General features: G+C 41.1%; 56 protein-coding genes and 1 pseudogene (2 of these 57 running past the window's edge). 33 read left to right on the top strand and 24 right to left on the bottom strand.

Going from position 1 to position 57,671, the window contains the following annotated elements:
• The 8 genes and pseudogenes from N8A86_RS18730 to N8A86_RS18760 all read right to left on the bottom strand — a co-directional run.
• Window positions 1-507, bottom strand: the 5' end (the start) of a protein-coding gene (locus N8A86_RS18730) for an arylsulfatase (RefSeq protein WP_273566756.1). 1,206 nt of this gene lie to the left of the window's left edge; the window shows 507 of its 1,713 coding nt (coding positions 1-507); its start codon is at window positions 505-507; its stop codon lies beyond the left edge, outside the window.
• Window positions 508-511: 4 nt separating this feature from the next.
• Entirely contained in the window at window positions 512-673 is a 162-nt protein-coding gene (locus N8A86_RS18735; RefSeq protein ID WP_273566757.1) for a hypothetical protein, read from the bottom strand.
• Window positions 667-1,146 carry a glycoside hydrolase family 127 protein gene (locus N8A86_RS21780; RefSeq protein ID WP_337251817.1) on the bottom strand — a complete coding sequence of 160 codons (480 nt, stop codon included), beginning with the start codon at window positions 1,144-1,146 and terminating at the stop codon, window positions 667-669. Before N8A86_RS21780 ends, N8A86_RS18735 begins: the two co-directional genes overlap by 7 nt.
• A 66-nt stretch (window positions 1,147-1,212) precedes the next feature.
• Window positions 1,213-1,950, bottom strand: a pseudogene (locus tag N8A86_RS21785) (glycoside hydrolase family 127 protein); the annotation flags it as partial.
• The gene (locus N8A86_RS18745; protein ID WP_273566759.1) at window positions 1,920-2,480 is read right to left on the bottom strand and encodes a beta-L-arabinofuranosidase domain-containing protein; all 561 of its coding nucleotides are present in this window, start codon (window positions 2,478-2,480) and stop codon (window positions 1,920-1,922) included. The gene N8A86_RS18745 and the pseudogene N8A86_RS21785, both read right to left, overlap by 31 nt.
• A gap of 487 nt (window positions 2,481-2,967) precedes the next feature.
• Complete coding sequence (locus N8A86_RS18750; protein WP_273566760.1) at window positions 2,968-3,432, bottom strand: nuclear transport factor 2 family protein; 465 nt, start codon at window positions 3,430-3,432, stop codon at window positions 2,968-2,970.
• Window positions 3,433-3,562: 130 nt separating this feature from the next.
• On the bottom strand, window positions 3,563-4,762 hold the full coding sequence (locus N8A86_RS18755; RefSeq protein WP_273566761.1) for a DUF418 domain-containing protein: 1,200 nt from the start codon (window positions 4,760-4,762) through the stop codon (window positions 3,563-3,565).
• Window positions 4,763-4,897: 135 nt separating this feature from the next.
• The gene (locus N8A86_RS18760) at window positions 4,898-5,704 is read right to left on the bottom strand and encodes a DUF1853 family protein (RefSeq protein ID WP_273566762.1); all 807 of its coding nucleotides are present in this window, start codon (window positions 5,702-5,704) and stop codon (window positions 4,898-4,900) included.
• A 163-nt stretch (window positions 5,705-5,867) separates the two neighbouring features.
• On the opposite strand from N8A86_RS18760, the gene N8A86_RS18765 reads away from it, so the two are divergent.
• Window positions 5,868-7,034, top strand: coding sequence for a vWA domain-containing protein (locus N8A86_RS18765; protein WP_273566763.1), 1,167 nt, complete (start codon window positions 5,868-5,870; stop codon window positions 7,032-7,034).
• A 161-nt stretch (window positions 7,035-7,195) separates the two neighbouring features.
• Entirely contained in the window at window positions 7,196-8,668 is a 1,473-nt protein-coding gene (locus N8A86_RS18770) for a MoxR family ATPase (RefSeq protein ID WP_273566764.1), read from the top strand.
• Between the two features lie 90 nt (window positions 8,669-8,758).
• Here N8A86_RS18770 and N8A86_RS18775 read toward each other — a convergent pair whose 3' ends face one another.
• Complete coding sequence (locus N8A86_RS18775; protein ID WP_273566765.1) at window positions 8,759-10,252, bottom strand: sensor histidine kinase; 1,494 nt, start codon at window positions 10,250-10,252, stop codon at window positions 8,759-8,761.
• Window positions 10,249-10,947: a response regulator transcription factor gene (locus tag N8A86_RS18780; protein WP_273566766.1), complete on the bottom strand. Its 699-nt coding sequence runs from the start codon at window positions 10,945-10,947 to the stop codon at window positions 10,249-10,251. The genes N8A86_RS18775 and N8A86_RS18780 overlap by 4 nt, the downstream gene beginning before the upstream one ends.
• Window positions 10,948-11,190: 243 nt before the next feature.
• On the opposite strand from N8A86_RS18780, the gene N8A86_RS18785 reads away from it, so the two are divergent.
• The gene (locus tag N8A86_RS18785) at window positions 11,191-12,621 is read left to right on the top strand and encodes a spondin domain-containing protein (RefSeq protein WP_273566767.1); all 1,431 of its coding nucleotides are present in this window, start codon (window positions 11,191-11,193) and stop codon (window positions 12,619-12,621) included.
• An 80-nt stretch (window positions 12,622-12,701) separates the two neighbouring features.
• Here the strand turns inward: N8A86_RS18785 and N8A86_RS18790 are convergent, their stop codons facing one another.
• The gene (locus tag N8A86_RS18790) at window positions 12,702-13,184 is read right to left on the bottom strand and encodes a hypothetical protein (RefSeq protein WP_273566768.1); all 483 of its coding nucleotides are present in this window, start codon (window positions 13,182-13,184) and stop codon (window positions 12,702-12,704) included.
• Window positions 13,185-13,382: 198 nt separating this feature from the next.
• Window positions 13,383-13,820: a hypothetical protein gene (locus tag N8A86_RS18795; RefSeq protein WP_273566769.1), complete on the bottom strand. Its 438-nt coding sequence runs from the start codon at window positions 13,818-13,820 to the stop codon at window positions 13,383-13,385.
• Window positions 13,821-13,960: 140 nt separating this feature from the next.
• On the opposite strand from N8A86_RS18795, the gene truA reads away from it, so the two are divergent.
• Both truA and corA read left to right on the top strand, forming a co-directional pair.
• The gene (gene truA, locus N8A86_RS18800) at window positions 13,961-14,746 is read left to right on the top strand and encodes a tRNA pseudouridine(38-40) synthase TruA (protein WP_273566770.1); all 786 of its coding nucleotides are present in this window, start codon (window positions 13,961-13,963) and stop codon (window positions 14,744-14,746) included.
• 47 nt (window positions 14,747-14,793) lie between these two features.
• Window positions 14,794-15,885 carry a magnesium/cobalt transporter CorA gene (gene corA / locus N8A86_RS18805; RefSeq protein ID WP_273566771.1) on the top strand — a complete coding sequence of 364 codons (1,092 nt, stop codon included), beginning with the start codon at window positions 14,794-14,796 and terminating at the stop codon, window positions 15,883-15,885.
• 35 nt (window positions 15,886-15,920) lie between these two features.
• Here the strand turns inward: corA and cysM are convergent, their stop codons facing one another.
• Both cysM and epsC read right to left on the bottom strand, forming a co-directional pair.
• On the bottom strand, window positions 15,921-16,805 hold the full coding sequence (cysM, locus tag N8A86_RS18810; RefSeq protein ID WP_273566772.1) for a cysteine synthase CysM: 885 nt from the start codon (window positions 16,803-16,805) through the stop codon (window positions 15,921-15,923).
• Window positions 16,798-17,589 carry a serine O-acetyltransferase EpsC gene (epsC, locus tag N8A86_RS18815; RefSeq protein ID WP_273566773.1) on the bottom strand — a complete coding sequence of 264 codons (792 nt, stop codon included), beginning with the start codon at window positions 17,587-17,589 and terminating at the stop codon, window positions 16,798-16,800. Before epsC ends, cysM begins: the two co-directional genes overlap by 8 nt.
• Before the next feature lie 94 nt (window positions 17,590-17,683).
• On the opposite strand from epsC, the gene N8A86_RS18820 reads away from it, so the two are divergent.
• On the top strand, window positions 17,684-18,364 hold the full coding sequence (locus N8A86_RS18820; RefSeq protein ID WP_273566774.1) for a DUF2461 domain-containing protein: 681 nt from the start codon (window positions 17,684-17,686) through the stop codon (window positions 18,362-18,364).
• On the opposite strand, the gene N8A86_RS18825 is transcribed toward N8A86_RS18820, so the two are convergent.
• On the bottom strand, window positions 18,356-18,763 hold the full coding sequence (locus N8A86_RS18825) for a glyoxalase (RefSeq protein ID WP_273566775.1): 408 nt from the start codon (window positions 18,761-18,763) through the stop codon (window positions 18,356-18,358). The two genes, N8A86_RS18820 and N8A86_RS18825, sit on opposite strands and share 9 nt — an antisense overlap.
• 163 nt (window positions 18,764-18,926) lie before the next feature.
• Here N8A86_RS18825 and N8A86_RS18830 point away from each other — a divergent pair, with 163 nt between their 5' ends.
• From N8A86_RS18830 to N8A86_RS18840, 3 genes are read left to right on the top strand one after another with little or no spacing between them, the layout of a single operon-like run.
• Entirely contained in the window at window positions 18,927-20,282 is a 1,356-nt protein-coding gene (locus tag N8A86_RS18830; RefSeq protein ID WP_273566776.1) for an NAD-dependent succinate-semialdehyde dehydrogenase, read from the top strand.
• Window positions 20,279-21,175, top strand: a complete 897-nt coding sequence (locus tag N8A86_RS18835; RefSeq protein ID WP_273566777.1) for a DUF72 domain-containing protein — start codon at window positions 20,279-20,281, stop codon at window positions 21,173-21,175. The genes N8A86_RS18830 and N8A86_RS18835 overlap by 4 nt, the downstream gene beginning before the upstream one ends.
• 43 nt (window positions 21,176-21,218) lie before the next feature.
• Window positions 21,219-21,614 (top strand): acyl-CoA thioesterase, encoded by a 396-nt coding sequence (locus N8A86_RS18840; RefSeq protein WP_273566778.1) that lies wholly within the window; start codon window positions 21,219-21,221, stop codon window positions 21,612-21,614.
• 21 nt (window positions 21,615-21,635) lie between these two features.
• Here the strand turns inward: N8A86_RS18840 and N8A86_RS18845 are convergent, their stop codons facing one another.
• Window positions 21,636-22,925: a dipeptidase gene (locus N8A86_RS18845; RefSeq protein WP_273566779.1), complete on the bottom strand. Its 1,290-nt coding sequence runs from the start codon at window positions 22,923-22,925 to the stop codon at window positions 21,636-21,638.
• Window positions 22,926-23,123: 198 nt separating this feature from the next.
• On the opposite strand from N8A86_RS18845, the gene N8A86_RS18850 reads away from it, so the two are divergent.
• The 7 genes from N8A86_RS18850 (at window position 23,124) to N8A86_RS18880 (ending at window position 32,569) form a co-directional block, all read left to right on the top strand.
• Window positions 23,124-24,122, top strand: coding sequence for a response regulator (locus N8A86_RS18850; protein WP_273566780.1), 999 nt, complete (start codon window positions 23,124-23,126; stop codon window positions 24,120-24,122).
• An 8-nt stretch (window positions 24,123-24,130) separates the two neighbouring features.
• The gene (locus tag N8A86_RS18855) at window positions 24,131-24,502 is read left to right on the top strand and encodes a response regulator transcription factor (protein WP_273566781.1); all 372 of its coding nucleotides are present in this window, start codon (window positions 24,131-24,133) and stop codon (window positions 24,500-24,502) included.
• A gap of 1 nt (window position 24,503) precedes the next feature.
• The gene (locus tag N8A86_RS18860; RefSeq protein WP_273566782.1) at window positions 24,504-25,409 is read left to right on the top strand and encodes a hypothetical protein; all 906 of its coding nucleotides are present in this window, start codon (window positions 24,504-24,506) and stop codon (window positions 25,407-25,409) included.
• Complete coding sequence (locus tag N8A86_RS18865; RefSeq protein WP_273566783.1) at window positions 25,400-27,322, top strand: hypothetical protein; 1,923 nt, start codon at window positions 25,400-25,402, stop codon at window positions 27,320-27,322. The genes N8A86_RS18860 and N8A86_RS18865 overlap by 10 nt, the downstream gene beginning before the upstream one ends.
• Window positions 27,315-28,745, top strand: coding sequence for a glycosyltransferase family 2 protein (locus N8A86_RS18870; protein WP_273566784.1), 1,431 nt, complete (start codon window positions 27,315-27,317; stop codon window positions 28,743-28,745). Before N8A86_RS18865 ends, N8A86_RS18870 begins: the two co-directional genes overlap by 8 nt.
• A gap of 133 nt (window positions 28,746-28,878) precedes the next feature.
• Window positions 28,879-31,245, top strand: a complete 2,367-nt coding sequence (locus N8A86_RS18875) for a sulfatase-like hydrolase/transferase (RefSeq protein ID WP_273566785.1) — start codon at window positions 28,879-28,881, stop codon at window positions 31,243-31,245.
• Between the two features lie 49 nt (window positions 31,246-31,294).
• The gene (locus N8A86_RS18880; RefSeq protein ID WP_273566786.1) at window positions 31,295-32,569 is read left to right on the top strand and encodes a YaiO family outer membrane beta-barrel protein; all 1,275 of its coding nucleotides are present in this window, start codon (window positions 31,295-31,297) and stop codon (window positions 32,567-32,569) included.
• A 65-nt stretch (window positions 32,570-32,634) separates the two neighbouring features.
• Here N8A86_RS18880 and N8A86_RS18885 read toward each other — a convergent pair whose 3' ends face one another.
• Window positions 32,635-33,939 (bottom strand): interleukin-like EMT inducer domain-containing protein, encoded by a 1,305-nt coding sequence (locus tag N8A86_RS18885; RefSeq protein ID WP_273566787.1) that lies wholly within the window; start codon window positions 33,937-33,939, stop codon window positions 32,635-32,637.
• Between the two features lie 761 nt (window positions 33,940-34,700).
• Window positions 34,701-35,564, bottom strand: a complete 864-nt coding sequence (locus N8A86_RS18890; protein WP_273566788.1) for a sigma-70 family RNA polymerase sigma factor — start codon at window positions 35,562-35,564, stop codon at window positions 34,701-34,703.
• A 237-nt stretch (window positions 35,565-35,801) separates the two neighbouring features.
• Here N8A86_RS18890 and N8A86_RS18895 point away from each other — a divergent pair, with 237 nt between their 5' ends.
• From N8A86_RS18895 to N8A86_RS21795, 5 genes are all read left to right on the top strand, one after another.
• Window positions 35,802-36,245, top strand: coding sequence for a DUF6155 family protein (locus N8A86_RS18895; protein ID WP_430682170.1), 444 nt, complete (start codon window positions 35,802-35,804; stop codon window positions 36,243-36,245).
• Window position 36,246: 1 nt separating this feature from the next.
• A complete protein-coding gene (locus N8A86_RS18900; protein WP_273566789.1) occupies window positions 36,247-37,143 on the top strand; it encodes a 2-hydroxyacid dehydrogenase in 897 nt (298 codons plus the stop codon).
• Window positions 37,144-37,356: 213 nt separating this feature from the next.
• On the top strand, window positions 37,357-38,868 hold the full coding sequence (locus N8A86_RS18905) for a DEAD/DEAH box helicase (protein WP_273566790.1): 1,512 nt from the start codon (window positions 37,357-37,359) through the stop codon (window positions 38,866-38,868).
• A gap of 119 nt (window positions 38,869-38,987) precedes the next feature.
• Window positions 38,988-39,761, top strand: a complete 774-nt coding sequence (locus N8A86_RS21790) for a hypothetical protein (RefSeq protein WP_337251667.1) — start codon at window positions 38,988-38,990, stop codon at window positions 39,759-39,761.
• The gene (locus N8A86_RS21795; protein WP_337251668.1) at window positions 39,734-40,219 is read left to right on the top strand and encodes a glycosyltransferase family 4 protein; all 486 of its coding nucleotides are present in this window, start codon (window positions 39,734-39,736) and stop codon (window positions 40,217-40,219) included. The genes N8A86_RS21790 and N8A86_RS21795 overlap by 28 nt, the downstream gene beginning before the upstream one ends.
• Window positions 40,220-40,371: 152 nt before the next feature.
• On the opposite strand, the gene N8A86_RS18915 is transcribed toward N8A86_RS21795, so the two are convergent.
• On the bottom strand, window positions 40,372-41,145 hold the full coding sequence (locus tag N8A86_RS18915; RefSeq protein ID WP_273566791.1) for a hypothetical protein: 774 nt from the start codon (window positions 41,143-41,145) through the stop codon (window positions 40,372-40,374).
• A gap of 189 nt (window positions 41,146-41,334) precedes the next feature.
• Between N8A86_RS18915 and N8A86_RS18920 the strand changes: the two genes are divergently transcribed.
• The gene (locus N8A86_RS18920; RefSeq protein ID WP_273566792.1) at window positions 41,335-42,177 is read left to right on the top strand and encodes a 1,4-dihydroxy-2-naphthoyl-CoA synthase; all 843 of its coding nucleotides are present in this window, start codon (window positions 41,335-41,337) and stop codon (window positions 42,175-42,177) included.
• Window positions 42,178-42,466: 289 nt separating this feature from the next.
• Here the strand turns inward: N8A86_RS18920 and N8A86_RS18925 are convergent, their stop codons facing one another.
• Window positions 42,467-43,792, bottom strand: coding sequence for a serine hydrolase domain-containing protein (locus N8A86_RS18925; protein ID WP_273566793.1), 1,326 nt, complete (start codon window positions 43,790-43,792; stop codon window positions 42,467-42,469).
• A gap of 36 nt (window positions 43,793-43,828) precedes the next feature.
• Window positions 43,829-44,233, bottom strand: a complete 405-nt coding sequence (locus tag N8A86_RS18930; protein ID WP_273566794.1) for a DUF2452 domain-containing protein — start codon at window positions 44,231-44,233, stop codon at window positions 43,829-43,831.
• A 126-nt stretch (window positions 44,234-44,359) separates the two neighbouring features.
• Here N8A86_RS18930 and N8A86_RS18935 point away from each other — a divergent pair, with 126 nt between their 5' ends.
• From N8A86_RS18935 to N8A86_RS18950, 4 genes are read left to right on the top strand one after another with little or no spacing between them, the layout of a single operon-like run.
• Complete coding sequence (locus N8A86_RS18935; RefSeq protein WP_273566795.1) at window positions 44,360-45,865, top strand: FG-GAP repeat domain-containing protein; 1,506 nt, start codon at window positions 44,360-44,362, stop codon at window positions 45,863-45,865.
• A 7-nt stretch (window positions 45,866-45,872) separates the two neighbouring features.
• Complete coding sequence (locus N8A86_RS18940) at window positions 45,873-46,298, top strand: 3D domain-containing protein (protein WP_273566796.1); 426 nt, start codon at window positions 45,873-45,875, stop codon at window positions 46,296-46,298.
• Entirely contained in the window at window positions 46,295-46,969 is a 675-nt protein-coding gene (locus tag N8A86_RS18945; RefSeq protein WP_273566797.1) for an N-acetylmuramoyl-L-alanine amidase, read from the top strand. Before N8A86_RS18940 ends, N8A86_RS18945 begins: the two co-directional genes overlap by 4 nt.
• Window positions 46,959-48,428 (top strand): M14 family metallopeptidase, encoded by a 1,470-nt coding sequence (locus N8A86_RS18950; protein ID WP_273566798.1) that lies wholly within the window; start codon window positions 46,959-46,961, stop codon window positions 48,426-48,428. The genes N8A86_RS18945 and N8A86_RS18950 overlap by 11 nt, the downstream gene beginning before the upstream one ends.
• Before the next feature lie 5 nt (window positions 48,429-48,433).
• On the opposite strand, the gene N8A86_RS18955 is transcribed toward N8A86_RS18950, so the two are convergent.
• From N8A86_RS18955 to N8A86_RS18965, 3 genes are all read right to left on the bottom strand, one after another.
• Window positions 48,434-48,601 (bottom strand): hypothetical protein, encoded by a 168-nt coding sequence (locus tag N8A86_RS18955; protein ID WP_273566799.1) that lies wholly within the window; start codon window positions 48,599-48,601, stop codon window positions 48,434-48,436.
• A gap of 723 nt (window positions 48,602-49,324) precedes the next feature.
• Entirely contained in the window at window positions 49,325-50,152 is an 828-nt protein-coding gene (locus N8A86_RS18960; protein WP_273566800.1) for an OmpA/MotB family protein, read from the bottom strand.
• 199 nt (window positions 50,153-50,351) lie between these two features.
• Window positions 50,352-51,443: a vWA domain-containing protein gene (locus N8A86_RS18965; protein WP_273566801.1), complete on the bottom strand. Its 1,092-nt coding sequence runs from the start codon at window positions 51,441-51,443 to the stop codon at window positions 50,352-50,354.
• 139 nt (window positions 51,444-51,582) lie between these two features.
• Between N8A86_RS18965 and N8A86_RS18970 the strand changes: the two genes are divergently transcribed.
• The 7 genes from N8A86_RS18970 to N8A86_RS19000 form a co-directional block, all read left to right on the top strand.
• Window positions 51,583-52,311, top strand: coding sequence for a polysaccharide deacetylase family protein (locus N8A86_RS18970; RefSeq protein WP_273566802.1), 729 nt, complete (start codon window positions 51,583-51,585; stop codon window positions 52,309-52,311).
• Complete coding sequence (locus tag N8A86_RS18975; RefSeq protein WP_337251669.1) at window positions 52,239-52,523, top strand: ChbG/HpnK family deacetylase; 285 nt, start codon at window positions 52,239-52,241, stop codon at window positions 52,521-52,523. Before N8A86_RS18970 ends, N8A86_RS18975 begins: the two co-directional genes overlap by 73 nt.
• Window positions 52,524-52,551: 28 nt before the next feature.
• Window positions 52,552-54,729 (top strand): DUF5916 domain-containing protein, encoded by a 2,178-nt coding sequence (locus N8A86_RS18980; protein WP_273566804.1) that lies wholly within the window; start codon window positions 52,552-52,554, stop codon window positions 54,727-54,729.
• A 19-nt stretch (window positions 54,730-54,748) separates the two neighbouring features.
• A complete protein-coding gene (locus N8A86_RS18985; RefSeq protein ID WP_273566805.1) occupies window positions 54,749-55,459 on the top strand; it encodes a galactosamine-6-phosphate isomerase in 711 nt (236 codons plus the stop codon).
• 69 nt (window positions 55,460-55,528) lie between these two features.
• Window positions 55,529-56,119, top strand: a complete 591-nt coding sequence (locus N8A86_RS18990; RefSeq protein WP_273566806.1) for a nucleotidyltransferase family protein — start codon at window positions 55,529-55,531, stop codon at window positions 56,117-56,119.
• Between the two features lie 138 nt (window positions 56,120-56,257).
• Complete coding sequence (locus N8A86_RS18995) at window positions 56,258-57,352, top strand: amidohydrolase family protein (protein WP_273566807.1); 1,095 nt, start codon at window positions 56,258-56,260, stop codon at window positions 57,350-57,352.
• A gap of 87 nt (window positions 57,353-57,439) precedes the next feature.
• Window positions 57,440-57,671, top strand: partial view of a M4 family metallopeptidase gene (locus tag N8A86_RS19000; protein ID WP_273566808.1) — the 5' end (the start) only. The gene runs 785 nt beyond the window's last position; the window shows 232 of its 1,017 coding nt (coding positions 1-232); it begins with the start codon at window positions 57,440-57,442; its stop codon lies beyond the right edge, outside the window.

Genomic DNA, 57,671 nt, shown 5'->3' on the forward strand with positions numbered 1-57,671 from the left:
GCCTGCACCCGAAATCATTCCGAAGAATTGATCAAAACCTCTTTGTCTGGGCCAATTGTGCTTGTCAGGATTTTCAATGACATAAGGGGTTACATGCCACTTGCCTGACATGTAGGTTGAATAGCCAGCGCCTTTTAAAGCTTCGGCAATGGTGACCGCATTCTTGCTCAAATCACCACGAAAGGCAGGTGTTCCCCTGTCGTCGACCATATGACCGACCCCTGCCTGTTGCGGATACAAGCCCGTAAGCAAAGAGGCGCGTGTCGGGCAGCAACGTGCGGTATTGTAGAATTGTGTAAATCGCAGTCCGTTTGAAGCAAGTTCATCCAATCGCGGTGTGCGTATCTCGCCGCCATAACTGCCAATATCTGAATAACCCATATCGTCTCCCATAATGAGTACGATGTTCGGAGGGACTACTATTTCTTTTTCAGGTTCTTTGGATGTGCCACAATTCAGAAACACTATTAGAATAGGAATCAGTAAAAAAGGATAGAATCTTTTCATGCATTTAATTTAACCAAACCGCCATTTCGCCCATTTCCCTGTGTGCCCAAGCGTAGTAGGGGATGGCTTTAAGCGTTTTGCTTTCGATTTTACCCAAACCGCCCAAGAGATTTGAATCAAAGGAATATTGGAATTGTTCGTCTTTGGGCACTTTGATAGCTAACACACCTTTGGGGTTGTCGATTTCTTCAGCACAGTAGACCAAGGGCCTCTTTCCAAAGCCATTTTACCTATGTTGGCGGCAACCAGTTCATGGCTAATTACTTTTCGAATAGGCATCTCGAATGCAATAACAATCTTGTCGTTTTGTTTCCAACTTTGATTTTGCAAAGTGATGTAGCCATCTTCGACGGAAACGTTTTTACTTTCCCCGTTTACAGAAAGTTGAATAGCAGGATTTTCTTTGTCCATATAACGATACAGATCCCCATCCATAACTTCATTTCTGGCCCATCCTGGTACTCTTAATTTGATTGTCGCGTCGATAGGTTCATTATTTAATACGTCAATTTCCACCTTTCCATCCCAAGGGTAATCGGTCTTTTGGGAAAGTTGCAGCGTTTTATTTTTCAAAAGTATTTCGGTGGTATTGCTGATATACAGATTTACATAGACTTCGTTACCCTTGGTGGCATACATATAGCCCGGAAGCGAAGGTAAAATTCGTACAACGTTCACTGGGCAGCATGAACAATCGAACCAAGCAGAGCGACCACAAACCCCTTGATTGAATTTCCCGACCCCATCCGTTTCTAGTGGATTCGGATAAAAGAAAGTATTGCCTTCAAAAGAAACCCCGGAAAGAAAACCGTTGTACAAAGTGCGTTCGAAAACATCCATATATTTTACGTTGCCACTTTTTAAGAACATCCGGTGGTTCCATAGCATCAGGGCTATGGCGGCACAGGTTTCGGTATAGGCCGTAGCATTCGGAAGCTCGTAATCAGGGCCGAAACCTTCATGCTTTGGTTCGGCACCAATACCACCGGTAAGGTAGATTTTTTGATGTATGATATCTTCCCATATCTTGTCTAGCGCCTCATCATAAGCAGTTTCACCTGTTAATGCAGCCACATCGGTAGCACCAGAATAAAAATAACCTGCGCGTACCGAGTGCCCGACTGCTTCATCTTGTTGGGCCAGGGGCAAGTGGTCTTGTTGGTATTTTCCGGCGTATTCGCCATCGACCAAATTATGACCCTCTCCATTACCTCTTTGATCTACAAAGAATTTGGCAAGATCCAAATATTTTATTTCTCCAGTGGTGCGGTACAATTTCACCAGTCCTATTTCGATTTCTTGATGCCCTGGCACCCCCATATTTTTACCGGGACCGAATACTTGATCAATGAGGTCGGCATTTTTGAGCGCGACATCTAATAATGAACGTTCGCCTGTCGCTTGAAAATGTGCTACTGCAGCCTCATACAAATGCCCCACATTATATAATTCATGAAAGGTTTTGAGATTGGTCCATCTTTTTCCCCACCGCCATCGGCGGCTTTTGAAGGGTCGATCGTTCGGTTGGTATACAGATAGCCATCATCTTCTTGGGCAGCTGCAATTTTGGCGATCAAGTCATCTAAAAATAATTTGAGTTTGGGGTCTTCATGTACCTGTAGCGAATAACTAGCGCCTTCAATGACCTTAAAAACATCGGAATCGTTAAAATAGATACCCTCAAATTCACCTTCTTCCAAACCTCCGGCTATGGCAAAATTGGATAGCCTTCCGGTTTCCTCACATTTTTGAAAGTTATAGGGAATAGTCACTTTACGGTTGGTCTCTATTCGCGGAGACCAAAAATTATCCTGGATGGATACCGAGGTAAAGGGAACGGGTTGAATAGGGTAGTCGAGATTTGTTTTTGAAATCGCTGCCGTTTCAGGAGCGACTTCCTTTTCCTTTTCCTTGCACGAAATCATAATGACGAAGCATGCTATTAGTAGCGATTTTACAACTGAAGTGTTCATAGCTAAATCTATTTAATTAAAATCAATTTCCAATTTGAGAGGTGTAAAAAAAATTAGTGCACTTCACGACTATAAAAAATCTCAACTTTCTAAAAGTAAAGAACTTTGGTTCAAAACTCAAACTCAATCTCGCTAGCTGTCTGGACAAATTCTAACGGCGGTTGCAACGATCGACAATCATAGTTGTCGTTGAATGATAAACTTTTCACAAATAAAAGAGTCGGTTGGTGCAACCTTTTACTTTTGCCGCTGTCTCTACCTGTGGCAACAAATCGATCAAAAAATGCAAATTAAAAATACGAGGGCTATTCCAATTCGTTTTACAATAGGGCTTACGTGGGCCTTATTTTTATTTGTGCCTGGGGCATGGCTCAAAACAACTATACGGTAAGCGGCGCGAGGTTAGAAATATGAGGTAATAAGTACAAGGTTTAAAAGGAGATTTCGCGGTTCTTAGCTCGTACTTAGATGTTTTGAATTGTACATTTTATTTATTCTTGGGTGGACTTTGCCAAATGATATTCATGATTTTCCATTGATCATCTACTTTGGCCAGATGAAACAGGTCAATGCCCCATTCGGCGGTAAGTTTTCCTGTTGCGGTTTTATCGTTGACCTCGTACAGGGTTATTTCTTGTGGAGAATCGGCCGTGACCCGGTCCCCGTCTTTGTTCCATGAACCGGCGAGGTCGTACAATTGTTGGTAGGTCATCGAAAGGTTATCATTATATGCTTTTGAATCTGGGTCGTACCAATAGCCAATCTTTCGCAGGGTAGGGTCGACGCTTCGTTCGATTTTAGCGGGTTCGACCTTGTACAGCGCATCCACATAATCTTGAATGGCCCCATGAACTGATTTTTCATCCGAAGTCATCGATGCATCCTGACCCAAGGCAGGCGGTGACAAAAATAAAAAAGCGGCCACTGCGCATAGCTTTAGAAATACTTTCATTTTCCTTTGTATTGGTTCTTTCTAAAATTACGATATCGGTCCGAGTAATCAAAAAAAGTTAGGGTTACCCTTGTTGAACAACTTATTGGGTAGACTTCGTACCGCTAAGCTCGTGCTTCTGCCTTTTTCTTCATTGGAAAAACCTTGAAAAAGTAAGGCTGCGCCAGAGCCATTCCAACGGGCCGTAGTAAAAGTAGTGGAGCCAGAGTTTACTGGTCCAAACTTGCAGCAGGATCACGACGATGGCAATTAAAAAGGTGTATCGATTGGGTATTTCCCCGAGGTAGCCCAATCCCCAGCCAAAGAGCAAAGCCGTACCGACAATGCTCTGCATCACATAGTTCGTCAAGGCCATTCTGCCATAGGGGGCTAATTTGGCCAGCCATTTTTCAGGTTTTGTTTTTCGGTACAGCATGACAAAAAGGGCGATATAGATCAAGGTCATCGCTGTATTGACCAAGTCCATTCCCGTAAGTCCGACCATAGCTACCCAATTGTCCATTTTGACTTCTGGGCCTAAACTGATAAACGCCCCGGCGGTAATGCCTATAGAAACGACCAACAAGATACTGGACCACAGCAATATCTTTTGGGTCAGCTTTTTATCTTCCTTAAAACGTTTGAAAAAGCCGGAACGGCCAAGGTACAGGCCCACTAAAAAGAACGCGAAGGTAAAATAGCCACGTCCGAAAATGCCGTATTGATAATTCATTTTATCAAGATGGCCGTCCCACGCATTCGTGGCAAAAACCTCCCAAAGAGACCCATTTTTAAGGGTGTTGTAATATTCGAGCACACGGGGTGCCTCTTGGTCCGTGGGGTCGACATCCAAAAAGAGATGGTCGTCACCGGTCAAGTAAAATATAACATACCGCCCAAGGCCTAGGAACAACAAGGCCGAAAACCCCAAAACCCATTTGTTCTCCATTTTATAAAAGGGAATGAGAAAAATGCCCAACATGGCATAGATGGTCAGAATATCCCCTCGGTAAAAAAGGCTATGCACATACCCTATGAGCAAGAGTAACAACAAGCGCCAAAGGAACCGGCCACCAAAAGCGACCCCTTTTTGGGCACCCCGGTCCATTTGAATAAAAAAACTAAGTCCGAACAGAAAGGAGAACAGGGCGATGAATTTCCCCCTTAGAAAGATTCCGATAAAGGCATTCACCACTTGATCGGCAATGCCCGAACTAGTCGCTTCATAAAAGCTGGGAGGGGCCAAGGCACCGATATACTGCTCGACCATATGGCAAATTAAGATTCCGGCGAGGGCAAACCCACGAAGGGCATCGATGATTTCGATTCGTTCAGTTGCTGTTTTTGACATGTTCGTTGATTGAAGTTGATGGTTAATAGACGTTCGCTGATACACCGATGTTACAGTTAAAGGTACGAAGTACAGAATACGGGGTGCGAAGTTGTCAAAAAATAAAACGACGAACCTATAACCCTATGCCTCGTTCTACCAGAATACGACAAAGAATTTCTCAAATTCGGTTTCCGATTTTTTCATCCAGACCATGGGGGCATTTTCCATGTGCATGCTGAGATTGACTTCCAACAGGGTTTCATGATGCGAAGACCAATGGACTGCTGCGTGTGGTGCCATGACCCATTCCGATTTATAGGGAATATAAAATTGGTGGGATTTAAATTCATTGCTATTAAATTCATCAAATCGCAACCAGTGGCCACAGATACAATTTTTATTCAGTGGTCTGATATTCGCTAAAGTACTTCCATACGGAATGAACAACTGTGCTTTGTAGCAAGCTTCGTGTTCGATTTCGGAATGTTCTATTTCTTTGTCATAAAGGGCTTTAGCCCCTTCTTCCGAATGTAAGAGTTCAAACTGTTCGTTCTTTATTTTTTCTATCTTGGTAAAGAACATATCGCGTTTGTTCGGCCCCATTAAGCGATGGATGGGCTCAGAAATCTCTGGATCGATGATATAGAATTTATAGGTCAATTCTACATGGATGCGTTTCTCGGTCAGCACCTCCCGCAAGATAAAATCGATTTCCCCGATGGTTCTGTTGTCCTTTTTGATCGGAAGGTTATGTAACAAAACTTCATACTTCCCCGAATGTGCTATCAATTGCTTGAATACGTATTCCATTTGGTGTCCTAAGCGAATTTTCATTGGAATCGGTTCCGCTTTAAAACCCGTCAAATCCATTTCAGGAAAATCGAACTGTTGTATGCCGAATTGGGTATTGGTCCATAAGGGAGGAGTAGTTAGAAATGCGCTATGTTGTTTTAATGCCATTAAAAAGTTTCGAATGCGAAAAGGTACGAGGTACAAAGTACAAAGTCAAAGGCTTAAACGAAGTAAAAACCTCGTACTTCTAATCGCGTGCCTCGTATTTAGTGTACGTTAAGTTTTACCTAAAACCAAAGTCCCTTTTTGCCAAAAGGCGTATTTTTACGGTATGGCTATGATGACAAGAAAAGGGTTTCGGTTTACCCCGTACGAGGCGCCGGACCTAACTCCCTTTGACAAACTTTTCGATATTTTTCAAGAACTGATTACGCATACCTCCGGGGACTTCGATGAGGCCATCGATTGGTTGCGCGAATTGGACAGGGAATACGAACTTACAGACGAGAATTATACCATCGATGATTTTATCGAGGATTTAAAGGCCAAAGGCTATATTCAAGAGGAATTCGAGGATGGTGGCGGAGAAATGGGAGAAGAAGGTGAAGCGGGCGAGGAAAGCGACGGTAAGGGAGGGAAAATTTCCATTACCGCCAAGATGGAACGTCTAATCCGACAACGGGCGTTGGACCAGATTTTTGGAAAATTAAAGAAAAGCGGTAACGGAAACCACCGTAGCAAATCCGCCGGGCGTGGCGATGAGCATACCGGCGATTTTAGGGAATACCGTTTCGGGGATTCGTTGGAGCAGATTTCCATGACCGAGAGTTTGAAAAATGCGCAGGTCAATCATGGGCTCGGCACGTTTTCATTGAACGAAGACGACCTTGTCGTCGAAGAAACCCACCACAAGGCCCAAATGAGTACGGTGCTGATGATCGATATCAGCCATAGTATGATCTTGTATGGCGAAGATCGCATCACGCCCGCAAAAAAAGTAGCTATGGCCTTGGCGGAACTGATTACTACCCGCTACCCAAAGGACACGTTGGATATTCTGGTATTCGGTAACGATGCTTGGCCCATTCCCATAAAGGATTTGCCCTATTTAAAAGTCGGTCCGTACCACACCAATACCGTGGCCGGATTGCAACTGGCGATGGACATGCTTCGCAGAAAGCGAAATACCAACAAGCAGATTTTTATGATCACCGACGGAAAGCCAAGCTGCCTTAGGCTTCCCGATGGTACGTATTATAAGAACAGCGTAGGATTGGACGATTATATCGTCGAGAAGTGTTACAACATGGCCCGTCAGGCGCGAAAGTTGCACATTCCCATAACGACCTTTATGATCGCGCAAGATCCGTATTTGATGCAGTTCATCCGGCACTTTACCGAAGCCAACAAGGGCAAGGCGTTTTTTACAGGTCTAAAAGGATTGGGCGAAATGATTTTTGAAGATTATGAGAACAATCGAAGGAAAAGGTTGAAATAAGGCATAAGGTTGGAAGTACGAGGTACGAAGTAGAAAGTAAAAAGCTTAAAAGTTGAATTAAGGTATTCCACCTTTGAAGGGGGCTTGGGGATGTTTTTCTCGGATTTGAAAGACATTCATACCACTAACAATATTTGCTAAGTAAAAAGAGAGAAAATTATATGAAATTGAACCACAAAGAAATCTCCTATTTAGGGGAATTGAAAAAAGCGGGTTATCAGACCAAAAGCATCAAAGATGAATTGCGCAATAATTTGCGAGAGAAAATCAAGAATGGCGAAGAAACCTTTGCTGGGGTCCATGGGTATGAGAATTCGGTAATCCCTGAATTGGAGCGGGCCATACTCTCGCGTCACAATATCAATTTACTCGGACTACGCGGCCAAGCCAAGACTCGCTTGGCCCGATTGATGGTCAATCTGTTGGATGAGTGGATTCCCATTGTAGAAGGTTCCGAGATCAACGATGATCCGTTGAAACCGATGTCAAGATATGCCATAGAATTGATTAAAGAAAAAGGAGATCATACACCCATTTCTTGGTTGCACCGTAGCGATCGGTTTTATGAAAAATTGGCCACTCCCGATGTGACCGTAGCCGATTTGATTGGGGATGTTGATCCCATAAAAGCAGCAAACCTAAAATTATCATATGCTGATGACCGCGTCATCCACTTTGGAATGATTCCCAGAGCGAACCGTTGTATTTTCGTAATCAACGAACTTCCCGACCTTCAAGCAAGAATTCAAGTGTCCTTATTTAACATCTTAGAAGAAGGCGATATACAAATCCGTGGGTTCAAGTTGCGACTTCCTTTGGATTTGCAATTCGTGTTTACCGCCAACCCGGAAGATTACACGAATCGGGGAAGTATTGTTACTCCGCTGAAAGATAGGATAGGTTCACAGATTTTAACCCATTATCCCGATGATATCGAAACAGCGCGAAAAATCACCGAGCAAGAATCGAATCTTGATAAGCGGCAGAGCGATGCGGTTTATGTGCCCGACATTGCCAAAGATTTATTGGAACAAATTAGTTTCGAAGCTAGGAACAGTGAATATGTAGATGCCAAGAGTGGCGTAAGTGCCCGGACAAGCATCACGGGTTTTGAAAATTTATTAAGTACAGCGGAACGTAGAGCTTTACTTGCCGGAGCGGATTCAACGTCCGTTCGGTTGAGCGATTTCTTGGGCGTGATTCCTGCAATCACTGGAAAAATCGAACTGGTGTACGAGGGAGAACAGGAGGGAGCCGATGCCGTGGCAGAAATATTGATTGATGATGCGGTGAAATCTTTGTTTCCCGAATATTTTCCGAAAATAAATAAGTTGGAGAAAAAAGACGAGGAAACCCCTTATGATGATTTGTTGTCATGGTTCTTCCAACAAAGTGAAGGTTTTGAATTGTTGGATGATTTCACGGATGATGAGTACAAAAGAACGCTCGACAGCATTCCCGAATTGAATCGCATGGCAAAGGAATACCAGCCCGATTTCCCTAAAGAAGATGTTTATTTCTTGAAAGAATTATTGCTTTGGGGATTGGTGTCCCACAAAAAATTGAGTAAACATCGCTTCTCGGAAGGGTATCAGTTCAAAGATCTTTACGGAAGTTTTATTAGTGGGTTGTGAGTTAAGTTGATAAACCTTAATACATAAAAATTAAAAACAAGAAACCCCGACATCATGTCGGGGTTTCTCTTTCATAGCAATTATTCCCTCCTATACCTGATAAGCAGGTAAATTGAAAATAAAAGAACTTCCTTCTTTGGGTTTGCTCAATACGGTAATCGTCGTATCGTGCAATTCCATGATTTTTTTGACTATCGCAAGGCCCAATCCGTAGCCTTGTTTTTTAGTGCTTTTATTAACCTGTTTGTAGCGGTCGAAAATAAACGGTTGTTCGTTTACGGGTATGCCAGTACCTGTATCCGTAATATTGATTTCAACATTCTTATCCTTTCGTCGTATAGAAAGTGTAACCTTACCTTTTGGCTGGGTATATTTTATGGCGTTCTCGATTAGGTTCTGTAGCGCGCACTCCACTAGACTTACATCAGCGAACACCATACTGTTCTCTTTGGGGTTTTCCATTTGAAGCTCGATTTGCTTCTTGTCCGCCAAAACCTTGAATTTAGCAACGAGGTCATGAGAAAGTTCGGTTATTGAAAAAGGTTCTTTTACCGGTGTGACTTGTTCGGCTTCCAATTTTGAATATTCGAAAAGTTGATCGATCAACTTGGATAGTTTATCGATGTTATCGTGCGTAATCTGCAGGTATTCCTCTTTTTCACTTTCCGAAAGCGTGTCCTTTTTCATTTGTAATGTTTCCACATATCCTTTCAGAATGGCCAGCGGCGTCCGTAGGTCATGTGAAACATTGGCGATCAATTCACGTCTGAGGGAATCAACAGATTTCATTTTATCCATATTCCCCACAATGGTATCGGCCATTTCGTTAAACGATTGCGCAAAAACGCCGATATCCGATTTTTCCGGATTTTCGATACGTACATCAAGATCACCTTCCTGAAACTTACGTACCGTACCGGTAATCAATCTCAAGTTCTTGGTCAAGAACCAAATGGCCAACAATCCGATTAGGGCTGAAAAAAGTGTGGTAAGCAAGGTTGCCCCTAAACCGAGCTTAGCAAAATATTGACCCATCAGGGTTTTACTGACTTCCTGAAATTTCTTTCCGGCGAGAATAATATAGACAAAACCATTATGCCCATCAACCGAATATGGAGCAGCGGAGAAAATTTTCTGTTCTTCGGGATTCCGTGGGTCATCACCAAGAACAAAAGTTTCCCCTTTATTTTCGATGAAGGCGTTGATGGGTTCCAAGGATACGCTTTTGGTCGCATCCTTATCATTCGGGTCAAGCACGACAGAATATAAGATCGCTCCATTATTATCCAGTAAATAAACCTCGATACCCTGATTTACCGCCATCATGTCGTGCATCAAATCACCGAACAGTTCTTTGTTGACACTTCCATCTTCCAAGAATGGCGATGCATTTTGGAATTTTTCCGCTATAACGTGATTGGCCACATCGGCATCCAAACGTTGTGCGGTCTCCTGATGATGTTTGTTCGCGAAGTAACTGGTAATGAGCATATACGATGCTCCCATAAGAAAGACCAGTATGATAAAAGCCGCCCAGAGCTTCTTTACCAGTTTCGGAGTAAGTGTTTTTTCAGCTCGGCTCATATGGCAATGTCTTCATTAAACTTATATCCCACGCCCCAAGTGGTCAAAATGTAATTTGGGTTGGCCATATCGGATTCTATCTTTGCGCGTAATCTATTGATGTGGGAGTTGACCGTATGCTCATAACCCTCGAAATTATAGCCCCAGATCATATTCAGCAATTCGGTGCGCGTATAGTTTCTACCTGGATTGGAAGCCATCAAAACCAAAAGCTCGAATTCTTTTGGGGATAGTTCTACCTTTTTTTCTTCCAGTAGCACCTTGCGCTTGTCGACATCGATATGCAAGCCTTCTGCGTTAATGGTCGAAGAATCTTTCTGTTCCGACGTTTTAATGCCTGTTCTCCGCATTACGGCTTTGATCCTAGCAAGTAATTCGCGAATGCTGAACGGTTTGGTGATATAATCGTCGGCTCCTATTTCGAGCCCCAATACCCGATCTATTTCTTCGGATTTTGCCGTCAGCATTATGATGGGGGTATTTTTCTTGGCCCGCAGTTTTTTGCATACCTCCACACCATCCATTTCAGGTAGGGTAAGGTCTAAAAGAATAAGGTCATAGTCATTCTTCAATGCCATTTCAAGACCAAGTTCTCCGTTCATGGCCTTGGCGGTTGTATATATGAGGTCGGTGAGATGAATTTCCAGCAACTTGATGATTTCCGGGTCATCTTCGATGATGAGTATGTTCTTCATAATTAGTTGGTACGAAAGAAGTTAAAAAGTATCACACAGTTATCACAAGCTACTGAAATGCCGACAAAATGTTCGATTCATCCGCCAATGGCCCCGTAACGGTGTTTTCTAAATGCATAACGGCTATGGTATAGCCGAAAAGTTCACAAAATCCTTACAGAAAGTCCCAAAATGTTTAAGGTTTCGTGACCCGCTTGTTATGTAGTAGGGCTTAGTTTGTTAAATAATCTAAAAACAAGTAAGATGAAAAAAGTAAAAAACAAATTAGGATTTTTAACCCTAGCCCTATTGTTGGGCCTAACTTCCTGTGATGACGACCAACAAACTCTAGTTGCCGAATTGCCGCAAGAGGCGCAACAAGAGGAGTCGGTCGAACCAAATGAAGAAATGGAGAAAGTAAATACTACCTTCAACATTACCATCATGAATACGGTAAATTATCTAAACTCCATTGTATTCAATACGCACAGTGCGGCTACCGAACCAGGTCCGATTCCCGATGCTGGATGTTTCTACGAAATCAATTTTAAAGCGGTTCCCGGTACGAAGTTAAGCTTCGCTACAATGCAGGTAATATCCAATGACTGGTTCTATGCACCGGCAGATGGCGGACTTTCCCTGTTTGAAGAAGGTTCTCCCGCTACAGGAGATATTACGGACAAAATCTATCTATGGGATTCGGGTACCGAGGAGGAAGACCCCGCTACTATAACCTCGGTTGCCGGAGGGGCAACGGCAGGAGCACCGGATGATGACAACACGGTTCGTATTGTTGAAACCGATGTGACCGATGCCATCAAAGTATATTTGGGTTATGACGACACCACGCGATATTTTACCTTGAAGATAGAAAACCTGAGAGGGGTAAATGCAGAAACAAACCCTGTAATGCTTTCACCTGGGTTAGTGGTCTTGCATGCTCAAGACAACGCGCTATTTACCAAAGATGAAGCTGACCGGGGATTGGGCCTTGCTAAAATAGCGGTTCAGGGTAACCCGTCCGATCTTCATGGTTGGTTCACTGAAACCGGTTCTGATGGCGCACCGCTTCGTCTTTCCTCATCATTCACAGTTTTCGCCCCAGGTGTGGTATATGCTTTTGATTCTGAAAGTGATCCAGTGTTCATGCAAGGAGAACCTATGGTGACAGGCAGTGGTATCGAGGAAATTGCGGAGGATGGAAATAATGGCGCGATGTTCGATTACATCACCAATGATCTAATGCTTCCTGCCGCTAAGAGCAATGAAGTGATGCCCATTGGCCCGGGCGGAAGCCTTACGTTTACGCTTGAGGTTCCCGAGGGTTATAAATTGGGTTATAACACCATGTTCGTTTTTAGCAATGATTGGTTCTTGGCGCATAATAATAGCGGATTTGATCTGTTTGCCGATGACGGAACGCCCGTAAGTGGTTATGGCGCTACCGAAAAGACCTACCTGTATGATGCAGGAACCGAAATCGACCAACCTGTAGGTTTTGGTCCTGACCAGGCTCCTTTTCAGTCAGGTCCGAATACTGGCGCTGCCGATGACAACAATCTAATTCGTCGTGTTATGGAAATCAATGATCTACAATTCGGAAAGGGATCGATCAATTCGGCTACTGGGGTTGCTGGGTATGCCGACCCAAGAGGTGGCTATAACATTGTGAGAGTTTCTGTCGAGCCAAATTAAGAAGTTAGTTTGTTGTTGGATTCAAACAAAAAGACCTCGACAACGTGCCGAGGTCTTTTTCATGTATAACGAATACTTTTTTATTCCCAAGAATCGATATGTTGGTTCATATCGTCAAAATCGTAACCTCCTACGAGGTCTTTGCGATATTTAAAGGCCAACAAAGTGAGGCCGAGAAGTAACAGATGTAGTACTAAAATTAAAATACCTAAGGGCATAAATGTACTGGGTATTACATGATTCTCATATTCGGAGTACGTGGTCAACACATAAATAGAATCGAAAACCTGAAAAACGTAAACCAAAAAAATCACATAAAGCGCATATTCTAGATTTCGCATTTGTGGGTCTGCAATTTCTCCTTCCTTTATCTTGAACCATAACACGTATAGAAATGCAAAATGTACAACGGTGAGAAAAGGAAATATGTAATTGTCAAATTTGAAGAAATAGAATTTATTGGTATAAAGCCCGTAAAAGCTAAATATAATCAACAAAACCAATACGCCTATGGACACCAGTAGGTTGCGTTTCCAAGGGAGTAATTGTGTAACAAAGTTCATAGTAAGTAGGTTTCAGGGATTTGGGGAACCCTAGTTCAAAATTAGAACGCCCCGCTAATTGGTTTATTTTAAAAATATCGATGAAGCGCACCTAATGTTGGGTATCTGCTTGAAAATGTTGTGAAACAAAGCCTTATGCCCATTTTAACGAATTCGAAAATAGTATTTATCCAAAGAAAATACCGTTAAAAACTACCTCTAAGTAAGCCATTGCTTACTGGCGGCATGACGGGAAAAAAACACCAAAGCTATGGAAATGATAATTATGAATACTGCAAAAATCATTCCTCCAGAACCACTTACCTCCATCACGTTACTCATAAAGAAGGAGTAAACGTTTTGGGCCAAAACACCCAATAGCGAAAGGACAAGAAGTGATGTCGCCCATTTTTTTCTAATAAGCAGGCCAATGCATCCCAAAGCACCGAACCACACCGCTATGGCATATGCAGCGGTTACCCAAGAGGGTCGTGTTTCATACAATTCGCGCTGGGCCTCGGGCATTGCGGCCATCATTTCATCTGACATAAAGGCTTCGAATAAATAGGCGCCGACGCCCATGAGGTTCCAAAGAAGTGCCAGGGCGGCAACAATCCAAAACCAGGTCGGTGGTTTTAAGGCTGATCTATCGTTCATAACGTATTGATTTAGTTGGTTATGACCGTAAATTACAAAAAATATTGATTGACAAAACCGAACGTTTCATTTTAATGAATCGAGTCTTGTGAACACATCACGTTTGACGATTTGTGGTATTTTTGAACTAAAGTCGGAAAATGAAGCAAGAACGGCATCACTATGTATTTCAAATACAATTTTTAGGATTCAGATATAGTGGATGGCAGCAGCAACCCGGTCAGAAGACCATTGAGGGTATGCTCGTCAAAACCCTTACATTTATTCTTCCCGGCCGTAAGTTCAAAATTTTAGGTGCGGGCCGAACCGATGCCAAAGTTTCAGCATTACAAGCGGCCTTTGAACTGTTCTTGGAGGGTCAACCCATAGAAGACGATGTGAGTTTTACGGCAATTTTCAATGCAAATTTGCCTCCAGACATTAAAGTAATTAAAATGTATCAGGTCGATGAAAGCTTTAATATCATTCACGATAGTAAAAGCAAGCAATATGTATATCTCTTTTCCTTCGGACAAAAGAATCATCCGTTCTGTGCACCGTTCTTGGCGAATATTTTGGATAATCTCGACATAGAACTTATGACTGAGGCGGCAAAAATGTTTGTAGGAACCCATGATTTTTCATTGTATACGGCAAGCATTCAAGAGCATATAAAGGTTATCAGAACCATTCATTCATGCAAAATATGTAATAATGATTTTATTTCTGCCAGTTTTTTTCCTGAACTGACCTATGCTTTTGTAATAGAAGGTGAAGGCTTTATGCGCTATCAAGTTCGAATGATGATGGGTGCGCTCATACAATTGGGCAAAGGAATACTTTCCATTGAAGATATACGGCGTTCTTTGATTCCCGATTTAAGTATGAAGTTGGAATATATAGCTCCGGCTTCGGGACTATTGTTACATCGACTGGACTTTAAATAACCCATATGCCTTATAACTTTGTAGTATATTTATAGAAAGAACCCAACATGGCCAAAAGAAAAGCAGGAACCAAAACTACGAACCGAAAGACTTCAAAAAGGCGCAACAAACTCGGAAAGGCCCCTGGCACCATCACCTACATGGGCCACAGGGAGAATCTTTCTAGCGAAGTGGCCATTCTGGAATTCAACAGTGAATTCAGCACACTTCATAAACCGGGCAACATAGAGCAAATCGTTGCGCATAAAGATTCGCCAACAACCTCTTGGGTGAATATCGTCGGTTTGAACGATGAAAATTTTATTGAAAAAGTAGGCCATTACTTTGGTTTGAACTCTTTGGTTCTTGAGGATATCGTGAACACCCAACAGCGACCGAAAATCGATGAGTACGACGCTTATATTTTTGGTGTATTCAAAATGCTATATGTCAATGACGCCGATCAATTGGTCGGCGAACACGTAGCTATTGTTTTGCTCGACAACTGTGTTTTAATGTTTCAAGAGATCGAAGAAGATGTTTTTGATGGGGTCAGAGATCGTGTGGTAAACAAATATGGAAGAATTCGTAGTAAGGGACCCGACTATCTGTTTTTCGCCCTTTTAGATGCCATTATTGATAATTACTTTGTTGTGCTGGAGTACCTCAATCATAAGATTGAGCTTTTAGAGGAACAAGTTTATTCGAATCCCAATCCGGAGGTCGCACACGATATTCAGGACCTTAAAAAAGAAGTCTTAAAAGTCAGGCGTTGGATTTTCCCCGTAAAGGAATTGATTGGAAGGTTAATCGATTCAGAAAATCAATTGATATCAAAAGACACCAAAATGTTTTTGCGGGATGCACAAGATCATTGTATCGAAATCAACGAAAGTCTTCAGATTTACCGCGAAATATCAATGAGCCTTATGGAAATGTACATGAGCAACATGAGCAATAAGATGAACGAGGTAATGAAAGTACTGACCATAATGGCCTCAATCTTTATCCCCCTGACCTTCATTGCGGGAATTTATGGAATGAATTTTGACCATATGCCCGAACTGCATTGGGAATATGGATATTTTATGGTGTGGGGTGTAATGATTGTACTTTTTATAGGAATGTTGATCTACTTCAAAAGAAAAAACTGGTTGTAGAAGACAGGGGATATGCAACTATATCTTGATTTCGGCTAGCCGAATAAATCCGAAGATAGGTATCGGTCCCCACGATCACATATAATGCAGACAATAGTGCCACTTTCAAGAGTGTCGGCCAATCGCAATGCAGCGGTTACGGCCCCACCACTGCTCATTCCTGAAAATATGCCTTCTTCCATTGCCAATTTTCGGGCCATATCCGCAGCCTGTTCTTGGCTCACTTCTAAAATCGAGTCGACTTTATTTGGATTGAATATCTTGGGTAAATACGCTTCGGGCCATTTTCGAATACCGGGAATACTGGACCCATCCGTAGGCTGAACTCCTACGATTTGAACATCGGGGTTCTTTTCTTTCAAAAAGGTCGAGGTGCCCATAATCGTCCCTGTAGTTCCCATGGAAGATACGAAATGAGTAATCTCACCTTCGGTATCCTTCCAAATTTCTGGACCCGTTGTGTTGTAGTGCGCCTTCCAATTATCATCATTGGCAAATTGATTGATCATAATGAATCCGTCGTTTTTGACTTTTGATTCGGCGTAGTCCCTTGCGCCTTCGATTCCTACGTCCGATGAGGTCAATGTTACCTTCGCTCCAAAAGCGCGCATGGTCTGTACCCGTTCTTTGGTCGCGTTTTCGGGCATGACCAATTCCATGGTAAGTCCATAAATACTGGCTATCATAGCCAAGGCAATTCCGGTATTGCCACTAGTGGCTTCGATAAGTTTGGAGTTTCGGTCCAAATCTCCTCGCTCCAGTCCACTTTTCAACATATTATAAGCTGCGCGGTCTTTTACACTTCCTCCAGGGTTATGTCCTTCAAGTTTAAAAAACAGTTTTACGTTCTTGTTTTGGTTGAGCGTTCTTGATTCCACCAAGGGGGTGTTTCCGATAAGATCCAATATTGATTTAGGCATTGGGCAAGGTCTTTATTTTGATTTCAGGCGTATGGAAAACCGTTGAATTTGCAGGAACGGAGGCAGTTAGCCACGCATTTCCTCCTATGACACTATTCTCTCCGATAACTGTGTTTCCTCCTAAAATTGTGGCATTCGCATAGATGGTTACATTGTTTTCGATGGTGGGATGTCGCTTGGTCTTTTGCAAATTTTTGGCGACATAGAGGGCTCCGAGAGTAACGCCCTGATAGATTTTGACGTTATCTTTTATGACCGCGGTTTCGCCTATGACGACACCCGTTGCATGATCGATAAAGAACGATTTTCCTATTTGGGCCCCGGGATTGATATCCACTCCCGTCTGCCGGTGCGCATATTCGGTCATCAATCTTGGTACGAGCGGGAATCCCTTTTCATATAGCTCATGGGCCAAGCGATAAATGGCTATGGCGTAAAATCCTGGATAGGCCATGTAAACTTCCTCTATCGACAGCGACGCCGGGTCGCAGCTCACGATGGCTTCCGCATCCAAATTCAGGCTTTCCAAGATGGACGGTAATTCGGCTACATAGGTTTCCCATAATTTTTCGCATGGACTTTCCACGTTCCAGCACGCCATTTCAACAAGAATTTCGAATTCCTTTTCTAAGGCGGTAAGATTATCTTCGACCGGGGTATCGATATCGAACAAGGTATAGAAAAGCCTATCCGTAAATGATTCTACCTTCTTTTTTAGGGCAAATCGCAAATTCGGTTGCTTCTTATGGGCCTTGATTTTTTCTACCAGGGATGTACGGTTCATTTTTTGGAATTTGATATTCAAAATTAACCATAAATCCGAGCGGAGTTTAGGTCAAATGGTTAACTTTAGCTTAAAATCACAAGATATAGGTCGCATGTTACATCCTGTAATTACCAAAGAAACATTCCAATTTTTAAAAAAATTGGAGAAGAACAATGCCCGAGAGTGGTTCGAAGAACATAAAAAAGAATTTAAGGGGCATGAAGCGGATGTGAAACGGTTTTTTATATCCGTAATGGAGGGTTTGAAAGCCAACGATGAGATTGAGAAAATGAAAATGTTCCGTATTTACAGGGATGTTCGCTTTTCGAATGACAAGACCCCATACAAAACCCATCTTGCCGGCTCATTTTCAAGGGCCGGGGCTCGTTTGCGAGGCGGATACTATATGCATCTTAAACCCGGGGACAGCTTTATCGCTATGGGTTTTTGGGAACCCAATAAAGAAGATTTGCTCCGTATCAGAAAGGAGCTGGAACTCGATGCGACAGAATTTCGAAAAGTCATCAACGAAAAATCGTTCAAAAAAATATGGGGCGATTTGGTGGGTGATGAGGTAAAAACGGCGCCCAAAGGCTTCGATAAGGAGCATCAAAATATTGACCTGATCAAGAAAAAACAGTTCATTTTTGTGCGTAAGTTTAAAGATGAAGAGGTTCTTGACAAAGACTTTGGTAATACCATAGTCGAATCATTCAAAGCGGTAAGGCCTTATTTCGATTTGATGAGCGAGATACTTACCACCGATTTGAACGGAATCTCTTTGCTAAACTAGCACTGGCTCTTCGAAAAGCTGTATTTGGTCTTTGAACCTCATAATGACCATATTCATCATTCGTTTGTTCAGTGACGAAGAATTCTGGATGTAAAGGCCATATTCTTCAACGGTAAACTGGCCTATAATCATCCCTTTCAGCGAATTGCGAAGTTTGATGTCCTTCTGTATCGAGTTTTCAATGTATTCCAATTGGTTTTCAAGGGATAGTTCGTGAAAACGGTTCTTGTGCTTTCGAATATAATTTTTGAAAACACCAATGAGCAAGTCGTTTTGGAGTTTAAGAACTGGCCGTAAGGTCAGATTTTGGAACTGCTCTTCGGAACCGGTGTATTCGGAAATGGAAGCTGTTTTAATCTGAGGACGGATCTTGAGAAGATTTTGGGATCTTTCTGGCATGATTGGGAGTTTTTATAAAAGTACCCCATATTTCAAACGACTATGGATTGTCTTTGCATAGTTTTTAACGAGGTTATAAACAACAGGTATCATCGTTACTTTTTCAACCAATCAAGTCCTTTCTATCCCGTTAATATGCGTATTTTTAAGCATAAAAAAAGATATGAAAACTTCGGTAAATCCATATAATGGAAAAGTATTGTTCAAGTTCAAAACGTTGAACAGAAAGGAATTGAATGATATTATTGAAACTTCAAGTCAAATCTTTGATTCTTGGAGAAATACCACTTTTGAACATCGGTCCGAATTGCTATTGAATGCTGCCAAGGTATTGAGAGACCATAAAAATCAATATGCCGAAACCATTACCAAGGAAATGGGAAAGCCTATCTCACAATCGATTGCAGAAATCGAAAAATGTGCTTGGGTCTGTGAGTATTATGCTGAAAATGCAAAGAAACAGTTAGAAGATGAAGTCATCGAAACCGATGCGCATAAGAGTTATGTCCGCTATGAACCTTTAGGAGCGATATTGGCCGTAATGCCATGGAACTATCCGTTTTGGCAAGTATTCCGTTTTGCCGCCCCAAATTTAATGGCTGGGAATGTAGGACTCCTCAAACATGCCTCGAACGTGATGAAATCCGCCCAATTAATAGAAGCGACTTTTATAGAAGCGGGATTTCCCAAAGGCTGTTTTCAGAACTTACTTGTAGGAAGCGATACCATAAAGTCCATAATTGAAAATGATATAGTAAAGGCAGTTACCCTTACGGGCAGCAAACCGGCAGGATCATCGGTTGCCTCCATTGCCGGAAACGAGATAAAGAAAACCGTATTGGAACTCGGTGGAAGCAATGCGCTGATTATATTCGACAATGCCGATTTGGATAAGGCCGTCGAGACCTGTGTACAGGCACGCTTTCAAAATACAGGTCAAAGTTGTATCGCAGGTAAACGACTTCTGATTCAACAAGATATAGCCATTGAATTCACTAAAAAATTCAAGGAAGCCGTCCAAGAATTAAAAAGCGGCGACCCAATGGACAAAGAAACCTATATCGGAGTATTGGCCCGTGAAGATTTGGCCGAAGATTTGGAAAAACAGGTAGAGAAGTCCGTTGCAATGGGAGCGGAAATCATTTTGGGCGGAAAACGAAAAGGAACTTATTTCGAACCGACCATCTTGGTCAATGTTTCAAAGGAAATGCCCATTTTCAACGAAGAAACCTTTGGCCCTGCTATCGGAATCACTATTTTTGAAAGTGAACCCGATGCCGTTGATTTGTGCAATGCCTCCGATTTTGGTTTGGGTGTTTCCATTTTCACTTCGGACCTCGAAAAAGCCGAAAGACTGGTTCCTGAATTTAACGAGGGCGCTGTATTTGTCAACGAACTTGTTAAAAGCGACCCACGGCTTCCTTTCGGGGGCGTAAAGATTTCCGGATATGGCAGGGAACTCTCGGCGCACGGCATCAGGGAATTTGTAAATAAGAAAACCGTTTATATCAAAAAATGAAATTTGGAAAAGTAGATAATCCTGAATTGATTGATTTTTCGATTCCGAAAGACCATCCGGACACTCCTGTACTCTTGTCAAAATACAAAGGCGATAACCCTTTGAACGTCTATGTCGGTTGCGCGAAATGGAACCGGCAAGACCTTAAGAATTTCTACCCGCGCGGCACTAAGGACGAATTGGCCTATTATTCAACGCAATTCAACTGTATCGAATTGAATGCTACTTTTTATCGCATATTTCCGGCGGAAACCTATGTGAACTGGAATGGCAAGACTCCTGAAAATTTCAAGTTTTTTCCAAAAATCGTTCAAAACGTCAGTCATTTACGCAGATTGAACGACCAAGCCTATCACATTTTGGAGGAATATTTGAACGTAACCTCAAATTTGGATACTAAATTAGGCACCATCTTTTTACAGATGCACAATAACTTTAGTCCCAAAGATTGGGATAGGGTAGTGCGTTTTGTTGAAAATTGGCCTAAGGAGTTTTCTCTGGCCATGGAATTTCGGCACACAGACTGGTTCAATGACGAAAAAATTTCCCAAGAACTGTATCATTTGTTAGAGGAGAACGATATCGCCAATATATTGGTCGACACCGCAGGTAGACGCGATTTAATGCATATGCGCCTGACCAATAACGAGGCATTTATTCGCTACGTAGGTGCGAATCACGAAAGCGATTATTCACGTTTGGATGAATGGGTAGAAAAATTGGCGGACTGGAAGCAAAAAGGACTGAAGAACATCCATTTTTTCGTGCATCAAAATATGGAGTTGGCATCTCCGCTACTTTCCGCATACTTTATTCCGAAATTGAACGAGAAATTGGGGTGTAATTTGCATATTCCTAAAACTTTGGGAGGTTCGGATTTAAAACTGTTCTAACGACAGATTCTTCCCTAATTTTGCCTTAATCAAAATATGTGTTATGAGATTTCACACAAGAAAATGGGTAAAACCTGAAGATTTAAATGCCAACGAGACCCTTTTCGGTGGCCGAGTACTTGCATGGGTAGATGAGGAGGCCGCCTTGTACAGTATCATTCAATTGGAGAATAAAAGAGTGGTCACCAAATACATGTCGGAAATCAACTTTATGAGCACTGCAAATCAAGGCGATGTTATTGAAATCGGAATCGAAGTCGTGAAATTCGGAAAATCATCGTTGACCTTGAATTGCGAAGTTCGAAATAAAATGACCCATGAAACCATTGTGACGGTCGACAATATCATCATGGTCAATCTAGATGAGAACGGCAAGCCCTTACCGCATGGAAAGACCAAAGTGGAATTTGTTAAAGATCGCCTGGCCTCGAAAACCTAGAGACTATTTCAAAACAGTCTCTTAACCTTGCTGCATTTCAGAAGCCGCGGCTTGGACCTCGTCCAACACTCGCAACAAATTTTCGCCCCAAAGTTTCGCAATATCCTCTTCAGAATAACTCCGTTTCACTAACTCAAGGGTCACATTGAAAGTTTCAGAAGCGTCCGACCATCCTTCAATACCGCCTCCGCCATCAAAATCAGAACTAATGCCTACATGGTCAATACCAATCAAATCGACCATATAATCAATATGGTCTACAAAGTCGGACACGTCAACAGCTGGCGGGGCATCAGATTTCTTTAAGACGACTTGTTTTGCGATGGTGGTGACCTTGGGGTAATTCTCCATCAAATTCTCCTTCTGTGCATCTGTTAGTGTCGGAAAATCTTTGAACTCGAACCATTCAACACCCAATGAGTCAGCGACTTCCTTGTTGATTTCTTTCATATATGCAGCTCTGGCATCATTCTTTTTGGTGTTAAGATAGGCTCCAAAGGCAACGGTCTGTACCACACCACCGTTCTCTTTCATCAACTTCAACTGCTCATCATCGAGGTTTCGACTATGGTCACATAATGCCCTCGCCGATGAGTGAGAAGCGATAATCGGGGCTTTTGAAAGTTCGATCATCTGTAACATCGCTGCTTTGGAAGGATGCGACACATCAATCATAATACCCAATCTATTCATCTCTACTACAGAATTTTTACCCAATTCACTTAAACCATTATGTAACCATATACTATCGGCTTCTCCCGTATTCGAATCCGAAAATTGACTGTGGCCGTTGTGAGCCAATGACACATATCGTGCGCCGAGTTTGTGATATTTTTCAAAATTGGCAAGATTTTCACCAATGGGATAGGCATTTTCAACACCGATCATGACCACTTTCTTTCCAGCCTTATCTATTCTGCGTACATCTGCCGAGGTCAACGCCATTTCGATTTGGTCCGGTGCGATAGCTTCACAAAGTCGGTGAATGGCCTCGAATTTGGAAATTGCATTGGCCTCGGCCTTTGCGTATCCTTCGTTTGTTAAGGTATCTTGACCGGTGTAGACAATGAACCAGGCGACATCTAATCCGCCTTCTTTCATCTTTGGCAAGTTTACCTGCGTTTCAAGACGTTGGGTATAGTTAATACTATCCGTAAAATTCTTGATATTGATATCATCATGGGTGTCAATGGTAATCACTTTTTCGTGAATCCTCATGGCCTTTTCTTCAAGGCTTTCTTCAGTCTTCTTCTGTGTTTCTGAACAGGATACCATGACCAAAATAAATGTAAAAATTAAAGAATGTCTCATACGTGTAGGAAATTAAACATACAAATAAAGCATTTTGACAACATAAATGGAAGCTTAGGTAACATTTAATTGTACAAACAACTTGAATTCCTGAGTTTTACAGGTATAACATGAAAAATGTTAAGAAAAAAAATACATTTTCTGAAGGCAAATTTGTAAGAATTTAAAAACCTTCTCTAACCCAAATCGTTTCCCCAATTGAAATCGAAGGACCTACTTTCTAAACTATCCGTATTGGAGTCATTATTGACAGATTTTTCGTATGAAGAATTGAGAGTTGAAGATGCGGCTCTTCTTAAGAAGTCCTATCAAGTTTTCAAGGATGATCTAGAGACCATGATTTTTGGAAAGCCTACCTATTCCGCCCAAAACAAATCAGTTGAATCAGAGGATATTGCCGAGAAGGGTAATTTGAATCTTTTGGAAGGCAAGTCCGTGTTAGTCTTTGAGGATGACCCTCTGAACCGACACCTGATCCGTCAACAGTTTAAAATGTTCGATTGTGAAATACACATGATCGAAAATGCCCATCATGGCGTTGAAATTCTCGAAAAAAACAAAATTGATTTAGTTATAATGGATTTACGGATGCCCGGTATGACAGGCTTTGAAGCTACGGATCTGATTAGAAAGCATAATCTTGAAGAGGTGCGAAATGTACCCATCATTGCCATATCCGCTGATTTTAGCGAAAATGATGAGGCACTTTGTGTCAAGCATGGTATTAACGATTTCATTCTAAAGCCTTACAAAATCGACCAACTTCTAGAGAAAATAGGTCACATATTCGGTTTTGCTCCATTTACTTCGAATGAATTCACAAACACTACTAATCAATATAAAAATTCAAAAGTAGATTTCAGACAATTGTTGGATGATTGCATGGGCGATATAGAACTATTGAACGAGCTCATTAGACTATTCAAATTAAACGTATGGGAATTTATCGGAGCCACCAAAATATATCTACAAGACAAAAACTTTGAACAACTGAAATTTGAGGCCCACAAACTAAAAAACGGATTGGCCATGATCAATGCGCATAGCCTACAGAGCATAATTTTTGAGTTCTATGAGGTTTGTTTATCCGGCAAGGACCTCGAACGTCTTGCAGATTTAAAACAAAGGTTCATAGATGAATATCAGGTCGTTGAGAAAACTATTGACTCGGGTCTTTCAGAGTTATTGAATGATTAAAGAAAAGGATGATGAAGAAAAAATTATTACTGGCGGAAGATGACGAACTGTTGTCCGCCTTATTGAATTACCGTCTTGAAAAGGAAGGGTACCAGGTCATTGTTTGTCGTGATGGCAAAGAGGTCAAGGAATATCTGGGTCAAGATTGCCCTGATATTATCGTTACCGATATCATGATGCCTTATTTTTCTGGTATGGAGCTTATAGATTTTGTAAGGAAAGAGATGAACTCCGAGGTTCCGATTATTATTATTTCTTCGGCAGGTAACGAAGAAAATGTTTTGAACGCCTTTGAACTGGGGGCCAATGATTTTATCGCCAAACCCGTGAGTCCCGCCGAGCTGATGGTTCGGGTCAATAGAGAACTTAGTAAAAAGTGACTTGCAAATACGAATAGCCACATATCAAGCACAGGCCCTCATAGGTGCCCCAAAAATCCATACGGATCTTTTGTGGGACCTTACTTTTTTATTCGTCGGGCTGGCGGTACTTTATTTTACGGGAGTTTTCTTTTTTAGAAATAGAATTTCTTCACAAACCAAAAAGCTAAAACTTCGTAAAGATGAGTTTTCGCCAATGATCAGCGAGTTTCTTTTTTATGACGATAATGCCTCCAAAGACGAGAAAACAAGATATATCGAGCTCAAATTGGAAATACGGCAACTATTGAAAGATGATTTTAATAGAAAATCACTAGCCGAGATATTGCTTGATTTGAGAAAAGATGTTTCTGGCGATACACAATTACGTCTTTTTAAGCTTTACAAAGACTTGGGACTACATAAAGATGCCTATCAAAAGCTGAAAAGCTGGCGATGGGAGAGGGTCTCAAAAGGAATCATGGAGCTGACCCAAATGCAAGTGGTAGAATCGTATAATCTAATTACCAAATTTATCAACGATAAGCGATCTACCATCCGTAAACAGGCGGAAATTGCAACGGTAACTTTAAAACCTGATGGTATCACTTACTTTTTGGATACAACTCGCTACAAAATTTCGGAATGGCAGCAATTGAAAATATTGGATGTACTCCGCAATTTTGAAGACTTTCAACCTCCACGTTTTAAGGCATGGCTGACTTCTACGAACCGACACGTCGTTCTGTTCGCATTACGCTTAATCAAATATTACAATCAGAATGATGTGAATGCATCGCTCGTGGTGTTAGTAAAGCATAAGAATGACCAAATAAAGACAGAGGCTCTGAAATGCATCAAAGAATTCAATGTTTTTGAAGCCATTGAAACCCTTGAAATTGTTTTTGGAAAAATTCTGTGGATTTAAAAATTTCCATTTTGGATGTCATCGCGACCATCGGTAACCAAGAACACCTCCAATTTTTAGAGCTTATCGAAAAGAAGGAGAAAAACTTTTCGGTCAAGAGCAAAGCATTAAGCGCCATAAATGCGATTTCACCGGAAAGTGTTCTGCCGACCGTAGGAATCATGGATATTTCCAAGTATCAGATTCCACCTGACATCGTATCGGTGGAAACCCAAGAAATGGAAGAAGACCTAGAAGTATTTCCCGAAGCTTCCCAAGAAGTTCAGGAATTACATGAAGAAATAAAAACGGAAGAAAAAGTAACAGAGGAATCTCAAAAAAGCATACAGGATCTTTCGGAAGTTGCAGCAATAGAGCAGGAAAGCTACGATGAGATTAAAACAGATGAAATAGTAATATCTGTAAATAATATTGAGGTCACGGATTACCAAGTCGTATCCGCTGCCGAAGAAATACAACCGAGATTCGAAGAAATCAAACCTTCAGAAAATATAGTGCAAATCGATGAAGATTTACAAGGTATAAACCTTGGTTTTTTGCCCATTGTGGTAAGCGCTGAGCTTAATGATAGTAAAATGGATTCGGAAGATAAACAACAAACCGGTTCCGACCACTTAGAAGAGCCAATAGTTGAGAATATACCTGTGGTGTACGAGCTTTTGGCAAATGATAAAGTTTCTTTTGAAAAAAAGACTGATTCCGTAGAGCCCGCACCAGTTGATGAAATCGATATTTCAGAGTTGAATTTCTTGCCCATCGTAGTGGAAGATGAACCCGAGCATGATGTGAACACGGTAGCTTCGGAATATCGATATACGCCAAATCTTTCCAAGGAATTGAAAAAAGAACGTCTATTAGAAACAAAGGTCGTTTTTGAAGAGATAAAGTATGTCCCAGAATACATGGATATGGTAGTAGTTTGTGAAATAGTGGACATAGAAATAAATAAAAGCAATCACAAAAATATAGACCCTAGCTCCGTAAGTACTATTGATTACGACCAGATCCGTAATCTTGAAGTCCATTTTGAAGAAATGGCACAAAAGTCCGGCCAATTTCCTATTGAGGAATCTTTGCATGCTAGAAATGGCTGGGACTTTGATACACTTAGTGATGTAGAATCATTGAATGACGAAAATAATGTTGTTTCTCAATTGGGGAGCAACTATCCCGAAGATTATCAAGACGAAAAAGATGATATCAAAAACATGATTGGCAACATACAGAATTCAAGCCTATACGACGAAAATATCCGTAAAAGAATGGACCTTCTCGATGATATCGATGAGTTGGGCGATGAGAGAGAAATTCCATTGCTATTGGAATATTTACGGGAAGAGAAAATTGAGGTAATAAAAAGTAGAATCCGTGAAATCATAAGCAAATTTTCCCACACGGAAATCGAACAATTGCAACAGGCCAAAGAAACTTCTGAAAAAGCATATGAAGGGCCTTCGACTATTGAAACCTTTTTTCAGGAATGTGACGAAGAGTCCCAATTGGTATTGCTTAACTGCTCTTGGGACCTCATGGACGAAAAAGATGTCGGCTTTCTTAAAAAATTGCTAGACAACGAGAACCCATTAATTCAAGAAAAGGCGGAAATGGTATTGGAGCACATTCAAGAAGATGTCTTGAATCCACCCGAGTCCATCGAGAGTTCCATGCCACTCAAAATGACAGCTTCCATTGACTTAAAATCGTCAAGCGAGCGAAGGGAAATTTTGGAAACCGAAAAGGATAAACCGAGTGATCCAAAAGACATTTTTGATATTGGCTTTGAGATTGATCTTGAAGAAGAGGAAGAAGAAAACGAGAAAACATTGCTCGACGAAAGCCTGAAAAGCGAAAATGGCATCGTCGGCTGTTTGCTTTCCATCAAATCCCTAATCCTAGAAACACTCCATGGATAGTGAAGTATTTGGTATCATTTTAGAGTACATAAATGTCGTTTTCCTGACATTTACGGTAGTGCTTTTCACCATGTTCACGGTCATGGGGTACCTATCTACGCGCAATTCTATCCATTATCGAAATAAGAACAGTTTTGGGGATATGTCTAAAGTAATGGCATCACCTTTGGCTCCCAGCATTACCATAATTGCACCGGCCTATAACGAGGGTATGACCATTGTCGAGAACATCCGATCTTTGATGTCTCTACGATACGTGAACTATGAAGTCATGGTGGTGAACGATGGCAGTAAAGATGATACATTGCAAAAGATGATCGATGCCTATGATCTCGAACTGATAGAACAAAAAATAGATCCCGAATGGCGTAATAAACCGATACGGGGCATCTATAAATCTCCGCATAGGGCTTTCTCGAAACTAACCGTAATCGACAAAGAAAACGGAGGTAAGTCGGATGCCCTGAACACCGGCATGGCCCTGTCAAGCAACCAGTATGTGGGCTGTATCGATGTGGATTGCCTTCTTCTACCCGATGCGCTTTTACATGTGGTCAAATCATTTTTTCAGCGCTCTGAAAAGCGGGTAATTGCCGTGGGCGGGGTTATCCGGGTTGCCAATTCGTGTAAGATCAATGGAGGGGAACTGGAAGAAATCCGTTTGCCGACTAATTGGTTGGCACGCTTTCAGTTGCTCGAATACACACGCTCATTTATTTTGGGTCGAATGGCCTGGGGCCGTATCGACAGCCTTTTGATCATTTCAGGGGCCTTTGGTTTTTTTGATCGTGAAATCGCACTGGCCGTTGGCGGATATGATACAGGTACCGTGGGTGAGGACATGGAAATCGTCTTCAAGATGCGAAGATATATGCACGATTGCAAAATGCCCTATACGGTGGAATATATTCCTGATTCTTTGTGCTGGACGGAAGTTCCCGAAGACCTGAAAATATTCGTGAATCAACGAGATCGTTGGGCAAGGGGGAATTTGGAGACCCTTTTCAAGCATAAGGATATGTTCTTCAATTCAAAGTACGGCAGATTGGGGCTCATCAGTTATCCGTATTGGTTTTTCTATGAATGGATGGCTCCCTTGATGGAGTTTTTTGGGTTTTTTACTATTATAATTTTTACCTATTTGGGCATCCTAAATTGGGAATTTTTCATTGCTATTACGGCCGCGGTCTATATGTTTTCGGTAATGTTTTCCTTTTACGCCATTCTTTGGGATGTGTACTCCTATAACGAATACAAAAAAACAAAGGATATTCTGATTCTCATGGGATGCGCCATTGTTGAGCCTCTGATATTCCATCCGATCGTAGTGTGGTCTGCGGTACGTGGAAACTATAAAAAATTGTTCAAGGTAAAATCAGGTTGGGGATCACAGGTCCGTAAAGGTTTTGCCAAAGCGACATGAGAAGAAGTGTGAGGTATGAAATACGAAGTACCAATTATGCGATATGAAATTGAGATTATGAGTTGTAAAATTAGTGTGAAGGTGGAGATTGAAGATTTTAAAATAAGCAGTAATCGATAATTAATAGTCAATTGTGAATACGAGCGAACTGGATAGATATACGCTGAAGCAGTACACAAGATTGATAATTTCATTCTTTGGCTGCCTGTTTGTGCTTTCTATTTACCAATATACTACCTTATATTTCAAGGGTGTTGTAGATACTATTTTGAGCACTAGTTTTTTCATTGCCGTGGTGCACCAGATGGGGTTTGCATCTTTGGCCGGGGTTATACTTGCTTTTCCCTTTAATTTTTGGGAGAATTTTAGACCACGATACGGATTTAATCTGGTTTTCGTTCTGCTGACTTTTTTGTTGATCATAGAGGCTGTGCTTATAAGTTACTACTGCACGGCTCTCGTTCCGCTGGGTTCCGATTTGTTGGGTTATAGTTTTGCGGATATCAAGACAACGATTTCCAATTCTGGAGGTATGTCCTTTGGACTTATACTTGGCATTTTGGTTATCACGGGCATGTTCTTCGGTCTTTATAAGGTTACTTCGAAATATTACCATTACATCAGTAAGATGTACCCGTTTACCATCATTCTTTTTAGCATGTTCATTATGACGCTGTTTATCGATGGAAAACCAATTAACCAAAACAAGACCCAATACTTGGCTCTAAACCTGTATGAGACCTCTACTGAAGGTACTTCCTATAATTCGGATGTCGAATACCCATTGATAAAGACGGGTCAGGTTCAAAATGTACTTGGAGAATATTTTGAACTGAGGGAAGAAAAACCCAATATCGTCTTTATAATGGTCGAAGGCCTGGGAAGGGATTTTGTGGGTGAAGGTGCAGAATATCAAGGTTTTACACCTTTTTTGGATTCACTGACCACAAAATCGTTGTATTGGGAAAACTGCTTGAGCAATACCGGTAGGACCTTCGGGGTACTGCCTTCGCTGCTGGGCTCCTTGCCTTTTGGCAAGAGTGGTTTTATGGAACTGGAGAAATATCCCAATAAACTGACTTTGTTCAGTATTTTGAAAAACAATGGGTATCATACTTCATTTTATCAGGGTACCAATAGTTCTTTTGACAACGTGGATCGTTTTCTCACCAGTGAGAATGTCGATTTTGTTCTGGACAAATCCGGTTTTGGTAGCAAATATGAAATGCAAGCCGAAGATGCGGCGGGTTCTTCATGGGGTTATCCCGATAGGGAACTCTTCAAAAAGAGCATGAGTCTTCCGAGGGAAACCGAGCAGCCAAGAATCGAGGTCTATATGACCATTAGTACGCACGAACCTTTCATTCCGCCTAGACAGGAATTGTATGAGGATAAAGTCCAAAAGATTCTAGCAAAGGGCCAACATCAGGGAAAGATCAAAAATGTCATTGAAAAAAATGATAATGTTTTTGCTACACTTTTGTACACCGATGATGCATTAAACTATGTGTTCGAGGAGTACAAAAAGCAGCCAAATTATGATAATACCATATTTATTGTAACGGGCGACCACAGACTTATCCCCATCCCGCAACGCAATAACCTTAGTCGTTTTCACGTGCCTTTGATCATGTACAGCCCTATGTTGAAAACGACCAAAAAAATGAGCGCGGTTTCCTCACATTTTGATGTTACTCCTACGCTTTTGGCGCTTTTGGGTAATAAATATGAGCTCAAAATGCCAAAGAAAGTCGCGTGGATGGGGGATGCGCTCGATACGCAATCCGAATTCCGGTCTGTAAAAGATATTCCTTTGATGCGTAACAAGAACGAATTAAAAGAATATATCAGTGGAGACAAACTCTATTCCGATGGGTCGATATATGGGATTGATGAAAATATGGACCTAAGTACTTCCTTTGGTGGTTCAAAGGCTGAGACAAAGCTTGAAAGCTTCAAATCTCTGAATGCCTACGTCACCAACAACGATAAGATAATTCCCGATAGTCTGGCCATTTTTTCAGTACAAAAGGAAAAATTCACGGATAGCGAGATAGTTTGGATCAATAGCGTCTACAACGGACAGAATTTCGACAAGGTATATATGATTGCTCGAGAATTGGCCTTCAAAAAGGAATATGAAAAGTCATTATTGCTTTGCAGATATATTCTTTCGGAATCGCCCAGTCATATAGACACGAAGGTATTGACGGGAAGAGTCAATGTATGGATGGGAAATTATGATAAATCCATAGAAATATTGAAGGCCTGTATTAAGATGAATCCGAATTATATCGATTCCTATTCGGCGCTGTTCGATGTGTATTTCTGGTCAGATCGAACCACAGAGGCATTGGACCTGATTGAAATTGTACAAGAGAATAGTTCGAATGCAAATGAGATTGCCGACAAAATTTCAAGGGCGAGGATGCAAGCTCGAAAGATGGGCATCTCATTATCCCGGAAAAAGGAAACTGCTGATATATCTTTTGAAGACTAATGCTAAAAAAACGTACATATGGTCTTCTGTTCTTCGGACTGCTCTTTTTTTGGGTAGAGGCCAAGACTTGGCTTACAACGACGTAGGCGAAAGCACATATACAAAGGCTTACCGTCTTGCGTATGACGGTGACTATGAATCTGTCAAGACCCTGCTAGGCCAAGTACTGTCGGACAATCCCAATAGACTGAATGCCCGCTTCTTATTGGCCAGCTCCTATAGTTGGAATGGTCAGTACGCCAGCGCCAGAGCCGAATTCAACAAAATCACATCCAAAGAAAAAAATAACAGTGATGCATGGATTTCAGCCATTAAGAATGAGCTTTATGCAAAGGAAAATGCGACCGCTTTAGGGTTGGCATACAAAGCGCTAATTTACCTAAAGAACGATTCTGAAGTCGAGCGGCTGAAAGAAATCGCCCAAGAACGTGTCTTGGGTACGGCGTATTCCGAATCGGGGTGGTTCAATCAAAAGTCAAATATTTCGATTGCCAAAGGTTCAAAACCTAGTCCCAAGCTGAATAATCCGGTTGAAGAAAAAATAGCTAAAAATGATACATTAGGAGCATCTACAGGTAAGATTATCTCTAAAACACCTGCCGATAAAGAGGTGCTGAAGAACAGGATAGCCGTAAACAATTCTTTTACCGTGTTCGACCAACGTTACGACCCCATGGTATTTTCAAGCATTTCATTTCGGCGCCAAACACAGGCCGGAAGTATCATACCTCGTATCAATTATAGTAATCGTCTAGCGCAGCATGGAGTGCAATATGACCTGGATTTCTATCCGAAATTCTCCAAGCGGTTTTATGCCTATCTTAATTATGGGTATTCGAATGCGGCCATTTATCCCAATCACAAAGTGGGCGGTGATTTATATGTGAATTTGCCCGGTGCCTTTGAGTTTTCCGCTGGTGGCCGATTTATAAACTTCGACACCAAGAATGTTTCGGTAATTACTAATTCATTAGGACATTACCGGGGAAATTATTATTTCTCCCTTCGCTCTTACATCACTCCGTTACCTAATAAGTTGACCCGTGTTTCTGGTAATATTTTGGTAAGAAAGTATTTAAAGGATGCCGAAAACTTTTTCGGTGCCAATATCGGTATGGGTTATTCACCCGAATTGCGGCAATTGACTTCGGGAGATGAACTTTTGGCTGAGACTATTCTTTATGTAGAGTCGCAGCGGCTGAGTTTGGAATATCAGTTTACGGGAAAAAAATTCCGAATATTTATAGGACCAATATGGGGGTTACTAGACAAGAATTGGTGTTTGCCTCTGGTAAGTTCTTTTGGGCAGTATCCGCCGGCCTAACGTATCAGGTTAAATTTTAGGGAGCTAGTTCTTTTTAGAATATTACTTTAGAACATGGTACCCGCTTATTTTGATAATTTCCCCTTCTCTTGATCGAAAACCCATTTGTCGGCATACATACCATAGACGAGCCCAATTTCATTTTCTTGTACGTATTTCTCATCCTTACCAGGGTCGAAATTCACGTTGTACACGTAGACCTTTATTCCTTCGTCACGTAATTGCAGCAATATTTTGGTTTGGTTGGCTATTATGCGTCGTGAAAGCGCTACATGCTTGACATTGTTGATCTTCAAATAATCCACTTTATCGCCTTTTAGTTTCATTAAGGGTTCTTGTGAAATCATGGCATTGATGCCATTTTTTGATGCTTCTTCTACGGCCATGACACTAAAAAGTTCCATAATCAGTCTTTTCTTATCCACAAATGCATTGGCAAAGGCTATGGGGTCATTGATTTTATCCGTGACGAGTGTGGCATCAGGATGTGATCCGAACCAGTCATTGATGCCTTTCAAATCCAAAGTTGTATAGTCACCATAGATCTTACGTTTCATGAATTCCGTATGGTTGGGCGGAAGCGAGCCCTGATAATCTGTAAATCGGGCCCACATCTTCCAGTCATGCGCCGCAACCATTTTGCCATCTGAGGTTTCTATGATATCCAACTCAAATAGGCGGAATCCTTTTTTATAATTCGCATCAAGTGCTTCTTTGGAATTTGTTGATTTAACACCGTTCACTTCCCCTCCGGCATGTGCGATATAACGGTCGATATTGGGCTCGAACTCATATTTGACCCTTGGAAAATATATTTGTGCATCGGAAATACCTTGAGGCATATTTAAGGTTATCGACGCGGAAGTGTCGTCTATCTTTTCAAAAATCAGGCCTTCGAAATTATGCATGATATAAGCCTGCCGATTTTTCAGTGCACTCAACTTAGAAAACCCCATTTTAGCCAATGCTTCGGACTGTTTTGCCAAACTACCGGCAGCAGAATCGTGAGCCAATATTGCAAAAATCGCTTTGTTCTTTTGCATTCGCCAAAGCACATCGACCAATTGTTCGGCCGCCTCTTCACTCGCATAGGTGTCAAAAGTTCGATATTCGAATTTATTCGAGGTATTAAAATGTACTATGGTAAGTCCGCGCGAAATTTGCTCCGTTTGTCCGGCAATCGTAAAGCTACTGCGCTCTTGGGCATTGAAACTATGGCTGGTTAGCTTAACTTCTTCTAAAATTGAAATACAATGTTTTGAAGGGACACCTGTCTTTGCTTCTAGGGTATGTACGATATTTCCATAGATACCTGAATATAGTATGATGATGACCCAAAATCGAATTGAATGTATCGGTAGTTTTTTCATATTGAATCCATAACGTTTGCGGTTAGAAAGATACTTTTGATTTACAAAGCCTTACGGATAAAGAATCAACGAAATTACAAATGTCTTATTGTAAGTAACACTTGATGTTTTCGGAAACATTGAATCTTTGCGATTGAACATCTTCTATGGAATCATCCAACGCCCAGTGCATCAATATCACTAATATCCTAATGAAGAGCTAAGAAGGTCGAATCTATTTCAGCCCAAAAGAACGGTGTAATGAAACCATACCATCGACCTATGGCCAATATTTTCGATGAACTGCATAGGCCCTTAGGCCAATATTGATAGGTTCTCAGCAAGTTTAACATGTTATACAACGAAAACGGGACGATACACCACAATTAATTGTTTTGTGAAGGCGTTATAAATATGTTTACCAAACAAATTGAAACCCAAATCATCGTTAACCCAAAACCCCTGAACCACCATGCTCTATGACACCTACGGAGAGGAATACATAGTTTTCCTCCAAGAACTGAACGAAATTTTAAGCTTAAACGAATTAGTGGAATTGGATTATATGTAATCCTGTGAAACTATTTATTATCAAAAACCCAAATCATGGCAAACAAGAATCCCGACAATGCAGCGTATTTAAACTTCATTGAAGATTTGAACGAAATATTGGTTGATTTCAATATCAACAAGTTGAGTTATTCTTAAATGTGTTTAGTGTGTACAAGCAAAAGCCCCTTGGTCAATTCCAAGGGGCTTTTCATTTTTTAAATGCTTACAACCTACCCAAGATAGGTCTTCAACAATTTACTTCTTGAATTATGGCGTAGTTTTCGAATCGCCTTTTCACGAATTTGGCGTACCCGCTCACGCGTCAGGTCAAATGTTTGACCGATTTCGGCCAAGGTCATTGATTGCTGATCACCAATACCGTAATATAGTTTTACTACATCGGCTTCCCGAGGCGACAACGTCTCCAGGGCACGGTTGATTTCCGTATTCAAAGACTGTTGCATCAGAATGTTATCGGGTCGTGGCGATTCACCTGAGCGTAACACATCGTAGAGGTTGGAATCTTCGCCTTCCCGCAGGGGTGCATCCATGGATACATGTCTACCGGAATTCTTCAAAGACTGTTTTACCTCGTTGACGGTCATTTCCAATTCACTTGCAATTTCTTCGGCAGATGGCGGGCGTTCATGCGCCTGTTCCAAATATGAAAAGGTCTTTTTGATCTTGTTGATAGAACCAATTTTGTTCAAGGGTAGTCGTACGACACGAGATTGCTCGGCCAACGCCTGCAGAATGGACTGTCGAATCCACCATACGGCGTATGAAATGAATTTGAATCCACGGGTCTCATCAAAACGTTTTGCTGCTTTGACGAGTCCTAAGTTGCCCTCGTTTATTAAATCGGGTAATTTTAATCCTTGGTTCTGATATTGCTTGGCAACGGAAACCACGAAACGCAAATTGGCCGTTGTCAATTTTTCCAAGGCGGCTTGATCTCCGGTACGTATACGTTGTGCCAATTCTACTTCTTCACTAGCATTGATCAAATCTATTTTACTGATATCCTGCAAGTATTTGTCCAATGATTTTGATTCGCGATTGGTGACCTGCTTGATAATCTTTAGTTGCCTCATATGTATATAGGGATTTTTGAAGTTCTACAAGAGTTCATAATACATTATTCTAGCGTCTTTTCCAAAGAGATACGAATATTCTTATACATAATTTATGAGAACTTTAGGATATATTCCTGAAAAACACTGTATTTCGAGCACTTGACTTATTTTTGGAACATGAAACGATTTGCATGAGTAAGAGGGCGTTTAAGAAATATCTGTCAGAATTAAAAAAAAGAACTCGAAGAACAGTTCATGGATCTCTATATGAGATTTCCTGTGGTAAAGGAATACTACGATTTTATTTTTAATCCGAAAGAGGATAAATTGGTTCAAGAGGCAAAGGCTAAAATATCAAACGAGTACTTCCCTTTGAAGCGTCGAAGACCTAAAGCACGACGCTCCGTCGCGCAAAAATTTATAAAACATTTTATTAAATTGGGGGTAGAACCGCATTTGATCGCCGATGTCATGTTGTATAACTTAGAAATTGCCCAATCTTTTTCGTACGAACGGAATGTACCCGACTCTTTTTACAAAAGCATGCTGAATTCGTTTACCGAAGCGGTCCACTACATTTCGATCAATGGACTTCTTTTCGATTTCAAGGATAGAATCGTTAAAATTTATACGATAACGCAAGAACGAAATTGGCCATTTGGGGAAGGATTTTCAAGGGCCTTGGATATATTGGATTGATATGGCTATAGTAATCATACGACAAGACGGAAAGATACCGATGTGGCAACAAGCACTAAAATCTAAAGCTAAAGATGTGGCGGTATATAGTTATTTAGAGGAACATTCGAAAGATGAAATTACCATGGCCTTGGTGTGGAAACACCCAAAAGGTGAACTTTCCAAGTATCCCAACTTAAAATGTATCGCGTCGAGTGGGGCAGGGGTCGATTTTATCTTTGAGGATGAGAACCGGCCAAAAAACCTTCCGATTACCCGGGTAGTCGATGTCATGTTGGCCAAAGATATGTCAGAACATGTCATCGCTGCTATTTTTAGCTATTTAAAGAATTTAGGACAGTATCGTATCGATCAAGTGAATAAAAACTGGAAACCAAAAGATTACCATCGAATTTCCGATTTTACTGTAGGTATCCTGGGGCTAGGTGCCTTGGGCAGTGTACTTGCCAATGATTTGGTCCGATTTGGCTTTCATGCCCAAGGTTGGTCCAACTCTAAAAAACGTCTTGAGGGAGTTACTTCTTTTGTAGATGAAGAACAACTTTCCGATTTTTTGTCTACCTCTGAAATACTGGTCTGTCTGCTGCCTCTGACCGATGCCACTTTTGGTATTTTAAATGTGGAGCTTTTCAGAAAACTTCCGCAAGGGGCTTATATAATCAACGTTGCCCGAGGCGGACATGTGGTGGATGCTGACTTGATCGAGTATATCGATAATGGACATCTTTCGGGAGCCTGTCTTGACGTATTTCATCAAGAACCCTTGCCTATTGACCATCCGTTTTGGGAACACGATAAAATTCATATGACGCCCCATTATGCCAGCGTATCGGACACCAACTCCGTAGTACCCCAGATTATCGAAAACTATCATCGTCTACGAGGGGTGAGGCCTTGATCAATGTGGTATCCCAAGATAAAGGATATTGATAAGGTAACAATCTATTTCGTAGTCAGTTACCGATTTTCAAAGGCTAGAATCATATTTAAGAATAGGTTTTCTTCCAAATTTCCATGGATAAATTTCGACCAAGGACAAATTTCTGTTAATTTTGCAAAATTGGCGAGACGTCAAACCATCGCCAAAGCCTAATTAAATAGCATCAGCCTTTTGGAGTTACAAAAAGATACCAAAGATAAAACCTTATACGATTACCAAGAAGAAGACCTGAACGCCATTTTTGAGCATTTAGAGGGCGACGTTGAGGGTGGTAATCTGTTATACCAACTGCCCACGGGTGGTGGTAAGACAGTAGTGTTTTCTGAAATTGCGCGACGCTATATTGAGCATACACAGAAAAAAGTGGTGGTTTTGACCCATCGCATCGAATTGAGTCATCAGACATCGAAAATGTTGACCGGTTTTGGCGTTCAAAATAAAATCATCAACAGCGAGGTAAAAGAACTGTCCGACCAAGATGAATTCATGTGCTTTGTGGCTATGGTCGAAACCCTGAACAATCGACTGCAAGAAGAAAAAGTCGAGATCAACAATATCGGGTTGGTCATCATCGATGAAGCGCATTACAACTCTTTCCGAAAACTTTTTAAATATTTTGACAAGTCCACCATATTGGGGGTTACCGCAACTCCTTTGAGCTCCAATATCAAGCTTCCGATGAAGGACAATTACAAGAAATTGATCGTGGGCGAGTCCATTGGAGCGTTGATTAAAAAGAAGTTCTTGGCCAAAGCGAATGTTTATAACTATGATGTCAGTCTGCAAAGCCTGAAATTGGGCATCAGCGGAGATTATACAGTGAAGTCTTCAGATGAGCTCTACGGTAACCAGAGCATGCTGGGCAAACTGGTAAACGCATACAACGAAATCGCCAAGGGTACCAAAACCTTGATTTTTAATAATGGAATCAATACCTCACGCTACGTTTACGAAACTTTCAAAAAGGCCGGATATAATATCCGTCATCTTGACAACAAGAATACCGCTACCGAAAGGCGGGAGATTCTCGATTGGTTTTCGAACACGCCCGACGCAATTTTGACTTCGGTAAGTATCTTGACCACAGGGTTTGACGAACCCACCGTGGAAAGCATCATATTGAATCGAGCGACCCGTTCGTTGACCCTTTATTTTCAGATGATCGGCCGTGGTTCTAGGGTATTGCCGAACAAGGAGGAATTCAACGTCATCGATATGGGGAACAATGTTGCCCGTTTTGGCATGTGGGACGCACCTATCGATTGGCAAGAAATTTTCCATTTTCCTGATTTCTATTTAGAGAATATCAAGAACGATGAGGATATAGAACGAGAATTCGTTTACGAAATGCCGGATGATCTTCGCTCCCAATTCTCGAAATCGAAAAACATCGAATACGACGTCAAGGAAGAATATAAAAAGATCTTTGCCCAGGGCTTGAAGTCAAAAATAGTCTTGGAAAAAAGTATCGAGCAACATGCCCAGATCTGTGTCGAAAATGCCGAAGATGTTTTTGATGCCCGTCTTCTAGCAAAACAGTTAAAAGAAGAGATATCGTATCGCGTGCGACAATATTCGTATTGCATCATGAACAACACCAAGAACTATAAAGAATGGCTCGAAGAAGATTACGAACGTAAATTACGTTCTGCCATTTCTAGAAAGTTCGCCTCTAAAATGTAATATTGATTCCCCCCTTTGAAGGGGGTAGGGGGATGTTCTTCTAAGATATTGATAAAGCCTAAAATAGGGTAATATATCCTAACGAAGGTCTGTACCTGTACCTGAATTTGAATTCTAACTTGAAAAAGAAACTCCTTATAATTTCTCTTAATTGGCCTGCGCCTAATTATTCCGCAGCGGGGGTCCGCCTATGCCAGCTTATTGAGTTTTTCGACACTGAGGGCTATCTGATTACCTTGGCCTGTACGGCGGAACCATCCGAAATGGATTTTAGTAAAAAAGGAATAGAAACAATCCAAATAAAGGTTAACCACCCCAGTTTCGATGTTTTTGTAAAGAGACTAGATCCCGATATTGTCCTGTTCGACCGGTTTACCTCGGAAGAGCAATTTGGCTGGCGTGTCGCCGAGCAAGTGCCCAATGCCCTGCGGGCTTTAGATACTGAAGATTTACATTCCCTGCGAAAAACAAGGGAGGAAGCCTTAAAACGTAATACCGACTTTACAACGGACTTGTGGCTGGAAAATGATACAACAAAACGTGAGATGGCCAGTATCTATCGTTGCGACCTGTCGTTGATTATTTCAAGTTTTGAAATGAAGTTGCTTACTCAAGTCATTGGAATCGATGAGTCAGTGCTACTGCATTTACCTTTCATGCATTATCCCTTAGAATATAACATTACTTCAAATTGGCCCACTTACGAAGTGCGCCAAGACTTTGTTTTTATAGGTTTTGGGGGTCACACCCCTAATGTGGACGCCATTCAACAATTGAAAACCGAAATATGGCCTTTGATTCGAAAAACACTTCCGAAAGCCAAACTGAACATTTATGGTGGTAACTTCCCCAAAAAATACAGCAATTGCACAATGAAAAAGAAGGTTTTTTGATTCAAGGATGGGCTTCCGATGCCCAAAAAATTATTTCTGAAGCAAAAGTGCTATTGGCTCCCCTACGTTTTGGGGCGGGACTTAAAGGAAAACTAGTGGATGCCATGCTCTCGGGAACACCAAGTATAACAACCTCTATCGGTGCCGAAGGCATACATGGACATCTGGAGTGGAACGGAGAAATTTGCAACGACTACAAAGATTTTGCCCAGGCCGCCATTACATGCTACAAGAACCAAATGGAATGGCATCTAGCACAACAAAACGGGCAAAAAATCATCAATCGATTTTTTGATAAAACGCAGTTGTCCGAAAATTTTAGACAAAAATTAAGAGCAATACAAGAAAGTCTGGCAGCACATCGAGGCAAAAATTTTATTGGTAGCCTATTGCGACATCAGGCCTTGGCAAGTACAAAATATATGGCAAAGTGGATCGAAGAGAAGAATAAGGGTTGATAAAAATGTTTCGTTATCGTTGTTGTATATGGTTTGTTGCGGGTTTTAATTACTAAATTTAGCAAATAAAAACCGAATAGAAAATCCGCAAGGATTTTCGTAAGTATGCTAGAACTAGCAATAAATTATATACGGTGTTAGGCACAGTTTTATTATTGTAACCTCATATATTTTAAGACTCCCTCACCATCTTGGGTAATTGTATATTGTTTAGAGTTATTGTTCCAATGTTCTTTAAGGAATTTTACTAAACCTAGTTGTATGAATCTATCAGTGTGCTTATAATTATCATCAATATATCCATCTTTTTTAGATGTCGTAGCAAAATTGGAAAACTCATCTAATAAATTTTCTTCAAACAATTTATTATAAATTATCTCAACAATGTTCAATGGTTTAGAGTTATCAATAGCAGTGTTTTCTTCGACTTCTCTTTCCAGTTGAGTTCTAGTTATTTCTGTAATTTGTTCTTCCAAATCTTTGATTATTGATTCAAGTTTTGATTTAGAATCTCTTTCTCTGTCTAGCCTCAATTGAAGTGAGTCACGTGTACTTCTTACTTGTTCATGATCTGATTTTAATACTATAGATTTGGAATCAGTTTTTTTATAAACCCAGGGTTTTAATTGTTTCTCTGAAATGTTAATAATTACACGAGAAATATTTAATACAACATAAGTTATTGTTAAAACCAAAAATGTCCAACCTAAATTCCAAAAAACACCTTCAGAAAATGAATTGGTTTCATAATATTTTTTAATAAAAGCAACCTTATTTTCAAGCTTATATGAATTGTCAAAATTAAAAAGTGAATAAACTAATTCCCAATTCCTTAAAATCCAGATCAAAACATAAGTTCCTAAAAATGGGTTTCGTGTTTTCTCTTTGAAATTGTCACTAAATGAAACTATTAAATCTTTAATCATGTCTTTTTTTTCTAATTGTGCCTAACGTTGAGCTAAGAGGAGTTTTAATTCCTTTTAGCGTTCGATAACGAAGTTAGTGGAATTCTTTTTTACTTTCAAGGGTTGGTCCGAGTGAACTTTACAGCTTTTATTCACAGTGTTTTCTTTTCTTAAATTCCGTTACTTTGCATCGTACCAAAAACTACGATTATGCAAAAGCCCGATTGGAAAACCGTCAAAACCTTTGAAGATATTACCTATAAAAAATCGAGCGGGGTAGCCCGTATCGCCTTTAACCGACCTGAGGTACGCAATGCGTTTCGCCCAAAAACGACCAGCGAGCTTTACCAAGCTTTTTATGATGCGCAAGAAGATACATCTATCGGGGTGGTCTTGCTTTCCGCTGAAGGTCCTTCTCCCAAAGATGGAGTCTATTCGTTTTGCAGTGGTGGTGATCAAAAGGCACGTGGACATAAAGGTTATGTAGGTGATGACGGTATGCACCGGTTGAATATTTTGGAAGTACAGCGACAAATTCGATTCATGCCAAAAGTGGTCATTGCGGTGGTGCCAGGTTGGGCCGTAGGAGGGGGGCATAGTTTACATGTCGTCTGCGACATGACCCTTGCCAGTAAGGAACATGCCATATTCAAACAGACCGATGCCGATGTCACCAGTTTTGACGGTGGATATGGATCTGCCTATCTTGCAAAAATGGTGGGACAGAAAAAAGCACGCGAGATTTTCTTTTTAGGAAGGAATTATTCCGCTCAGGAAGCTTACGAAATGGGCATGGTCAATGCCGTGGTACCCCATGCTGAGTTAGAAGACACCGCATATCAATGGGCCCAAGAGGTCTTGCAGAAATCACCGACTTCCATCAAAATGCTAAAATTTGCCATGAACCTGACCGATGACGGCATGGTGGGGCAACAGGTTTTTGCAGGCGAAGCTACACGGTTGGCCTATATGACCGATGAGGCCGAAGAAGGCCGCAATGCTTTTTTGGAAAAACGCAAACCAGACTTCGGCCAGAACAATTGGATTCCTTAAAATGGGTTCAAGACAGGCTCAGTCAAATGGCGGAAATGGAAAATAAATGTTTTATATACTAAAAAGAGCCCGATCACTGAAGACCGAGCTCTTTTACGAGAACACTATATGAAAATGAAAATTTGTAAGTCGCTATTTAAATACAGTGTAAACTTATAGGCTTCCCATCCAAAAATGAAACTATTGTTGTGAGTCAAGCGGATTTTGTTGTGAAGTGCCCTTTTTTTGATATTTGGGAATTGAAAAACACTTAAATAGGTTCGTTTTGGGCTTAGTGCTTCTACCAAAATCAACGGACAGCTGTAACAATTTCCCTAAGAAATTGAGCAGCATCAAAATCGGGATCTTCGGCAAGTCCCGTTCTTACGATGACCAAGTCTTTTGAAGGGATGATAAAAACATACTGCCCCTGATATCCGTTGGCCGAATACAGGTCTTTAGGTACACCTGGATATTTACCCTGGGCATTGAGCCACCAATGGGCACCATAAGTGCCTTCAGAGTGTTCGGTAGGCGTTGTGATATACTCTATCCATTCGGGGGCGAAGAGTTGTTCACCGTTCCAATTGCCTTTGTTCAGGTGCAAAATTCCGAATTTGGCCCAATCACGGGTGCTAGCCCATCCGTAGGAAGACCCTACATAGTTTCCTGCCATGTCGGTTTCGATGAGCATGGAATGCATTCCGATTTTATCTATAAGCGAGGCATAGGGAAAATCAAGGTATTCTTGATGGGTCTTGAATTGCTTTCTAAGTATACCCGATAATAGGTTTGTGGTTCCTGAGGAATAGTTCCAAATCTCGGTTGGCGAGGTCATTGCTTCCCTTTCCTCTTGCGCCATTGACATATCGGCATCCAAGAACAACATACGGGTCACATCTGAAATGGCAGTATAATCTTCTTTCCAAGCCAATCCTGATTGCATGCGTAGCAAATGATTTAGGGTAATGTTTCGGCGTTCATCGCCTTGCCAGGAGTCCAACGGAGCGGAATTTTCCAAATCAATTTTTTGTTGATGCTTCAAAATGCCATATAATGTGGCTAAGATACTTTTGGTCATGCTCCAGCCTAAAATCGGGGTATCTTTTGAGAATCCATCCAAATATCTTTCGCCTACAATTTGGTTTTTGTAGGCAATGAGCACCGTTCGCGTTTTTTGTACTTCCGGATTTGCGAAAGCGTTATCGATAGCCTTTTCCAATTGTTCGTAATCGACCTCCTCAAAAGATACGGTATCATTTTCCGCTAATCCGAAGGGATACCGGGCAAGGCTATCAACCTTATTGCGTTTGGGTTTTAAGGTCGAGTTCAAGTCTCCTTCCTCATTGACCAACACACAGCCCAAACCTTCACGACAAACGGTCTTGCGCTCCATCAATCCGAATACGGATGCCGAGGCTTCTGTGCCATGCATTTCAACATCGGCCAGTTTGATCAAGGGTATATTGTTGTCATTTTCGGTAATGGAGGCCGAGCCGCGATCGGCAATAAAGACGGTGGAGGCCATATTTTTAGAGGCATAGCCCGAAATGATATTCAGTTTGGGGTAATTATAGAAGATTGCGACGGCTACCAATGGTAAACCAATGAGAAGTATTCTTTTAAATCGTTTCAATCGTCCATTATTTTTTAAGGTTGAGAACAAAGTAAACTACTTTACTTTTTCCCACATTTTGTCAGGCCCAAGTATAAAACTGCCCACAAAATCGAAATTACACTCTTCAGGCGAGATCAAGGATAAAAAAACACTCTCATCTTTGGCACGATAAAGGTGATATATTTTACCTGTAATGGGTTCAAAACTATATTTTGCAGCGTAAACTAGATTATTGTATTCAAACTGCTCCATCATCTCTTGGTACTGCCGTTGAATATCATCGTATCTGGATTTGAATTGGTTGTTGGCTGAAACGATATTGGTATTTTTCCAGTTCGTGACATCGGGTGGCGTTATTTTCGGTGCGGCCACTCCACTTGCGTAGGGCAAAAGACTGCCATTGTATTTCTGGGCCTCCTCATCAAAGACGACATAATCGGGTTTTTTTTCTTTTTTCATAGGATGCAAATTTAATCAAATCCACCTGATTATATTGCAAGCTTGTAATGGTATGGTTATCTTCATTCCGGTTAAACTACTATTTTCTTCATGATCGTATCGAGTAAAAAATATGGAATTTCTATCATGCTTTTCCAAGTAATTTTGGTAATAGGGCTGATTTCTTGTGGTCCGTCAAAGGAAGAAAAACAGGTTGAGCTTTATGCATCGCATTGTGCCAGTTGCCATAGGGCACCTGAAATCGAACAACTGCCCAAAGTTCTTTGGCAAAACACGGTACTACCGGAAATGGCCGCTCGAATGGGTATCGCCGAACCAGGTTTTGACCCGTTCGAAGGGCTTACTTTTCCTGAGCAAGAAGCCATTATAAAGGGTGGTGTTTACTCGGTACCTACCCAAATTTCCGCGTCTGATTGGGCTCTTTTGAAGGAATACATTTTAAAAACGGCCCCTGATTCGTTGCCGGTGACAGAATCGGATATTAATTCAGAAAAGCTTGTTCAATTTCAATCTAAACCTATTGCTATAGACAAAGCACAAAGGTCGATGATAACTTATCTTAGCCACGATTCAATTACCGAAAATTTAATTATCGGAGATGCCTCTGGCCGATTATTGAACTACAGTTTACATAATGACACCCTGATATCTAAAGGTAGGTTTGGTAGTGCTTTGGTCGATTATTCGGCTAAAGATGGAATCGAATTTATTACTACGGTGGGCTTTATCGACCCATCTGCAATTTCTACGGGAAAGATAATTTTCCGAGATTCCGTGGGTATCAAAGTATTTCCTGAAAATCTGCATAGACCAGTACATACCTTGGTCAACGACCTTAATGATGATGGCACGGATGAACTGGTAGTCAGTGAATACGGTGACTTGGTAGGAAGTCTTTCAATGCTAATAAAAAATAAGGACGGTAGCTATGAAAAGAAAGTGCTACTGAACCAACCGGGAGTCATTCGCGTCATTGCGGATGATTTGGACAAGAATGGAAAAAAAGACCTGATTGTACTTACCGCGCAAGGCGATGAGACGATTACGGTTCTATATCAAGAGAGCGATTTAGTCTTTAGTCCCATAAAAGTACTTCGGTTCAGTCCGGTTTTTGGTACTAGTTGGTTTGAACTTGTCGATTTTGATGGCGATGGCGACAAAGATATCGTGACGGTGCATGGTGACAATGCCGATGACACCTATGTTCAGAAACCCTATCATGGCATGCGTATTCATATCAACAACGGAGAAAATTCTTTTGAAGAACATTATTTTTTTCCTCTTAATGGCGCTACCAGATTAATTGCAAAGGATTTCGACAATGATAAAGATGTCGACTTTGCCTTGTTATCGACCTTTCCTGATTACGAGAAGAACCCAGAATCTTCATTTGTATATTTAGAGAATAGGGACAGTGAGAACTTTGATTTCAAACCTTTCACCTTTGAGGATTCGCGTTTGGGAAAATGGTTCGTCATGGATTCCGGCGATATCGACGGTGATGGTGATGAAGATATTGTTTTGGGAGCCTTTTCAAAAGTATTTGCACCAACACCATCAGCGTTGATCGATCTATGGCAGACCAATAATGTGGATATTATGTTGTTGGAAAATAAACTTAAATCCCATTAAAATTGAAATGGTCGTTCAATATTATGGTTTTTGTGCTCTTTCTTTTTTCTGTAAGGATAAGAGTGCAAACTTAGAATGGAAACCCCTGAAAGTGACCGTTTCGGCCTATAATTCAACTCTTGCGCAGACTCAGGGCGACCCAAATGTCGCTGCTTGGGGCGATACGCTGAAACCGGGAATGAAAGTCATCGCCGTATCACGGGATTTACTTCAAAAAGGCCTCAAGCGAAATACAAAAGTTAAAATTGAAGGTATGGAAGGAATTTATGAAGTAAAGGATAAGATGCACCGTAGATGGACCAACCGTATCGATCTTTATATGGGCAAAGACATTCAGAAAGCTAAAGAATGGGGCCGAAAAAAGCTGACCATTCATTTCGCGGTTGAGAAGGACAGTATCAAGAATGATCAAGAACAAGATTTAGTCAAATGAAGAACCTTGGTTTTATTTGGATGTTGTTTTGGGTTACGGGCTGCGCTACGTCAAACAAAATTGTAGAAAGACCTATAGTCTTCGATGCACAGCGAGAGGCACTTTCGTTAGCGTATCTATCCGACAGGTATGGCCTTGAAAAAGAAACGCCGACCATCGTACCTAAGATGATCGTTTTGCATTGGACGGTCATTCCAACATTTGAAGAGTCTTTTGAGTTTTTTAAAAACGCTACACTGTCCAACTCAAGAGGTGACATTAGTGGGGCAGGGGCTTTGAACGTATCATCCCAATTTATGGTCGATAGAGACGGTACAATCTATCAATTACTCCCTGAAACGACTATGGCACGGCATGTCATTGGACTTAATCATTGCGCCATCGGAGTTGAAAATGTCGGGGGAACGGAAGATTTGCCCTTGACAGAAGCCCAATTGAGAGCGAACATCTGGTTGGTCAACTATCTGGCTGAAAAGTACGATATCGAATATGTAATAGGGCATCATGAATACACGAATTTTGAAGGTCACCCGCTATGGCTTGAAAAAGATGAGGGGTATCGTACCGAAAAGACCGATCCTGGCCCTGAGTTTATGAAAAAAGTACGCGAAGCGACCAAAAACCTTAAATTTAAACCCATACCACAAAAGAAAACTTCTGATGCAAATTAAGAGATACTGTTTTTTTTCATTCCTATTATTAGGGTTGTTCCTTCAGGCCCAAGACTCCGACATTACCAATTCGCTGTACGATACCTATGATAAATACCGAGAAGAAGTTTTGGACAAACGAAGAATCAAACACCATGAAATTCAACCCTTGATTTCAGAATACAAGGAAAACCCTAAGTTCAAAGTTAAGGTGGTCGGCCGTTCCATCGAAGGAAGAAGCTTGTCATTGATCAGTATCGGTTCAGGCCCTACGGATGTTTTTCTGTGGTCTCAGATGCATGGCGATGAACCCACTGCCACCCAAGCAATATTCGATATTTTAAATTTCTTTGATAGTGCGGATTTTACAACAGAAAAAGAGGCGATGCTTACCAATCTTACGGTGCATTTTTTACCGATGTTGAATCCTGATGGGGCGGAACGCTATCAGCGTAGAAATCTTTTGGGAATCGATATCAATCGTGATGCCCTTCGATTGCAATCTCCCGAAGGAAAAACTTTGAAAAGAGTGCGTGATAGCCTAGATGCCGATTTCGGATTCAATCTACATGACCAAAGCACCTATTATAATGCCGAACGAACAGAAAAACCCGCGACGATTTCGTATTTGGCTCCGGCCTATAATTATGAAAAAGAAATTAATGCCGGTAGGGGCGATGCCATGAAGGTCATTGTTTTCATGAACAACATCATCCAGAAATATGCGCCTGGGCAGGTAGGCCGATACAATGATGATTTCGAGCCTCGGGCCTTTGGGGATAACATTCAAAAATGGGGTACGCGCACCATTCTTATCGAATCGGGTGGATATGCCAACGATACTGAAAAACAAGAAATAAGAAAACTGAATTACGTATCTATTCTTTCCGCCATTTATACTATTGCAAACAAGAATTACGAGGATATTGCTTTGGGGGATTATGAAATAATTCCTGAAAACGATAGAAAATTATTTGATTTAAAAATTGAAAATGCCACTTACGGATTATTGGGAAACGAGTATACCATTGATGTTGGAATACACCGTTTGGAAGTAGATAAAGAGGGGAACAACGACTTTTGGTACAGTAGCCGTATTATTGACCAAGGGGATCTTTCGACCTACTATGGTTATGAGACTTTTGACGCATCGGGATATACTATAAATCCCGGAAAAGCTAGTCCCCTCATCCTGTCAGGACCAGCAGAATTGAATCAACCTGATGTACTGAAGATGCTAAAATCAGGATTTACCTATGCCCGTTCTAAAAATATTCCATCCGATTGGGATTCGTTTGTTTTACCAATACATGTAACGAGTGAAACGTACGAAATTCCAGAATTACAATTGGAAGTAGGTATAAACGCCACCTTTTTACTTGAAAAAGATGGGGTCATTGAATATGCCGTTATTAATGGATTTCTCATCGATTTGAAATCGGGTAAAGGCGATTTCAAAAACGCGATGATTTACCGATAGATTTTCTAAAAATTGAAACAGGCACTTACGTAATCCATGTTACCGAACATGAAGACCAATAGTGATACTACAGTTATCAAGATGCCCGAGAATAGTGATACTACGGAATATCTGTAGTAGTTTGACATCAGACTTAAAGCGCTGTTTTCAATAATGTTGTTGATTGTTTTCATAATTTCCATAGTTTTAAATTACAAGGCTAAATTACTATGGAAAACCGTGGAAAACACCGCTGTGAAAAGTGAAATTATACTCCCGGAAAACAGGGGTACGTATGGTTCAAGGTTTAAAGTTCAACGTTGGTGGTTTCGTGACGTAGGACTTTGAACCATATTTTACCAAACAAAAAAAGCATCCAAGAAATTAGATGCTTTTCAACTGATTTTATATGAAATGAGCCATAACATTTCTGGATACCAACCGAGCTGTTCAATGGCGAATTGCATCCGACCTTTAAAAAACAATAAAATTTGAACAGATGAAATCAGATTTTAGGAGAACTAATATCCGAATCTAATTATCATATCCGGGCCGTTAAATAACAACAAAGTATACATTGTCACTATCAACGAAACGATAATTGAAAAAAGTAGAATACTTATCGCTTGGTACCATCTAGGCATTCCGTGAAGCGAACTGTTGCGAATAATAGTAGTAATTACATCCATAATTTTCTTTTTTTAGCCCTATGCGCAGATAGGTCAAATTAAACAACTTCATAGTCTTTAGGATGTAGGTCTTCAAAATCATATTTGGGTTCGGTACCAAGAAAACAATTATTCTGGTAAAACCCCTAATGGGAAAGGTAGTTTATTTTATGTTTTCGCTAAAACGCATAAAAAAAGGAAGAACTACATGGTTCTTCCTTTTCATATTGATTTATCAATAGGTTGCGCCTATAGGCTTTCGGCATCCAATAAAGCAAAGAATTTATCCAAATTCGGAATGATAACGATTTTGGTACGTCTGTTCTTGCCCATATTCTCTTTGGAATCGTTTTCGACCAAAGGTAAATAGCTGCTTCTGCCCGCTGCAATCATTTTAGCCGGGTCTACATTGTAATCTTTCTGCAGTTTTCTAACGATGGAAGTGGCACGTTTTACGCTCAAATCCCAGTTGTCTTCTACAACGGCGGTATTAATGGTTCTAGAATCGGTATGGCCCTCGACCATAACCTCCATACTGGGTTCTGAATTAATAACCTCGGCCAATTTGGTCAAAATATTATCTGCTTTTTTACTCACCCTATAACTCCCGCTATTGAACAATAGTTTATCCGAAATATTGATCATAACCACAGTCTTGTCGATATCCACATTAACATCATCCTCTTCGTCAGAAATCGATTTTTTGAGATTATAGGAAATTGCCAGATTCATAGAATCTTGTAGCGTTTTTGCTTCGGACAGTTTAGCAGGATCTACTTTGGCCAATGTGGCTCTCATTTTTGCCTTGGTGTTGTTGCTCATGACGGTTACATCGTCAACAGAGGAATATTGCGTGTCATTAACCTCTTTCAACGAGTTAATTTTTTCGTTGTATTCGGTTACCCGAGCTTCTATTTTGGTCATCTTGGCTTCCAACTCTTCTTTTTCAACTTGTGTCTTGGTCAAGGCGCTTTGTGTCTCTGAAAGATTATTTTCCAAGGCCATGTATTTCTTTTTTGAAACGCATGAAGCCAATAGTAAAATTGAAAGGGTACTTGCAAAAATTGATTTTCTCATTGTAGTGTTTTTAATAAGGTTTCTTCAGGGGTAGATACGGAATAACCCTAAAGCATGGACGTTAAAAAGACTATAACTAAGTGCATTCTACACCAATAAATTATAAAAACAGCTGATTTTGAGTGTGTAAGCGTTACTATAAGGGACAAAAAAAGTGCCCCATGATGAGGCACTTTAATCAAATTTCTAAGTTTTGCTATTATTCACATCCTCCCGTAAACCCGGTTGCGTTGAATTTTGTCTGAACGGCACCTTGACGATTACCGGCCATAACTTGAATGGCCAGGTTATTCTCGCCACTGCCATCCCGCTTTGGACTGCAGTATTCGAAAAGGTAAAAACTATTCGCCTGTTCCGATATTCTGAATGAGATATCGTTGAACGTATTTTCAAGTTCTTCCTTGTTTCCGGCAAATACACTGAAAGTCTTTCCGATGTCGGTTAGCACTTGGGTATCGATTTCGCCACCAAGTCCGATGGTAAAGAACGAAATGTTCGCATCGGCATTATCGACTTTCTGTTGAGCCTGTTCTTTTGTAAATCGGGACGCTTGATCCGTACCATCGGTAAAAATAACTACGGAAGCCGCTCCGATTTTTCCGCCTTGGGTACTGGCCGCCAAAAGTTCACTTGCAATATCGGTCGATCGCATAACGGCTCCATAAAGGTCTGTTGAAGGATCATTGCTTATATCTTCGGTAATACCTTCTATGGCCGCAGTCAATTCTTGTTTCGATGACGTTAAAGGGTTCAACAGATGAAGTTCGTTCTCCCCGTCAAACCAGTAAATGGCCATTTTGAAAGATTCTTGTGTGCCGTCGGGTACAACATTGTCTATAAAGCTTATGCTGGCCGATTTAAGTTCAGTAAGACTGCTGCTCAAAACACTATTGCTCAAATCGAGTACTAAAAGGGCATTGTTGCTAAAAATCTGCGAGTTGGAAGAAATGCGCGCTTGCGACTCCGAAGTTGAAATCGTATTAAAGCATTCGTCGTTTCTACCTTGCTCATAAATGGTAAATTGATCAGCTGTCAAACCTGGCACGGGATCCCCTTCGGTATCTGAAACTTTAAAGAATATTGACACTTTTCCGGGCAGTGTAACATATTGTTCTTGAATGGACAGTACTAAATCGCTTTCATCTAGGCCAAGACAATCATCGACCGGTTTTCCTTTTCCGAGGCCTTCCCCGAAATTCGGACTGAAATTAACATCATCATCAGCATTTCCACAAGAAATGAATAAGGCAATCGAGAAGAAAAGCGCTATGTATTTGGTGTATGGCTTCATTTTCATAATTTTTTGGGTTCAACCAACAGAACGGACAAAATCCATTTTAATTATAGGCCGAGATAAAATTTATTGTTAAAGATTGTTAAAGGAAAGTTTAATATTTAGTAGCTTTCACCAACCAAATACCAAACATCAAATGTATTTTAGAAATTCTTTCAAATCGCTTGCTATCATAGTATTTCTTGTTCTTGGATGCACTACAAAAAAATCCGATATTCCCGAACGTTTGGGATATTCCAAAGATGCCAAGCTATTGATTATCCATGCCGATGATCTTGGGGTTACCCATTCTGAAAATATGGCCAGTATAAAAGGGATGGAAGACACTCCAGTGAATTCCGCCAGTATTATGGTGCCCTGCCCGTGGTTTAATGAAATCGCGGAGTATGCCCGTGAAAATCCCAAAATGGATTTCGGGCTGCACCTTACCCTCAATAGCGAATGGAAATATTACAAATGGGGTCCGGTGACTTCTATCGATTCTGTTCCCACTCTGGTAAATGAAAAAGGACATTTGTATCCTACGCGGGAGGAACTCAATGCCAATGCCAGCCCCGAAGAAGTAGAACTAGAACTTAGAAACCAAGTGAAAAAAGCGCTCAAATCGGGTATTGACGTTACGCATTTAGATGCGCACATGAGTGCTGCGGTGAGTTCCCCTGAATTCGCTGCGGCCTATATAAAAGTTGGAAAAGAATTTGATGTTCCTGTTTTTCTGGCACCGGATAATGAAGTCGTCAAGTCTTCAGAGGTACAATCCCTTTTGATGACCAAACGGTTGTCTTTGATGAAATGTATATTGAAGGACCTGAAGAATATGCCAATGGGGCAGCGAAATATTATTCGGATGTCCTCAAGAATTTAAAGCCTGGCCTCACTTGCTTGCTCATCCATTTGGCGTATGACGATGAAGAAATGCGTTCCGTAACGGTAGACATGCCCGATTATGGTTCTGCATGGCGACAAGCCGATTTTGATTTTTTCAGTAGTCCCGAATGTGAGCAACTTTTAAAGGAACATAATATTACTCTGATTACTTGGCGTGAACTTCGTGATAAGATTACCCGAGCCAAATAATATCAAGAATACATCCTAGATTTCCAAATTGAAAAAAACACTTACAATACTGCTCGCCCTGGTCGTTGTGACTTCGGCCATATCGCAGAAAAAGAATGAGGCGTTTCGTTTGAACATACGAAAGGCTTCGGGCCCCATTACCATAGATGGAGTAGGGGATGATAAGGCATGGCAAGATACCGATGTCGCCAAAGATTTCTTTATGGTACTCCCCATGGATGACGGGCCGGCGAACGAGCAGACCGAGATCAGAATGACCTACGATGCCAAAAATCTGTATTTGCTAGCTACTTTTTATAATAGCAAGAAAGGCAAATACTTTGTTGAATCCTTACGACGCGATTTTTCATTTGGCAAGAATGACAACTTTTTACTTTTTATGGATCCTTTTAATAACCAGACCACGGGCTTCTCATTTGGGGCTAATGCTTACGGGGCCCAATGGGATGGAACCATGTATGATGGAGGAAGGGTAGACCTGAACTGGGACAGTAAATGGATATCCAAAACGACACGGAACGATGAAAAATGGGTTTTTGAAATGGTCATTCCTTTTAAATCGATTCGATACGAAGAGGGGGTTACCGAATGGGGAATTAATTTTAGCCGTTTGGATTTAAAATCGAGTGAAAAGTCAAGTTGGACACCTGTCCCTAGGCAGTTTCCTACCGCTTCTTTGGCGTATACCGGTACTTTGGTATGGGACACTCCACCACCGCCACCCAAGGTTAATTTTTCAATCATACCCTATGCATTGGGAAATGTTAGTCGTGATTTGGAAAATAATGGCGAGACCACGTATGATGCAAAAGTCGGTGGCGATGTGAAATTTAGTATTACGTCATCCTTAAATTTAGATTTGACCGTGAATCCTGATTTTTCGCAAGTGGAAGTAGACCGCCAAGTAACGAACTTGGACCGCTTTGAACTCTTTTTTCCTGAAAGAAGACAGTTTTTTCTTGAAAATGGTGATCTGTTCGCAAATTTCGGATATCCAACGATACGGCCGTTTTTTTCAAGACGAATCGGGCTTGGGGTACCGATTCAGGCCGGAGCACGCATAAGCGGTAACTTAGATGAAAAATGGCGGCTCGGCATTATGGACATGCAAACCGCCAAAGTCGATGAAACGGGTCTCCCCAGTCAAAATTTCGGGGTTGTTTCCCTGCAACGAAAAGTTTTCAGTCGATCCAGTATCGGGCTGATGTTCGTCAATAAACAATCATTGAGATATCCGCAGGAGAATGATTCGATGAAAGCAGTTTATCCTGAATTCAATAGGAATTTTGGCGTGGAATATAACTTAGCTTCCTCAAATAATTTATGGAACGGAAAGGCCTTTTTTCTGAAATCGTTCGCACCTGATGAAGAAGCGGGAAGCGGAGTGACACAAGCGGCACATTTGGAATATAACAGTCGCAAATGGAAGTGGAGGGTGCAAGAAGAATGGGTAAGTGATGACTATACAGCGGAGGTCGGTTTTGTGCCAAGGCGGGGCTATGTAAACTTCAATTCGTACCTCGGCTATCTGTTTTTTCCAAAAAAAGGAAAAATAGTGAGCCATGGCCCTACTTTGAATACGACCTATTTTTTTAACGAAACTTTTAGGCGCACCGATAATTTGAGCTATCTCTTGTATTCCTTGGAATTCAGGAACCGCAGTAGTCTCGATTTTTTTATCTCCGACGATTATGTCGAACTACTAGCTCCATTTGACCCGACGAGACTGGGTAAAGAGCAGTTGCCCGCCGGCACGAAGCATCAATGGAATGCCTTTGGGTGGATGTTCGCTTCAAGACCACAGAGCTTGTTTACGTATACCTTCGATGCACGTTTTGGAGGTTATTATGCCGACGGAAATCGAACAAGTCTCTCCACCGAGTTGGGCTACCGCTTTCAGCCCTATGTGAGTCTAAGTGCAAACTTGAACTATAACCACATCGATTTGCCCGCACCTTGGAACACCAATCAATTTTGGTTGATCGGAGCCGAAGTGGATATCACGTTTACCAACAAACTTTTTTTCGCGAACCTTTTTCAGTATAACGAACAATCAAAAAATTTCAACTTGAATTCAAGATTCCAGTGGCGCTATGCCCCGGCATCCGATTTGTTCTTGGTATATACCAATAATTACTTCATCGAACCCGTTGAAGGTAGAAATTGGGGTTTGACTTTGAAGTTTACCTATTGGTTCAATAACTAACGATTCAAATCTGTAGAAAATGCAATTGCACTACTGTTCCGATTATGAAGCTATGAGCCAGAAGGCAGCGGAGTTTTTGACTTCAGAATTGCATGAGCGTAGTGACCGACTAATCTGCACGGCCACGGGTAATTCTCCACTTGGTCTTTATGAACACCTTGTCTCCTTTAAGGAGGCGCTACCGGACTATTCCAAAAGCCTTCGTTTTATCAAACTGGACGAATGGGGAGGTATTCCTATGACCGACCCTAATTCGTGCGAGGTATTTGTCAGAGATAAGATTTTGATGCCGCTTGAAATTCCGAAGGAACGTTATTTAGGGTTTACGAGTGACTGTGAAGAACCCGAAGTAGAATGTAGACGAATCCAAAGTGAACTTGAGCAAAAAGGCCCCATCGATATTTGCATTCTCGGTTTGGGAAAAAACGGTCATATCGGGTTCAATGAACCTGCCGATTTCTTACTTCCACATTGTCATGTGGCACAACTCAGTGAACCATCGAAAAAACATCAAATGGTGGATCGTTTATCCACAAAGCCTGATTATGGCCTTACTTTGGGTATGGCCGATATCCTTTCTTCCAAAAAGATTATTTTATTGATCACAGGAAAAGGTAAAAAAGAAGTAGTGAACCGACTGATGACCCAAGAAGTAAGTTCACAATTGCCAGCATCATTTTTATGGCTGCATCCGCATGTGCACTGCTATGTTGACAATTCAAGTATGTAAAATAGGAAAGCGTCCATACTTCTTTCAAATAAGTAATATCTTGGAATAAAAAAAGAATGAACTAGCACTATGAACTATCAAAATGACATCGCTATCCTCATTCTTGCAGCCGGGAAATCTTCGAGAATGGGTAAACCCAAACAGTTATTGGCCTGGAAAAACACAACACTGCTTGGTCATGCCATAAAAAATGCAAAAGCAATTTGTCCTGACCATGTTTATGTCGTACTGGGCGCAAATACTGAAGAAATAAAAAAGTCAGTTGAAGATACGGTACATTTCATTTTCAATGAAAATTATGAACGAGGTCTCGGATCATCTGTAGCTACAGGCATTGGGTCGATTCTAAAAACAAATAAAAAATATCAAGGTGTGCTCATTACATTATGTGACCAGCCTTTGATTGATATCGATTATCTGAATCAAATTATTACTTCCTACGGAAAGGACGGTTCGGGAATTATTGCTACGGCTTATATAAATAGGGCTGGGGTTCCGACACTATTTGATAAAAGATATTTTGATGAACTTTCACTACTTGATGAGGATTTTGGTGCTTCGCAGATGATAAGAAAATACCAAAAAGATGTAAAGACCCTAGACCCCAAAGGAAAGGCATTGGATATTGATACATGGGACGATTATATAGCCCTAATTTGAAAAACCCCTCAATAATCCTTTTTATAATTGGATTTTCTTAAAGCGGGTTGTTTTCAAAGTGTCGAAGAATTTTAGAATTTAATTAGGAATTGAAAAAAAGAATAATGGTAATTTCACGCCAAACCAAAAACTAAGCAAATGGCCTTAAAAAAATTGATATTGTCTAGCTTTCTATTGGCGATGACAACGTACCATGTCGCTGCACAAGAAATGAGTTTTGAGGAGTACAATCCCAAAGCTACACTCGTCGTGCCTGAAAATCCTATTGAACGGGCAAGATTTCCATTTATAGACGTACATAGCCATCAACGTGATATGTCGGCTAGTGGTCTGACAAAACTTGTAGAAGACATGGATAAACTGAATGAGGCCGTCATGGTCAATTTAAGTGGTGGGTCAGGGACAGGTCTAAAAGAAAAAATAGAGAGCATTAAAAATAATTATCCCAATCGTTTTGTAGTTTTTGCGAATGTTGACTTTGATGGGGTTGGAAAGTCCGGTTGGACGGAAAATGCAGTCGCCCAACTTGAAGCGGATATAAAAGTTGGTGCAAAAGGTTTAAAAGTATATAAGAGTTTGGGGTTGCGAAATACAGATTCCGATGGAAAGCGTTTGGCCATCGATGATCCTAGATTGGATCCGATTTGGGCCAAATGTGGTGAATTGGGTGTGCCGGTATTGATTCATGCCGCCGATCCGAAATCGTTTTGGGATTCCATGGATGCCGATAACGAACGCTGGTTGGAACTCAAGACCCATTCAAGAAGAAAGCGTTCGGACACGGATCCAGCACCTTGGCAACAAATTATCGACGAACAGCACCGCATGTTCAGAAAACACCCCAAGACCAAATTTATCAACGCCCATATGGGCTGGTACGCGAATAATTTGGGCAAATTGAGCCAGCTACTCGATGAAATACCGAATATGAGCGTGGGCATTGCTGCGGTCATTGCCGAATTGGGCAGACAACCGAAGAACGCAAAAGCCTTTTTTGTTACATATCAAGACCGTATTCTCTTTGGAAAGGACAGTTGGCAACCTTCTGAGTTCCCGACCTATTTCAGGGTGCTCGAAACGGATGATGAATACTTTCCCTATTATAAAAAGTATCACGCTTTCTGGGCCATGTACGGATTGGATTTGCCCGACGATGTTTTGAAGAAAGTGTACTACAAAAATGCATTGAACCTCATTCCAGGATTGGATCGCAGTTTGTTTCCCAACGACTAAATTTTAAAAACAGTTTAACTTTAATTTGTTGCAAATTCATTCGAAAGACACGAGATTGTAGGAATTAATCCCTAAAATCTTGTTATCATGTGCGATAAACACCATTGTTTTATAATTCCTCCCCAGATATTGGAAGGGTTGGCGAGACGCGGAAGTATTTCCTGTAAGAAAACCTTGAACGACACGCATCGAATCCTTCAAAAGAGAAATACGGTCTTAAATCATCTTTTGCTGCGAGAAATAGAAACAGGAGATGGCAATCGTTCTATTTATGACTCTCAAAATAAATACGAACAACGCGTACAGTTGGCACGAAGAG

This window comes from Maribacter halichondriae, from assembly GCF_027474825.1.
GTDB lineage: Bacteria > Bacteroidota > Bacteroidia > Flavobacteriales > Flavobacteriaceae > Meishania > Meishania halichondriae.

What these genes read in the sequence shown, in the direction of transcription:
- N8A86_RS21780 (WP_337251817.1), bottom strand. Translation starts at nt 1,146, where the DNA reads ATGTATGCCACCAAGGGTAACGAAGTCTATGTAAATCTGTATATCAGC.
- N8A86_RS18745 (WP_273566759.1), bottom strand. Translation starts at nt 2,480, where the DNA reads ATGAACACTTCAGTTGTAAAATCGCTACTAATAGCATGCTTCGTCATT.
- N8A86_RS18750 (WP_273566760.1), bottom strand. Translation starts at nt 3,432, where the DNA reads ATGAAAGTATTTCTAAAGCTATGCGCAGTGGCCGCTTTTTTATTTTTG.
- N8A86_RS18755 (WP_273566761.1), bottom strand. Translation starts at nt 4,762, where the DNA reads ATGTCAAAAACAGCAACTGAACGAATCGAAATCATCGATGCCCTTCGT.
- N8A86_RS18760 (WP_273566762.1), bottom strand. Translation starts at nt 5,704, where the DNA reads ATGGCATTAAAACAACATAGCGCATTTCTAACTACTCCTCCCTTATGG.
- N8A86_RS18765 (WP_273566763.1), top strand. Translation starts at nt 5,868, where the DNA reads ATGGCTATGATGACAAGAAAAGGGTTTCGGTTTACCCCGTACGAGGCG.
- N8A86_RS18770 (WP_273566764.1), top strand. Translation starts at nt 7,196, where the DNA reads ATGAAATTGAACCACAAAGAAATCTCCTATTTAGGGGAATTGAAAAAA.
- N8A86_RS18775 (WP_273566765.1), bottom strand. Translation starts at nt 10,252, where the DNA reads ATGAGCCGAGCTGAAAAAACACTTACTCCGAAACTGGTAAAGAAGCTC.
- N8A86_RS18780 (WP_273566766.1), bottom strand. Translation starts at nt 10,947, where the DNA reads ATGAAGAACATACTCATCATCGAAGATGACCCGGAAATCATCAAGTTG.
- N8A86_RS18785 (WP_273566767.1), top strand. Translation starts at nt 11,191, where the DNA reads ATGAAAAAAGTAAAAAACAAATTAGGATTTTTAACCCTAGCCCTATTG.
- N8A86_RS18790 (WP_273566768.1), bottom strand. Translation starts at nt 13,184, where the DNA reads ATGAACTTTGTTACACAATTACTCCCTTGGAAACGCAACCTACTGGTG.
- N8A86_RS18795 (WP_273566769.1), bottom strand. Translation starts at nt 13,820, where the DNA reads ATGAACGATAGATCAGCCTTAAAACCACCGACCTGGTTTTGGATTGTT.
- truA (WP_273566770.1), top strand. Translation starts at nt 13,961, where the DNA reads ATGAAGCAAGAACGGCATCACTATGTATTTCAAATACAATTTTTAGGA.
- corA (WP_273566771.1), top strand. Translation starts at nt 14,794, where the DNA reads ATGGCCAAAAGAAAAGCAGGAACCAAAACTACGAACCGAAAGACTTCA.
- cysM (WP_273566772.1), bottom strand. Translation starts at nt 16,805, where the DNA reads ATGCCTAAATCAATATTGGATCTTATCGGAAACACCCCCTTGGTGGAA.
- epsC (WP_273566773.1), bottom strand. Translation starts at nt 17,589, where the DNA reads ATGAACCGTACATCCCTGGTAGAAAAAATCAAGGCCCATAAGAAGCAA.
- N8A86_RS18820 (WP_273566774.1), top strand. Translation starts at nt 17,684, where the DNA reads ATGTTACATCCTGTAATTACCAAAGAAACATTCCAATTTTTAAAAAAA.
- N8A86_RS18825 (WP_273566775.1), bottom strand. Translation starts at nt 18,763, where the DNA reads ATGCCAGAAAGATCCCAAAATCTTCTCAAGATCCGTCCTCAGATTAAA.
- N8A86_RS18830 (WP_273566776.1), top strand. Translation starts at nt 18,927, where the DNA reads ATGAAAACTTCGGTAAATCCATATAATGGAAAAGTATTGTTCAAGTTC.
- N8A86_RS18835 (WP_273566777.1), top strand. Translation starts at nt 20,279, where the DNA reads ATGAAATTTGGAAAAGTAGATAATCCTGAATTGATTGATTTTTCGATT.
- N8A86_RS18840 (WP_273566778.1), top strand. Translation starts at nt 21,219, where the DNA reads ATGAGATTTCACACAAGAAAATGGGTAAAACCTGAAGATTTAAATGCC.
- N8A86_RS18845 (WP_273566779.1), bottom strand. Translation starts at nt 22,925, where the DNA reads ATGAGACATTCTTTAATTTTTACATTTATTTTGGTCATGGTATCCTGT.
- N8A86_RS18855 (WP_273566781.1), top strand. Translation starts at nt 24,131, where the DNA reads ATGATGAAGAAAAAATTATTACTGGCGGAAGATGACGAACTGTTGTCC.
- N8A86_RS18870 (WP_273566784.1), top strand. Translation starts at nt 27,315, where the DNA reads ATGGATAGTGAAGTATTTGGTATCATTTTAGAGTACATAAATGTCGTT.
- N8A86_RS18885 (WP_273566787.1), bottom strand. Translation starts at nt 33,939, where the DNA reads ATGAAAAAACTACCGATACATTCAATTCGATTTTGGGTCATCATCATA.
- N8A86_RS18890 (WP_273566788.1), bottom strand. Translation starts at nt 35,564, where the DNA reads ATGAGGCAACTAAAGATTATCAAGCAGGTCACCAATCGCGAATCAAAA.
- N8A86_RS18895 (WP_430682170.1), top strand. Translation starts at nt 35,802, where the DNA reads ATGGATCTCTATATGAGATTTCCTGTGGTAAAGGAATACTACGATTTT.
- N8A86_RS18900 (WP_273566789.1), top strand. Translation starts at nt 36,247, where the DNA reads ATGGCTATAGTAATCATACGACAAGACGGAAAGATACCGATGTGGCAA.
- N8A86_RS18915 (WP_273566791.1), bottom strand. Translation starts at nt 41,145, where the DNA reads ATGATTAAAGATTTAATAGTTTCATTTAGTGACAATTTCAAAGAGAAA.
- N8A86_RS18920 (WP_273566792.1), top strand. Translation starts at nt 41,335, where the DNA reads ATGCAAAAGCCCGATTGGAAAACCGTCAAAACCTTTGAAGATATTACC.
- N8A86_RS18930 (WP_273566794.1), bottom strand. Translation starts at nt 44,233, where the DNA reads ATGAAAAAAGAAAAAAAACCCGATTATGTCGTCTTTGATGAGGAGGCC.
- N8A86_RS18935 (WP_273566795.1), top strand. Translation starts at nt 44,360, where the DNA reads ATGCTTTTCCAAGTAATTTTGGTAATAGGGCTGATTTCTTGTGGTCCG.
- N8A86_RS18940 (WP_273566796.1), top strand. Translation starts at nt 45,873, where the DNA reads ATGGTCGTTCAATATTATGGTTTTTGTGCTCTTTCTTTTTTCTGTAAG.
- N8A86_RS18945 (WP_273566797.1), top strand. Translation starts at nt 46,295, where the DNA reads ATGAAGAACCTTGGTTTTATTTGGATGTTGTTTTGGGTTACGGGCTGC.
- N8A86_RS18950 (WP_273566798.1), top strand. Translation starts at nt 46,959, where the DNA reads ATGCAAATTAAGAGATACTGTTTTTTTTCATTCCTATTATTAGGGTTG.
- N8A86_RS18955 (WP_273566799.1), bottom strand. Translation starts at nt 48,601, where the DNA reads ATGAAAACAATCAACAACATTATTGAAAACAGCGCTTTAAGTCTGATG.
- N8A86_RS18960 (WP_273566800.1), bottom strand. Translation starts at nt 50,152, where the DNA reads ATGAGAAAATCAATTTTTGCAAGTACCCTTTCAATTTTACTATTGGCT.
- N8A86_RS18965 (WP_273566801.1), bottom strand. Translation starts at nt 51,443, where the DNA reads ATGAAGCCATACACCAAATACATAGCGCTTTTCTTCTCGATTGCCTTA.
- N8A86_RS18970 (WP_273566802.1), top strand. Translation starts at nt 51,583, where the DNA reads ATGTATTTTAGAAATTCTTTCAAATCGCTTGCTATCATAGTATTTCTT.
- N8A86_RS18975 (WP_337251669.1), top strand. Translation starts at nt 52,239, where the DNA reads ATGTATATTGAAGGACCTGAAGAATATGCCAATGGGGCAGCGAAATAT.
- N8A86_RS18985 (WP_273566805.1), top strand. Translation starts at nt 54,749, where the DNA reads ATGCAATTGCACTACTGTTCCGATTATGAAGCTATGAGCCAGAAGGCA.
- N8A86_RS18990 (WP_273566806.1), top strand. Translation starts at nt 55,529, where the DNA reads ATGAACTATCAAAATGACATCGCTATCCTCATTCTTGCAGCCGGGAAA.
- N8A86_RS18995 (WP_273566807.1), top strand. Translation starts at nt 56,258, where the DNA reads ATGGCCTTAAAAAAATTGATATTGTCTAGCTTTCTATTGGCGATGACA.